40 protein-coding genes, 3 tRNA genes and 1 riboswitch are annotated in these 43,341 nt (G+C 31.2%); of the genes, 28 read left to right on the top strand and 15 right to left on the bottom strand.

Annotated features, from left to right (window positions below):
• Nucleotides 1-122 precede the first annotated feature (122 nt).
• The 7 genes from ACFSSE_RS12025 to ACFSSE_RS11995 all read left to right on the top strand — a co-directional run bounded on the left by ACFSSE_RS12025 (nucleotide 123) and on the right by ACFSSE_RS11995 (nucleotide 8,099).
• Nucleotides 123-569 carry an HYC_CC_PP family protein gene (locus tag ACFSSE_RS12025; protein WP_379045839.1) on the top strand — a complete coding sequence of 149 codons (447 nt, stop codon included), beginning with the start codon at nucleotides 123-125 and terminating at the stop codon, nucleotides 567-569.
• Nucleotides 570-658: 89 nt separating this feature from the next.
• On the top strand, nucleotides 659-1,951 hold the full coding sequence (locus tag ACFSSE_RS12020) for an efflux RND transporter permease subunit (protein WP_379045842.1): 1,293 nt from the start codon (nucleotides 659-661) through the stop codon (nucleotides 1,949-1,951).
• Nucleotide 1,952: 1 nt separating this feature from the next.
• Complete coding sequence (locus ACFSSE_RS12015; protein WP_379045845.1) at nucleotides 1,953-3,887, top strand: efflux RND transporter permease subunit; 1,935 nt, start codon at nucleotides 1,953-1,955, stop codon at nucleotides 3,885-3,887.
• Nucleotides 3,874-5,121 (top strand): TolC family protein, encoded by a 1,248-nt coding sequence (locus ACFSSE_RS12010; protein ID WP_379100928.1) that lies wholly within the window; start codon nucleotides 3,874-3,876, stop codon nucleotides 5,119-5,121. The genes ACFSSE_RS12015 and ACFSSE_RS12010 overlap by 14 nt, the downstream gene beginning before the upstream one ends.
• On the top strand, nucleotides 5,099-6,388 hold the full coding sequence (locus ACFSSE_RS12005; protein WP_379045851.1) for an HlyD family efflux transporter periplasmic adaptor subunit: 1,290 nt from the start codon (nucleotides 5,099-5,101) through the stop codon (nucleotides 6,386-6,388). The genes ACFSSE_RS12010 and ACFSSE_RS12005 overlap by 23 nt, the downstream gene beginning before the upstream one ends.
• Entirely contained in the window at nucleotides 6,381-7,547 is a 1,167-nt protein-coding gene (locus ACFSSE_RS12000) for an efflux RND transporter periplasmic adaptor subunit (protein WP_379045854.1), read from the top strand. Before ACFSSE_RS12005 ends, ACFSSE_RS12000 begins: the two co-directional genes overlap by 8 nt.
• Nucleotides 7,548-7,577: 30 nt before the next feature.
• The gene (locus tag ACFSSE_RS11995) at nucleotides 7,578-8,099 is read left to right on the top strand and encodes a DUF3347 domain-containing protein (RefSeq protein WP_379045857.1); all 522 of its coding nucleotides are present in this window, start codon (nucleotides 7,578-7,580) and stop codon (nucleotides 8,097-8,099) included.
• Between the two features lie 54 nt (nucleotides 8,100-8,153).
• Here ACFSSE_RS11995 and ACFSSE_RS11990 read toward each other — a convergent pair whose 3' ends face one another.
• From ACFSSE_RS11990 to ACFSSE_RS11970, 5 genes are all read right to left on the bottom strand, one after another.
• Nucleotides 8,154-8,888, bottom strand: a complete 735-nt coding sequence (locus tag ACFSSE_RS11990) for a Dph6-related ATP pyrophosphatase (protein ID WP_379045860.1) — start codon at nucleotides 8,886-8,888, stop codon at nucleotides 8,154-8,156.
• Nucleotides 8,875-9,573, bottom strand: a complete 699-nt coding sequence (locus tag ACFSSE_RS11985; RefSeq protein ID WP_379045863.1) for an SIR2 family NAD-dependent protein deacylase — start codon at nucleotides 9,571-9,573, stop codon at nucleotides 8,875-8,877. Before ACFSSE_RS11985 ends, ACFSSE_RS11990 begins: the two co-directional genes overlap by 14 nt.
• 63 nt (nucleotides 9,574-9,636) lie before the next feature.
• A complete protein-coding gene (locus ACFSSE_RS11980; protein WP_379045866.1) occupies nucleotides 9,637-10,212 on the bottom strand; it encodes a DUF6580 family putative transport protein in 576 nt (191 codons plus the stop codon).
• A 50-nt stretch (nucleotides 10,213-10,262) separates the two neighbouring features.
• Nucleotides 10,263-11,333, bottom strand: coding sequence for a YncE family protein (locus ACFSSE_RS11975; protein ID WP_379045869.1), 1,071 nt, complete (start codon nucleotides 11,331-11,333; stop codon nucleotides 10,263-10,265).
• A gap of 4 nt (nucleotides 11,334-11,337) precedes the next feature.
• Nucleotides 11,338-13,320 carry a TonB-dependent receptor gene (locus tag ACFSSE_RS11970; protein WP_379045872.1) on the bottom strand — a complete coding sequence of 661 codons (1,983 nt, stop codon included), beginning with the start codon at nucleotides 13,318-13,320 and terminating at the stop codon, nucleotides 11,338-11,340.
• A gap of 93 nt (nucleotides 13,321-13,413) precedes the next feature.
• Nucleotides 13,414-13,608, bottom strand: a riboswitch (cobalamin riboswitch).
• A 115-nt stretch (nucleotides 13,609-13,723) separates the two neighbouring features.
• Between ACFSSE_RS11970 and ACFSSE_RS11965 the strand changes: the two genes are divergently transcribed.
• The 4 genes from ACFSSE_RS11965 (at nucleotide 13,724) to ACFSSE_RS11950 (ending at nucleotide 17,355) form a co-directional block, all read left to right on the top strand.
• Entirely contained in the window at nucleotides 13,724-14,929 is a 1,206-nt protein-coding gene (locus tag ACFSSE_RS11965) for a serine hydrolase (protein WP_379045875.1), read from the top strand.
• Nucleotides 14,930-14,980: 51 nt separating this feature from the next.
• Entirely contained in the window at nucleotides 14,981-15,253 is a 273-nt protein-coding gene (locus tag ACFSSE_RS11960; RefSeq protein WP_379045879.1) for a hypothetical protein, read from the top strand.
• A 151-nt stretch (nucleotides 15,254-15,404) separates the two neighbouring features.
• Nucleotides 15,405-16,070, top strand: coding sequence for a response regulator transcription factor (locus ACFSSE_RS11955; RefSeq protein WP_379045882.1), 666 nt, complete (start codon nucleotides 15,405-15,407; stop codon nucleotides 16,068-16,070).
• Nucleotide 16,071: 1 nt separating this feature from the next.
• Nucleotides 16,072-17,355 carry a sensor histidine kinase gene (locus tag ACFSSE_RS11950; RefSeq protein WP_379045885.1) on the top strand — a complete coding sequence of 428 codons (1,284 nt, stop codon included), beginning with the start codon at nucleotides 16,072-16,074 and terminating at the stop codon, nucleotides 17,353-17,355.
• A 19-nt stretch (nucleotides 17,356-17,374) separates the two neighbouring features.
• Here ACFSSE_RS11950 and ACFSSE_RS11945 read toward each other — a convergent pair whose 3' ends face one another.
• Nucleotides 17,375-17,776, bottom strand: coding sequence for a hypothetical protein (locus tag ACFSSE_RS11945; RefSeq protein WP_379045888.1), 402 nt, complete (start codon nucleotides 17,774-17,776; stop codon nucleotides 17,375-17,377).
• 206 nt (nucleotides 17,777-17,982) lie between these two features.
• On the opposite strand from ACFSSE_RS11945, the gene ACFSSE_RS11940 reads away from it, so the two are divergent.
• The gene (locus tag ACFSSE_RS11940) at nucleotides 17,983-19,719 is read left to right on the top strand and encodes a phospho-sugar mutase (protein ID WP_379045891.1); all 1,737 of its coding nucleotides are present in this window, start codon (nucleotides 17,983-17,985) and stop codon (nucleotides 19,717-19,719) included.
• A 128-nt stretch (nucleotides 19,720-19,847) separates the two neighbouring features.
• Here ACFSSE_RS11940 and ACFSSE_RS11935 read toward each other — a convergent pair whose 3' ends face one another.
• The gene (locus ACFSSE_RS11935; protein ID WP_379045894.1) at nucleotides 19,848-21,068 is read right to left on the bottom strand and encodes an ABC transporter permease; all 1,221 of its coding nucleotides are present in this window, start codon (nucleotides 21,066-21,068) and stop codon (nucleotides 19,848-19,850) included.
• A 58-nt stretch (nucleotides 21,069-21,126) separates the two neighbouring features.
• Here ACFSSE_RS11935 and ACFSSE_RS11930 point away from each other — a divergent pair, with 58 nt between their 5' ends.
• Nucleotides 21,127-22,359, top strand: coding sequence for an exo-beta-N-acetylmuramidase NamZ family protein (locus ACFSSE_RS11930; RefSeq protein ID WP_379045897.1), 1,233 nt, complete (start codon nucleotides 21,127-21,129; stop codon nucleotides 22,357-22,359).
• Nucleotides 22,360-22,422: 63 nt separating this feature from the next.
• Here the strand turns inward: ACFSSE_RS11930 and ACFSSE_RS11925 are convergent, their stop codons facing one another.
• Nucleotides 22,423-22,704, bottom strand: a complete 282-nt coding sequence (locus tag ACFSSE_RS11925) for a hypothetical protein (protein ID WP_379045900.1) — start codon at nucleotides 22,702-22,704, stop codon at nucleotides 22,423-22,425.
• A gap of 255 nt (nucleotides 22,705-22,959) precedes the next feature.
• Between ACFSSE_RS11925 and fmt the strand changes: the two genes are divergently transcribed.
• A complete protein-coding gene (fmt, locus tag ACFSSE_RS11920; RefSeq protein ID WP_379045903.1) occupies nucleotides 22,960-23,874 on the top strand; it encodes a methionyl-tRNA formyltransferase in 915 nt (304 codons plus the stop codon).
• A gap of 91 nt (nucleotides 23,875-23,965) precedes the next feature.
• On the opposite strand, the gene ACFSSE_RS11915 is transcribed toward fmt, so the two are convergent.
• The 3 genes from ACFSSE_RS11915 to holA all read right to left on the bottom strand — a co-directional run bounded on the left by ACFSSE_RS11915 (nucleotide 23,966) and on the right by holA (nucleotide 25,945).
• Nucleotides 23,966-24,364 carry a hypothetical protein gene (locus ACFSSE_RS11915; RefSeq protein ID WP_379045906.1) on the bottom strand — a complete coding sequence of 133 codons (399 nt, stop codon included), beginning with the start codon at nucleotides 24,362-24,364 and terminating at the stop codon, nucleotides 23,966-23,968.
• Nucleotides 24,365-24,374: 10 nt separating this feature from the next.
• Nucleotides 24,375-24,779, bottom strand: a complete 405-nt coding sequence (locus tag ACFSSE_RS11910; RefSeq protein ID WP_379045909.1) for an EVE domain-containing protein — start codon at nucleotides 24,777-24,779, stop codon at nucleotides 24,375-24,377.
• A 161-nt stretch (nucleotides 24,780-24,940) separates the two neighbouring features.
• Nucleotides 24,941-25,945 (bottom strand): DNA polymerase III subunit delta, encoded by a 1,005-nt coding sequence (holA, locus tag ACFSSE_RS11905; protein WP_379045912.1) that lies wholly within the window; start codon nucleotides 25,943-25,945, stop codon nucleotides 24,941-24,943.
• Nucleotides 25,946-26,014: 69 nt separating this feature from the next.
• Here holA and ACFSSE_RS11900 point away from each other — a divergent pair, with 69 nt between their 5' ends.
• The 4 genes from ACFSSE_RS11900 (at nucleotide 26,015) to ACFSSE_RS11885 (ending at nucleotide 28,397) form a co-directional block, all read left to right on the top strand.
• A complete protein-coding gene (locus ACFSSE_RS11900; protein ID WP_379045954.1) occupies nucleotides 26,015-26,473 on the top strand; it encodes a type I restriction enzyme HsdR N-terminal domain-containing protein in 459 nt (152 codons plus the stop codon).
• 113 nt (nucleotides 26,474-26,586) lie between these two features.
• Complete coding sequence (locus ACFSSE_RS11895) at nucleotides 26,587-27,225, top strand: hypothetical protein (protein ID WP_379045915.1); 639 nt, start codon at nucleotides 26,587-26,589, stop codon at nucleotides 27,223-27,225.
• 293 nt (nucleotides 27,226-27,518) lie between these two features.
• Nucleotides 27,519-27,872 (top strand): hypothetical protein, encoded by a 354-nt coding sequence (locus tag ACFSSE_RS11890; RefSeq protein ID WP_379045918.1) that lies wholly within the window; start codon nucleotides 27,519-27,521, stop codon nucleotides 27,870-27,872.
• A gap of 63 nt (nucleotides 27,873-27,935) precedes the next feature.
• Nucleotides 27,936-28,397 carry a hypothetical protein gene (locus ACFSSE_RS11885; RefSeq protein ID WP_379045921.1) on the top strand — a complete coding sequence of 154 codons (462 nt, stop codon included), beginning with the start codon at nucleotides 27,936-27,938 and terminating at the stop codon, nucleotides 28,395-28,397.
• Between the two features lie 61 nt (nucleotides 28,398-28,458).
• On the opposite strand, the gene ACFSSE_RS11880 is transcribed toward ACFSSE_RS11885, so the two are convergent.
• Nucleotides 28,459-31,131 carry a valine--tRNA ligase gene (locus ACFSSE_RS11880; RefSeq protein ID WP_379045924.1) on the bottom strand — a complete coding sequence of 891 codons (2,673 nt, stop codon included), beginning with the start codon at nucleotides 31,129-31,131 and terminating at the stop codon, nucleotides 28,459-28,461.
• A gap of 248 nt (nucleotides 31,132-31,379) precedes the next feature.
• On the opposite strand from ACFSSE_RS11880, the gene ACFSSE_RS11875 reads away from it, so the two are divergent.
• From ACFSSE_RS11875 to ACFSSE_RS11865, 3 genes are all read left to right on the top strand, one after another.
• Nucleotides 31,380-32,555 (top strand): DUF1624 domain-containing protein, encoded by a 1,176-nt coding sequence (locus ACFSSE_RS11875; RefSeq protein ID WP_379045927.1) that lies wholly within the window; start codon nucleotides 31,380-31,382, stop codon nucleotides 32,553-32,555.
• A 29-nt stretch (nucleotides 32,556-32,584) separates the two neighbouring features.
• Nucleotides 32,585-33,034, top strand: a complete 450-nt coding sequence (locus ACFSSE_RS11870) for a nuclear transport factor 2 family protein (RefSeq protein WP_379045930.1) — start codon at nucleotides 32,585-32,587, stop codon at nucleotides 33,032-33,034.
• A 217-nt stretch (nucleotides 33,035-33,251) separates the two neighbouring features.
• The gene (locus tag ACFSSE_RS11865) at nucleotides 33,252-34,250 is read left to right on the top strand and encodes a 2-hydroxyacid dehydrogenase (protein ID WP_379045933.1); all 999 of its coding nucleotides are present in this window, start codon (nucleotides 33,252-33,254) and stop codon (nucleotides 34,248-34,250) included.
• A gap of 415 nt (nucleotides 34,251-34,665) precedes the next feature.
• Here the strand turns inward: ACFSSE_RS11865 and ACFSSE_RS11860 are convergent.
• The 3 genes from ACFSSE_RS11860 to ACFSSE_RS11850 form a co-directional block, all read right to left on the bottom strand.
• Nucleotides 34,666-34,739: transfer RNA gene (locus ACFSSE_RS11860), tRNA-Arg, on the bottom strand.
• Nucleotides 34,740-34,771: 32 nt separating this feature from the next.
• A tRNA-Ile gene (locus ACFSSE_RS11855) sits at nucleotides 34,772-34,845 on the bottom strand.
• 133 nt (nucleotides 34,846-34,978) lie between these two features.
• Nucleotides 34,979-37,402, bottom strand: a complete 2,424-nt coding sequence (locus tag ACFSSE_RS11850; protein WP_379045936.1) for an alpha-ketoacid dehydrogenase subunit alpha/beta — start codon at nucleotides 37,400-37,402, stop codon at nucleotides 34,979-34,981.
• Nucleotides 37,403-37,527: 125 nt separating this feature from the next.
• Here ACFSSE_RS11850 and ACFSSE_RS11845 point away from each other — a divergent pair, with 125 nt between their 5' ends.
• From ACFSSE_RS11845 to ACFSSE_RS11815, 7 genes are all read left to right on the top strand, one after another.
• Nucleotides 37,528-37,926 (top strand): DUF1573 domain-containing protein, encoded by a 399-nt coding sequence (locus ACFSSE_RS11845; RefSeq protein ID WP_379045939.1) that lies wholly within the window; start codon nucleotides 37,528-37,530, stop codon nucleotides 37,924-37,926.
• A gap of 116 nt (nucleotides 37,927-38,042) precedes the next feature.
• A complete protein-coding gene (locus ACFSSE_RS11840) occupies nucleotides 38,043-38,672 on the top strand; it encodes an HAD family hydrolase (RefSeq protein WP_379045942.1) in 630 nt (209 codons plus the stop codon).
• Between the two features lie 18 nt (nucleotides 38,673-38,690).
• On the top strand, nucleotides 38,691-39,623 hold the full coding sequence (gene queG / locus ACFSSE_RS11835) for a tRNA epoxyqueuosine(34) reductase QueG (protein ID WP_379045945.1): 933 nt from the start codon (nucleotides 38,691-38,693) through the stop codon (nucleotides 39,621-39,623).
• Between the two features lie 503 nt (nucleotides 39,624-40,126).
• Nucleotides 40,127-42,130, top strand: a complete 2,004-nt coding sequence (locus ACFSSE_RS11830; RefSeq protein ID WP_379045948.1) for an HD family phosphohydrolase — start codon at nucleotides 40,127-40,129, stop codon at nucleotides 42,128-42,130.
• A gap of 83 nt (nucleotides 42,131-42,213) precedes the next feature.
• A tRNA-Ser gene (locus ACFSSE_RS11825) sits at nucleotides 42,214-42,300 on the top strand.
• A 250-nt stretch (nucleotides 42,301-42,550) separates the two neighbouring features.
• Nucleotides 42,551-42,694, top strand: a complete 144-nt coding sequence (locus ACFSSE_RS11820) for an Arm DNA-binding domain-containing protein (RefSeq protein ID WP_379045951.1) — start codon at nucleotides 42,551-42,553, stop codon at nucleotides 42,692-42,694.
• 18 nt (nucleotides 42,695-42,712) lie between these two features.
• Nucleotides 42,713-43,225, top strand: coding sequence for a phage integrase SAM-like domain-containing protein (locus tag ACFSSE_RS11815; RefSeq protein WP_379100931.1), 513 nt, complete (start codon nucleotides 42,713-42,715; stop codon nucleotides 43,223-43,225).
• The last annotated feature ends 116 nt before the right edge of the window (nucleotides 43,226-43,341 follow it).

Raw genomic sequence — 43,341 nt, 5'->3', positions numbered from 1 at the left:
GTTTCGCAACTCAAAATTAGAATTATACAGGCCTTTTTTGTATATTATTTGTTCGGACAGTTATGTTACTTCATCTACAAATGTTTTTTATTCCAAAGAAAAAAACATTACTTTTGACTCTAATGAAAAAAGTTCGTCACAGTTTAGTTTTACTTTTATGCTTAATGGTATTTATTACCTCAAGTGGCATGGCTGTAAACTTGCATTATTGCGCTGGCGAATTACAAAATATCAGCTTAAATGCTAATAATAAAGATTGTGGAATGCAACAAAATCGTATATCAACAAAGGATTGCGATAATTACAGCCAACAATCATCTCTAAAGAAAATTGATACTTGTTGCCAAGATCATCAAGTTTCTGCAAAAACAGATAACAAAAACACATCTGTTAAATCTAAAAACGAAACAGTTTTTAGCAAATCTTTCACTTTCATCAGCAATTACTTTACCTCTTTATTCAGTTTTAGCTCAGATAAAGTTGAAGAAAAAGAAGAAGAAAAAGAGATTTCTGTTTTCCCCCTACTTAAACAAGGTTTATACATCTTGTTACAACAATTCCGTAATTAGAATTTAATTCCCTTTTACTTCGTTAAAGAAGTTTAAAAATTCTAACAGCATCTTTTGTGCTGATTTCTTTTATTTTATTTCATTTTCAAATGATTGAGAAACTGATTTCATTATCGCTTCGCAATAGATTTATAGTACTGCTAATTGCAGTTGTTATTTTCGGTTTTGGTGTGTTTGCTGTTCAAACAAACAAAATAGACGCTATACCAGATTTATCCGAAAATCAAGTTATTGTGTTTACAGAATGGCAAGGCCGTAGTCCGCAAATTATTGAGGACCAAATTACCTATCCTTTAGTAACCGGCTTACAAGGCATCCCAAAAGTAAAATACGTTAGGGCCAACTCCATGTTTGGGATGAGTTTTATTTATGTGATTTTTAAAGACAATGTCGACCCATATTGGGCTCGATCAAGGGTTTTAGAAAAACTGAGTACCGTAAATAATACTTTACCAAATGGTGTTGCACCAACTTTAGGTCCAGATGGAACAGGGGTTGGCCATGTTTTATGGTACACTTTGCAAACTAAGGGAATGAACCTTGGCGAGCAAAGAGCCTTACAAGATTGGTATGTTAAATTTGCTCTCCAAAATGTTGATGGAGTTAGTGAAATAGCGTCTTTTGGAGGTTTCCAAAAGCAATACCAAATCACTATTGACCCAAATAAACTAACTTACTTTAAAGTTGGTGTTAATGATATTATGGATGCCGTTAATAACAACAACAACGAAGGCGGTGGTCGTAAGTTTGAATTGAGCGATATGGGCTATATTATCAAAACTTCTGGATACCTAAAATCTATCGAAGAAATTGAAAACTTAGCGGTTAAAACCAGCCAAACCATCCCAATTAAAATAAAAGATATTGCAAATGTGCAAATGGCTAGCGAAAGTAGGTTAGGTATTTTTGATTTAAACGGTGAAGGTGAAGCTGTTGGTGGTATTGTAGTAATGCGTTACGGCGAAAATGCAGATGAAGTAATAACAAGAGTTAAAGCTAAAATGGATGAGGTAGCTAAAGGCTTGCCAGAAGGTGTAAGTTTTAATATTGTTTATGATAGAAGCGGTTTAATTAAAGAATCTATAAATAGCATCAGAAATATATTAATTGAAGAAATTATAGTGGTTTCTATTATTGTGTTTGTTTTTCTTTTACACTGGCGAAGCGCAATCAGTATTGTTATACAAATACCAATTACTATTGCTGCAAGCTTTATACTGCTCAATGCTTTTGATATCAGCTCAAATATTATGTCTTTAACAGGTATTGCATTAGCCATTGGTGTTATTGTAGATAACGGAATTATTATGTCAGAAAATGCTTATAAACAGCTATCTGTACGTCAGGAGGAATTAAATAACGAAAATCTAAAATCGGAATAACATGAGGAATATATTCAAAAGAACTTCCGTAAATAACACAGTTAAGCTTGATGATAAAGAGCGTTTAACAATAATAGAAAAAGCTTGTAAGCAGGTTTCTCGTGGTGTTTTTTATTCAACCATTATTATCATCACTTCTTTTTTACCTGTTTTTTTATTAACAGGGCAAGAAGGTAAACTTTTTCATCCATTGGCATTTACAAAAACCTTTATATTAATGGTTGATGCCTTATTAGTGGTTACCCTCGCTCCTGTTTTAATATCCTTTTTTATGAAAGGGAATTTTAAACCAGATAACCACAATCCAATTAATCGTTTTTTAGAGCGTATTTACGAGCCTACAATTAAAGCTTGTTTAAAATATCGTAAAACTACAATTGGTATAAATATTTTGGCTTTACTCATTAGTATTCCTTTGCTTTTTAGTTTAGGAAGAGAATTTATGCCTCCGTTAGATGAACAATCAATTCTTTTTATGCCCGTAACCCTCCCAGATGTTTCTAATTCCGAAATAAAACGGATTTTGCAAGTACAGGATAAAATCATCAAATCTACTCCGGAAGTTGCGCAGGTGCTAGGAAAAGCTGGTAGAGCAAATACAGCCACAGATAACTCACCATTGAGCATGATTGAGACCATTATTCAGTTAAAACCAAAAAGCGAATGGCGGGAAGGAATGACTAAGAAGAAAATTATTGATGAATTAGATGCAAAATTACAAATACCTGGTGTAGTAAACGGTTGGACCCAACCTATCATCAATCGCATAAACATGCTTTCTACAGGTATCAGAACAGATGTTGGTATTAAAGTTTATGGACAAGATTTAAAAGAAATTGCCAAAGTTGAAGAACAAATTAAAGGTAAACTAAAAGGAATAAACGGTATTAAAGATTTATATGTAGAACCCGTAACAGGCGGAAAATATTTAGAGCTAAACATTAATAGAGAATCTTTAACTCGTTATGGGTTAAGTATTAATGATGTAAATAAAACAATTGAAGTGGCTTTAGGAGGAGTTCCTTTTGCTAATACAATTGAAGGAAGAGAACGTTATGGAATTGCCATTAGATTAGGCGAAGATTACAGGAATAGTATTGAAAAATTAAAAAGAATTCCTATTAACTCTGTTGATGCTGGTGTAATACCACTTTCTAATGTGGTAGATTTTTCTTTTGCTGATGGCCCACCTATGATCACCTCAGAAAACGCATTGCTGCGTGGTGCTGTAATGTTTAACGTAAGAGACAGAGATTTAGGCACAACCGTTCAGGAAGCTATTAAAGCCCTAGACACAGATCTTAATTTACCTAAAGGTTACTTTATAGAATGGAGCGGACAATATGAAAACCTTATAAGGGGAGAAAAAACATTGCTCTTAATTATGCCCGTTGTGTTAGTGATTATTTTGTTAGCGCTATACTTAGCATTCAATTCTTTAAGAGAAGCTTTCTTAAGTTTGGTAACCATACCTTTTGCTTTAATTGGCGGGGCTTATATGGTTTATTTTTATGGAGTTAACTTATCTATAGCAGTTGCGGTTGGTTTTATTGCACTATTTGGAATTGCAGTAGAAACTGGAGTAGTGATGGTAATTTATTTAAACGATGCCATGCAACAATTGGTTAAAGAAAAAGGAAACTCTAAAGAAACTATAACTAATGATGACATAAAAGAATATGTAATTAAAGGTGCGGCTAAACGCCTCAGACCTAAAATTATGACAGTTTGTGTGGCTTTATTTAGCTTAGTTCCTGTTTTGTGGAGCAATGGCGTAGGTAGTGATGTAATGCTGCCTATTGTTTTACCAATGATTGGTGGAGTGTTAACTTCATCTACACATATTTTATTGGTAACACCACTTATCTTCTTAATGACAAAAGAATATGAACTTAAAAAATTCGGAAAAATGGAGGTGCTTGATGTTAAACATTAAAAACATATTTGTTTTGCTTTCGCTGATGTTCTTGGTGCAAATTAATTTGTTTGGACAAAAATCGATGACCATTGATTCTGTTTTAAAAGCTGTGGAAACAAACAACCCGTCATTAAAAATATACGACGAACAAGTTAAGCAACAAGATGCTTTAATAGAAAGTGCAAGTGCTTGGAAAGCGCCAATGTTAGGAATTGGTTCTTTTATGACGCCTTATAATAACTTTAGTAGAGCAAACAACTTAAGAGATGGTTCTTTTATGCTTACCGCCGAACAGGAAATACTTAACAAAAGCAAAAAGAATAGCGAAGCCGCTTATTTAGCTGCCCAATCTGTAATTACATTAGCAGCAAAAAACAATAATTTAAATGAGCTTAAGGCTTTAGCAAGGTCCTTTTTTTACGATGTTGTTGTAGAACAAAAGAAGGTTGAACTTATCAATAAAAATATTGAAATATTAAGCAACCTTAAAAAGTTGGCAAACATCAGATATACCTATAACAAAGCAGATTTAGATCAAATTTACAGTTTAGACGCTAAAATATATGATGGACAAAATAAACTAACTGCTGCATTAGCAAATATCCACATTGGTAAAATTAGACTAAATGTTTTAATGAATAAGCCATACAATGCACCTATCAGTATAGATACCAGCTTAAACATTGTGCATTTTGTTATTAAAGATATAAATTCCATGGTTGCAAACAGAAGCATCGTAAAACAAGCTGATGCACAAATCCAGAGCGTTAATTTAGCTAAAAAAATGATTGCTAATGAAGCTAAGCCCGATTTTAACATCTCTTTTAACCACATGCTTGCCTACAACAACCAAATGCCTAATCAATTTTCTTTAATGGCGGGCGTAAGTATTCCTATTGCACCTTGGGCTGCAAAAGGATACAAAAGTAAGTTAAAAGCAAATGAGTTTGAAAGTAATGCACTTAGGTTAGAAAGAGACAATTTAGTAAATCAATTAAATGGGATGATTAAAAGTAGCGAACAACATTTATTACATCTTAATTCGGAACTTGAAACTTACAAAAATAAAATATTACCATCTCTAAACAAGAGTTACGAGGTGATGATGTTAAATTATCAGGAAAACAAAAAAGAATTAAGCGAAGTATTAACAGGCTGGAAAGATTTAAATGATGCGCAAATTGACTATTTAAACCTTTATAATGAATATTTTAAAATGTATGTAGAATATGAGAAAAATGTGGAGAGATAGTTTAGAAGAGTCAAGAAGAACGTATCAAGAATCAAGAGCCTATATGATAGAGAGGTATAAGCATCAAGTATCAAGAGCACTTAAAATTAGCTGCTTACTACTCACAATTTTTCTATTTTCTTGTAATTCTACTGATAAAAACATTTCGGAAAGTGCAACATACACTTGCTCTATGCATCCAGAAATTGTAGAAGACAAACCTGGAACCTGCCCAATTTGCGGAATGGATTTAACAAAGATTCACACTAAAACAGCAATTAATCTAGAGGTTGACTCTTCTGTTATGAACGCTTTAAGTGCAAATAACGATTCTTTCACCAATAATTTGGAAACTATTGTTGTTAAAGAATCTACGTTAAAACCATCTGTAAATTTAAACGGAACAATCACTTATAATAGCAACCAAATAAAAACCATTTCTGCAAGAGTAAGTGGTAGAATTGAAAAAAGTTATGTAAAGTATAATTTTGAACCCATTAAAAAAGGACAACTCTTATTAAAAGTTTATAGTCCAGAATTATTGGCTATTCAGCAAGAGTTACTTTATTTAAAATCTAAAAATGAAAACGCTTTATTAAATCAAACTAAAACAAAGTTATTATTGTTAGGCGTCTCAAATCAGCAAATAAATAAAGTTTTAAAAAGTGGTAAAGCAGATGATACCATAAATATTTATAGTAATTACAGTGGTTATTTACTAAATGCAAGCACTGATAGTAATGATGATTTACAAACTGCAAACACCACTTTAATGTTAACCGATGGCTTATATATTAACACTGGAGATTTATTGTATAAAGTTTTTAATGATAATGAGTTATGGGCTATTTTCTACACAAATACTTCAGAAAGTGAATGGGTGAAAAGTGGCGATAAAATAGAACTCACAATTGATAAAAAAAACATAGCGGGTAAAGTAAGTTTAGTGCAGCCATTTTATAAAAACAACCAAAACTTAACCGAAATAAGAGTTGTTTTAAATAATAGAAATAACCAATTTAAAATTGGGCAATTAGCCAATGCAACTGTGAGCCAAAATAGCATTACTGGAATATGGATTCCGGAAGCAGCAGTTTACCAATTGGGCGAAAAGAGTATTGTTTTTATTAAAAAAGATCAAGTTCTAAAAGCCATTACAATAAATGTTACTGCTAAAGCAAATAAGCAAGTTTTGGTGAAAGACTTAAAGCCAGGTGATGAAATTGCAAATAATGCCAGTTATATGATTGATAGCGAAAGCTTCATAAAAATAAATACTAATGAATAAAATAAAAGGAATATTATTTTTGCTTTTGTTTGTGATTTTAGCTTGCAAACAAAAAACAGCAGATAATCATCAACATACGGAGGCATCTGTTATTTACACTTGCCCAATGCACCCACAAATTATCCAAGATAAGCCTGGTATTTGCCCTATATGTAATATGGATTTGGTTAAAACGCAATTTGTAAATTCTGATGAAATAATTTTGGATGAAAATCAAATTAAATTGGCAAATATTAAAACCCAAAAATTGGGCACATCAAATTATGAAAACAGCAAATTACTTAATGCTAGGGTAATTGCCAACCCAGAAAATGTTTATACCGTTGCCAGTAAATTTAATGGTAGAGTTGATAAATTGTACTATCAAGAAGTAGGTGTTTTTGTAAATAAAGGTGCATTGCTTTATAAAATTTACAGTGAAGATTTATTAAGTATGCAAAAAGAGTATTTATTAAATAAAAAACTAAGTAATGAATTTCCTGATGAAAATATTTATAAAAAACTTTTTATTGCCAGTAAAAATAAACTTGAATTATATGGTTTAAATCAGCAACAAATTGCAAGAATAAATGATAAAAATACACAGCCATATATTTCTGTTTATGCTCAAAATAGTGGTATAATAACAGAAATAAGCATTACTGAAGGCGAATACTTGAGTGAGGGAATGCCTGTATTAAGAATGGAAGACCTTAGTAATATTTGGGTTGAAGCACATTTGTATAGTAATGAAATTTCGAATGTAAAAGTTGGAAATGCAATCACCATACAGGTTGAAAATTTTGAACCACAAAAAGCAAAAGTGGATTTTTTAAGTCCTCAATTAAATGCTAACAGTCAAATTATTACGTTAAGAGCTAGTTTAAATAACACTAATAATAAATACCTTATTGGCATGAAAGCTACGGTGAAATTAATTAGAAACTCAAGTAAAGATGCCTTAAGTTTACCTACTAATGCTGTTATTAGAAATAATGAAGACACTTATGTTTGGGTGAAAGAAAATGATAGCTTTAAACGTAAAGAGGTTGAAATTTCATCAGAAAATGAAAACTCGGTTCTTATAAAATCTGGACTAAATAATGGCGAAGAAGTTGTAGTTAGCGGAACATATTTGTTAGACAGTGAGTTAAAACTCAGAAAAGGAAAAAACAATTAATAAATAGTAATCAATAAAATTAAAAATCAAATGAAAAATCAAATTTTAGGCTTAGCCTTTATCGGATTAATTTCTACAACTTATGCTTGTACCAATCCAACAAAAACAGTAAACGAAGAAACAGCTTCAACAGAAACAGAACAGGTTGCTGTAAATCCAAAATTTACTGATGCTAAAGTAAATGAAGTTTACCAGCACTACATTCACCTAAAAACTGCTTTGGTAAATAATGATAATAAAGAAGCTGAAATGGGCGCAAAAATGCTTCAAAAAGCGATGAGTGACGCTGAAATAGATACCAAATCTATTGATGCAGTTGTTGCCGTTAATAATGTTGAAACAAAAAGAGCAAAATTTAACGACTTATCTAATGAATTAGCTTCTGTTTTTAAAAAATCAAAGTTAGAAAGTGGTATCGTTTACAAACAATACTGCCCAATGGCAAATGATGGTAAAGGCGGTTACTGGTTAGCTAGCGAAAGCAAAATCAAAAACCCGTATTATGGCGAAAAAATGCTAGGATGTGGAAGTATAGAGGAAGAAATTAAGTAAAAAAAAGCCTGAATATTGTTTAATTAGCAACAAATTCAGGCTTTTTTTTATCGATTAGTTGTTTGAAGAAAGTAAATCTATATACCAAAAACCTAAGTTTACAGGCTGTTTAGCAAAATCTTGCAAACAACTATCATCTGTATTTTTTGGTGCTGCATAAGCTTTATAAATTTTTTCTCCTAATAAATATTTTATAGGATTTTTAAATATCGGCCCATCAAATGCAAAAGTGTGAAATTCTCCATTTTCGCCACAAACATCAATATCTTTTGGAAAGGTTGCAATTAAATTACGGTCAATCTCCTCTCCTACTAAAAAACCTAATCTTTCTTGTGTACAGGCAATTACGGTTTTAAAGCCTAATTCTAAAAACTCATTTATCAACAAGGTTGTTTCTCCTTTCCACAAGGGGAAAATTGCTTTTAAACCAACTTCGGCTAACTTATCTTCTCTATACTTCTTTAAATCCTCCAAAAAAATATCTCCGAAAATAGAATGTGTAACGCCCTCAGCTTTTAATTTTTCTAAATGGTTACGCATAATATTGTCATAGGTTGACATATCTGGCATTTCTGGTAATCTAATTTCGTATAACGGAATTCCAATTTCTTTTGCTTGTTGTAAAAGTAATTCATGCCTTACACCATGCATAGAAATTCTATTCACAGCATCATTTATAGAGGTTACCAAATACTTTATTTCCAATTCAGGATTTTGAAGACAATGGTATAATGCTAATGCCGAGTCTTTGCCACCACTCCAGTTAAAAATACATTTAATCTTTTCCATTTTTTATTAAATCTGCTACTAAAGCAGGTACTCCTACACTTGCTTTTTCTTCAATTCTTATTACTTTATTAGAAATATTAACTGGTGGAATTTTTGGATCAACCACGTAAACTGGGATATTGGGTTTAACCAAATCTAGTAAACCTGCCGCTGGGTAAACTGCTAAAGAGCTACCAACTAAAATCACAATATCTGCTTGTGGCATTTCATGCATTGCTTTACTAATCATGGGTACAGCTTCTCCAAACCAAACTACATTTGGCCTAAGTTGCGAACCTAACTCGCAATAACTCCCCATTTCAATACAATCGCTTTCTAATTTATAAAGTAAAGCTGGGTTTTTAGATGAACGAGCGTAAACTATTTCGCCATGTAAATGCATTATAGCTTTTGAACCTGCCCGCTCATGTAAATCGTCTATATTTTGGGTAATAATGAGTGTATCAAAATGCTTTTCTAATTCGGCTAAAGCCAAATGAGCAGCATTGGGTTTTGCCTCTAAAACTGATTTTCTGCGTTCGTTATAAAAATTTTGAACCAAAATAGGATCTCGTTGCCAAGCTTCTGGTGTTGCCACGTCTTCAATATTATAACCTTCCCACAAACCATCTGCATCTCTAAAAGTATTTAAACCACTTTCGGCAGATATTCCGGCACCTGTTAATATGATAATTTTCTTTTTCATAAATTTTTAATCAAAAAAAAAGCGATGATGACCATCGCTTTTTTAAATATGTTTTTTGAAAAATTAAGCAGTTACTTTGCTTTCTTTTAATACTGAAAATTTAGCTTTTGCCATTTCAAAACCTCCATAAAGTACAGCTCCAAAAACCAAATTACCTAATAATAGGTTTTTCTCAAAAGGAATTGCTGCTACTAAAGATTGGTAATAACCTGTAATGTCTTTATTATACATTGTGCTACCAAGCCATGGTTGAATATCTGTAATTAACCAGTGTACTAAAACGCCTGCTAAAGATGCTAAGAATACAGAACCAACATTTACCATTTTAATAAAACTACCTATATAAACCATAAATGCAAAACAAGCATAAACTACAGCAAAACCACCATAAAACAATGTCCATTCGCCAGTATAGCTGTAATTAATTAAAATATCACTAACAAACAAGGTAAATAAAGGCACAAAATAAGCTTTAAATCTATTTTTAAAATGTGTACCTGCAAATAAAGCAATTGCACCAACTGGTGTAAAATTAAACCATTCTACATTACCAGTTAAAGGTATAAAGCGTGTTATTGCTGCTGCTATGATTATAAAAACAAGAACCCAGTTTCTAACGTTTAAGTTTTTTAATGACATATTTTTATTTTGAAACGTAAAAATACTAAATCTTTTTAGGGATTTAAAATTTACTTATTTAAGAATATAATCTTTGAAGGTATTACACCAGCCGTAATTTTATATTTTAATTTACCATCTTCACCAAAACAATAAACCTGCCCATTACTAGCGTAATTTTTTGCATCGCAAACAAAGAAAAGTTTATTTACAGAATCATAAGTTAAACCATATGGTGTTGTAATTTTTGCTTCATCAGAGATATCAGTAATTATATTTTCACTAATAACCGCATCTGTACTTAAATCATATAATTTAATTCCTTTTCCAGATGTAAAATAAGCCTTAGTTCCATTAATAACCATATTACCGCCTGTAAACTCTTTACTTGAAGTTACAACATCTGTTTTACTATCAATAATGGTTAATGATGGTTTAATATTCCCATAATTTCCTGTAGATTTTACGTAAATTTTTCCGTCAGCTGTAGCTTTTACTCCACCTGGGTTTAATACAACTTCAATTTTTTTAATCTCTGTTAAAGTAGTAAGGTCAACTACAGATACAGTTTTATCGTAATTTGGGTAACTTAATCCACCCGAATTTGCAACATAAAGCTTATTGTTAGCAATTGCCATTTGCTCTGGGTTTCTACCAACAGTAATGTATTTTTCAATAGCTAAACTTGCGGTATCAATAACTGCAATGGTGCCATCGTAAGAAGAAACAAAAGCTTTGTTTTTGTTAAATACAATATAGCGTGGTTGTCTGCCAACTCCGTTATTTTTAAAATCTAACTGTTTTATACTTTTAACCGTTTTAGCATCAACAACTTCAACTGTATTTGATACGTTTACTACGATATACATTTTAGATCCATAAACTTGTATATCATTACCAGTATCTCCTAAACCTCTACCATTTTTTTGTGCAAAAAAGCCATTTACAACAGAACCATTTTCTAAGTTGTAATAACTTAAACTAGCATTGTTAGAGTTAAAACCACCTTCGTTTAAAATATAATAGCCAGACCTTACGGCAGGAAGTTCCTCAAAAACTTCATCTTTTGTACAGCTGCTAATTGTTAATACTGCGGTTAAAGCTACTAATAGCGTTTTTAAATTGTAATTAATTGTTTTCATGATTTTATATAATTGTTTTAATTGTTAAACGGATGGATGTTCCGGGCATAGGAAAGCTCCTAATGATGGAATAATTTAAATTGAAAATATTGTTGACTTCTGCGGTAAGCATCAAAGGTTTATTATATAATTTTGTTCTATAATTTGTAGAAATATCACTCACAGAAAAACCTTTTACAAAATATTCAGGCGTATTGTCTCCTAAATAATACCTGCCAGAAGAAAATATTTGGTTATAAAACACACCCCATCTATTTTTTTGTATGCCCGTATTAAATGAAATTGTATGTTGCGGTGTATAAGGGATTTGATTGTTATAAACGGATTCAGTTGGATTTGTTTTATCTAAAGCTTTTTGGAAAGTATAGTTTAAACTAGTTTCTAATAATAAATTTTTATTGAAATTATAATTTGCTTTCCCGCTAAAATCAATGCCATAAATTGCTACTTTCCCCAAATTATACATTGTCCAAATAAATAAATCTTTGTTTGGCAACGATATAATTTTGTCTTTTATATGGTTATAATAAAAATCGGAACTTAAAGAATACCAAGAAAACTTTTGGTTTGTAAATTTATCATAAACTAACCCAACATTATATTGAGACGCCCTTTCTGGATTTAATTTGCGATTTCCAAAATTGGTGAAATACAAATCATTAAATGTTGGATACCTAAAAACATCTTTATAAAAGCTTCTTACTGTTAAAGATGGGGTAGCTTGGTAGCCAATTGAAATAGTGGGAGAAAAAATAGTTCGCTCGGGAGATACATTACCTGTTTTTACTTTTTCTTTAATGTAAGTATTGAGCACATTTCCTTCTATCGTAATTTTTTTTAGTTGATATTTACCACCCAATACCTGTAAAATTGTATGACGTGTAGGGTATGCGTATCCAAATAAATTTGTGTAAAGTGTAGTTACAAAAACATCAGCGGCGTAGTTAAATGTTAAATTCTTTACGGGCTGGTAAGTTGTAGCAGCAGATTGGTAAAATTCATTTTGTATGTAAGTATTATCCAGTTCTCCAATCTGATTCAAATAATCTGGATCATTGTATCTTGTATAATTTCTAGAATATTTGGTACATAACAGTAAATTCCATTTTTCATTCAGTCTTTGGGTAAATCTTGCTTGTGTATAAAAGTCTTTGTTCCACAAACGTTGTCTGCCTGCTGGATTGTAGAATATAACCGCATTAGGTAATCCCCTTTCAGAATCGTAATAATTTGCCCTTATCTCTAGCAATCCATTTTCCCCTACACCCCCTCTTAAACCAGCGTCTAATTGCAATGCATTAATCTTTGCGTTTTCCCGAGTAGATAATGTGTCAGAACCATCGCCAATCACCTGAAATCTATAATTTCCTACCGCTTTTTGCAGAGAACTATTTACATTAAAAGTCCAATTAGCATTTATTTTTTGATCGTATTGGAGAACAGGATTTATCAGTCCGAAGGAACCACCGGTATATTTCAACATCAGCTTATTGGTTCTTCCGGCATCAAACGAAGGCGCTTTTGTTTTGATAACAATTAAACTTGCAGAAGCAAATGAGCGGGCGTTTGTCAACAAATCATCTGGTTGTGCTAAGTTTAAAGAAATGGATTCAATATTGTCCAACATCAATTTCCCTAAATCAATCTGCCCGGTTTGTGCATCGCCAATGTTAATTCCGTCATATTGCACACCCGTATGGTTAGCACCTAAACTACGCACAGAAACGGTTTTTAAACCTCCTATTCCACCGTAATCTTTAATAATCACTCCAGCAAAATTTCTGATCGCATCGGCAACGTTGTAAGAACTTGTTTTTAAGAAAGATGCAGAATCTGCTTTTTGTGTGGCTCTTAAACTCGTTAATGTTTTACTCGTTTTTATGCCAACCTCCTTAATTCTTTGCACAGAATCTACCTGTCCAAAACAGAGTTCTACCGCAAATAAACCAACAAAAGAGAATATAAAAAGAACCTTTTTTAAATACATTTTTACAAATAAGGCTACAGGGAAATAAATTGAAATGAAAACACCTATTTTAATGGGTATTCACATTCAAAAGCTCCAATCCCCGAAAGCTATGAATCAATATGTGTTAAGGCAGGTCTTCTGACTTACTCCCTGCTTTCCGATCTTCCCATCCTCTAATTGCGAACAGTGACCTTTAGAATGAAAAACAGTTTTAGAGCTTACAGCTGCGGGACAGTTTAGGATTTACACCTTATTCCCTTTTAATTTCGTTTACAATAAACGAAAACCATAACGCTGCGAAAGTAATATTTTTAAATTGATAATTATTTTTAATTTTAGAAATCTTGAAATATTAATCTCAAATATTTATATGTTTAAACACATTAAAACCATAATTACGTTTACAATAATTGTTTTTTCTATGATAAAGCCAGCATTTTGTCAAAAAAATAATCCTTTAGATGATGTTTTGGAGAAAAACCCAAATTTATTTGGTGCTATTTTAAATCATCCACAAAAAAACGAAGTACAAATATTATATACCCAAATAAATAGAGATAAAAACAATAAAGCACATTTTAAAACTTACAGTTTTAACCTCAATAATCAACACTATTTTTACCCTGCAAGTACCGTTAAATTGCCAGCTTCAGTTTTTGCTTTAGAAAAATTAAATGAGCTTAATATTGAAAATTTGGATATGAATACGGTTTTAAAAATAGATTCTGCTTATCATAACCAAACAAAAGTAGATAAAGACCTTACATCAAAAAACGGTGAAGCAAGCATTGCAAATTATATCAAAAAAATACTTTTAGTAAGTGACAATGATGCTTTTAACCGAATTTACGAATTTACTGATAGAGCTACCATTAATAAAAAATTAAAAAAATATGGTTTTAAAAACTCCAGAATTATTAACCGTTTATCTGTTGGAGATAATGCCGAAAGTTCAAAACACACAAATCCAATTAACTTCTACAATAACAATAAATTAATTTACACTAAACCAGCCGAATTTGACGCTCATGAATATCCAATTAAACTTAATAACCTGCTAAGAGGTAAAGGATATTTAGGAGCTCACGACAAAGTAATAAATGAGCCATTTGATTTTACAGGCAAAAATGTTTTTCAACTTACAGATCAGCATGAATTTATAAAACGACTTTTTTTTCCTTCATCATTTCCTAAAAACAAGCAGTTTAACTTAAAGCCTAAAGATTATGATTTTTTGTACACTTACATGAGCAAATACCCTACAGAAAATGATTTTCCAAAATATGCTAAACCTAATTATTACCCTGCATACTGTAAGTTTTTGTTTTACGGGGCTGATGAAAGTATGGAAATTAATCCCAACATCAGAATTTTTAACAAAGTTGGTGATGCTTATGGGTACTCACTAGATAATATCTATTTAATTGATTACGAAAACAAGGTTGAGTTTATATTATCTGCTGTTATTCAATCGAATAAGAACGAAATATACAACGATAACAAGTATGAATATGAATCTGTTTGTTTTCCTTTTATGAAAAATTTAGGGCAAAAAATTTACGATTTAGAGCTTAAAAGAGATAAAAAATATTTACCTAACTTTAATTTTATGTTAAATTACAAATAGTTATAAATTTTGGTATAGTTATGGTATTGGTTAAATAAATTAAACAAAAATATGAGAGTATTTAATAAAAAACTATACGCAGCAGAAGATTACGGGGGAGAATTTTCTGTACACAATGCCTATAACCTTTCTGATACAGAAAGAAAAGAGGCCTTAAAAACTAAAATTCACACTATATTTTTAATTGCTTTATCTGCAATTAGTCTTACTTTTTGGATTATATCTCTAAACATATTACCATTCGGACATATTTTTCAATATCTATTGGGTTCAGCAGTATTATCAATTAATATTTTGGTTTTTAAATGGGTGAAACTGTTTTAATAAGTTTCGCTCATTGTTATAAATTACAAAATCAAAACTGATTTATTTCTTAAATCAGTTTATATCTCTTGGTGCTTTCCTCCACCCATCAACATCTAAATTTTTTACATTTTATCTTAATTCAACTATTTTTTCACGTTATTTACTGTGGATGAAAATATTAATAGTTGAAGATGAAAGGGAATTGGCTAATAGTATGCTCAATTACCTACAAAACGAAGATTATTTTTGCGAAATAGCTGGAGATGTTGATGATGCCAGAGCACAAATTAATATTTTTGATTACGATTGTATCTTATTAGACATTATGCTGCCTTATGGTAGTGGTTTAGATTTATTAGCGGAATTAAAAAATGCTGGAAAACAAGATGGAGTGATTATAATATCTGCTAAAGATTCTGTTGATGATAAAATATACTCTTTAAAGCTTGGCGCCGATGATTATTTGGCAAAACCTTTTCACTTGGCAGAGTTAAGTGCTAGAATACAATCCATAATAAGACGAAGAAATTTTAGCGGTTCAAACATTGTAACCTACAAAAACTTGAGTATAGACATGTTATCTAAAGTAACAAAAGTTGATAGTACTGAAATTGAATTAACTAAGACGGAGCTTTCTATTCTTATATTTTTATTGCTAAATAAAAACAAAGTGGTCTCTAAAAATGCAATTGCCGAAAACTTAAGTGGACAATCTGCACTATATTTTGATAACTTTGACATTATATACACACATATTAAAAATTTAAAGAAAAAGTTGGGCAGTGCTGGCGATTATATTAAAACAGTTTATGGTACAGGTTATAAATTAAATTAGTTTGAAATTACTTACATACAGTTCTCAAAAATACTTGTGGTTATCATCATTACTAATCATTTCAAGTATCCCGCTATTTTATTTCGTGGTAAATTCGATTTTTTTAAATGCTACTGATAGATTTTTAGAAAATCAAGCTTATTTAACGCCAAATCATATTAATGAAATTAAAAGTGCTGATGATTTAGAAATTTGGAGAAAACTAGATAAAGATTTAGAAATTACGCTTTACAATCCCCAAAAATTTAATCCAAAACCATACACAGCTCAAGAAATAAATCCGAAAAGTAATAAATTAGAAGATTACAGGCACTTACAAAAGCAACTTCAAATTTTAGGTATTCAACATATAATTACGTATAAAACTTCTTTATTAGAAAAAGAGGATTTGATAAAAAGCATTTTAATGGTGCAAATAGGCCTTTTGCTGTTAATATTTGCAAGTTTTTTAATCATAAACAGAACAATTAGTAAAAAGATTTGGCTCCCATTTAATAAAATTTTAAGTTTTCTTAAAAATTACGAGCTTAATAAAGAAAACAATCCCATTACCGAAAAATTAGATATTGATGAGTTAAATGATTTAAACATAGATATTCAAAACCTACTAAATAGAACAGAAACTACCTATCGTTTACAAAAAGAATTTACCGAAAACGCAGCACATGAATTGCAAACTCCAGTTGCTATCATAAAATCGAAGTTAGACTTACTACTGCAAGAAAAAAACTTAAGTAATAGCCAAAGTATTTTAATAGATCAGATTTATTATGTGCTACAAAAACTAAGTGATTTGAATAAAAACTTATTGTTTTTATCGAAATTAGAAAACCAACAGTTTGATTTTAAAGATGATATAGACACTTTAAAAACTACAGCTAATGCCATAGAAAATTTAAACTTTTTTGCAGAAGCAAAATACCAACAATTGCTTTTTCCTAAACCAGAATCATCTGTTTTAAAAGGCAACCAGCCGTTATTTGATCAGTTATTACAAAACTTATTAATTAATGCAGTTCAATATTCTCCAAAAGGAAGTATCATTCATATTAATTTATCAAAAGATTCTTTAATTTTTATAAATGAAGGCGCTGCGCTTGATTTTGAGGAAGAAAAATTGTTTTCGAGATTTTCTAAGACGATAGAAAAAGAGCAAAAAGGAAACGGATTAGGGTTAGCTATTTCAAAGAAAATTGCTAATGTGCATGGCTTTGATTTAAGTTATGAATACACAAATTCAAAACATCATTTTATAATAAAATTTAATAAACCTAGCCAAACTTAGGTTTGGCTAGGTTTATTTATTATTCTTGTGAAGGAATAAAAACAACTTTTGCTCTCATTGTACCCGGAGGAGTTATTGTTCCGCTACCGTCAGAATTTTGAATTTCTAAAGTAATTCTTTGGTTATTTACAGTGTAACCGTAAGCAATTCCATCATAAGTTTGTGGCACTGGTTCGTAAACATTATCACCAAAACTTACATAAACTAATATTCCATCAAAATCATTCCTATAAATGTCTTCTAGAAAGAAACTAAGGTTTGCAGAATAAGTTCTACCAGCATTATTAGTTGTCCAACTGCTTGCATTCAAATCATAAAATACAGTTTGGTTTGGAGTAGTAAAATACTGCTCTGTTACTTTTCGGCAGCCAGATACACCAAGTATCATCATACCTAATATTAAAATCGATAATTTTTTCATGTGTTATTATTAAAGTAAAATGTGTTTGTTTTATTATTAAGACGTTTATAAATTAAAATGGTTGCATATCATTAAACAAATAATACACCATTAAACTACATTTATTTAAGATTTAACCAATTATGATAATATCTGAACATTTTAGGTAGATTATATTTTACATTAACTGCTTAAATATTAACTTTGGTAACATTAAAACCTTTTATATGCAAGAATTAGATAAAGCAACCAAAGACAGTGTAAACCAGTGGTTAAATGGAAATTATGATGCGCAAACTAAAGCCGAGATTCAAAACTTAGTTGATAATAACGCTATTACAGAACTAACTGACTCTTTTTATAAAAGTTTAGAATTTGGTACCGGTGGATTAAGAGGAATTATGGGTGCAGGTTCTAATCGTATTAATAAATATACAATTGGTGCCGCTACACAAGGTTTAGCAAATTATTTAATTAACAAATACCCAGGCGAAAAAATAAAAGTTGCCATTGCGCATGATAGCAGAAACAATTCTGATGTTTTGGGTAAAATTACTGCTGATGTTTTTTCGGCAAATGGAATTCATGTTTATTTTTTCAAAGCCTTACGCCCTACCCCAGAACTATCTTTTGCAGTACGTGAATTAGGTTGCAAAAGTGGTGTAATGCTAACCGCATCTCACAACCCAAAAGAATATAACGGATATAAAGCTTACGGAGCAGATGGAGGCCAATTTGTAGCACCAGATGATAAATTGGTGATGCAAGAAGTTGCAAAAATAGCCAGTGTTGATGATATTAAATTTACGGCTATACCTGAGAATATCTCTTACATAGGTGAAGAAATGGACGAAGATTACCTAAATAAAATCACCTCTTTATCAGTTTCTCCAGAAGCTATTAAAAGACAAAAAGATTTAAAAATAGTTTTCTCTCCAATTCATGGAACAGGAATAACCTTAGTACCAGCTGCTTTGGAGCGTTTTGGATTTGAGAATGTAATTTTAGTAGATGAACAAACTACTCCTGACGGAAATTTCCCTACAGTAGTTTACCCAAATCCGGAAGAAAAAGAAGCTTTAACCTTGGCACTTAAAAAAGCCAAAGAAACTGATGCCGATTTAGTTTTAGCAACTGACCCTGATGCTGACAGAGTTGGTATTGCGGTTAAAAATTTAAACGGCGAATTTGAATTATTAAATGGCAACCAAACTGGTTGCTTATTGGTAAACTATATGCTAGAAGCTTGGGAAAAAGCAGGTAAATTCACTGGTAAAGAATATGTTATAAAAACTATTGTAACTTCTTATTTAATAGATAAAATAGCCGCATCTAAAAATGTAACCTGCTACAATACCTTAACCGGTTTTAAATTTATTGGTCAAATTATGACTGAGCTAGAAGGTAAAGAAACTTTTATTGTAGGTGGTGAAGAAAGTTATGGCTATTTAGTTGGTGAGTTTGTTAGAGATAAAGATGCAGTAGTTTCTGCTGCTTTTATTGCAGAAATGACCGCTTTTTACAAAGACCAAGGAAGTAGTTTGTATGAAGCCATGATTGACATGTATGTGAAATATGGTTTTTACAAAGAAAAATTAATTTCTATCACTAAAAAAGGAAAAACTGGTGCCGAAGAAATTGTTGCTATGATGGAACGTTTCAGAAACAACCCTCCTTTGAGTTTAGGTGGCTCTAAAGTGGTAACATTAAAAGATTATGGTTTAAGAAAAGAAACCGACTTGACAAACAATAGCACTTCAGAAATTGATTTGCCAAAATCTGATGTTTTACAGTTTATTACTGATGATGGTTGTATTATTTCTGCTCGTCCATCTGGTACAGAACCTAAAATAAAATTTTATTGTAGTGTAAATAAACCTTTAGCAAACAAAGCAGATTTTGATAAAGTTAATGCAGAATTGGAAGAAAAGGTAGATATGATAATGAATGACTTAGCTGTTTAACAGCTAAAATTAAGTAATTTAAAGCTCATATTTACAGCAAATTATTGAGACCAAATTAGAATAAAAAACAGACTGTCACAAAAAAGGCAGTCTATTTTTTTGTTTATTTAAAACGTAAAATATTAGTATTATTTAAAAGCGATAGCCTTAATTGGCGATATACGAGTAACCAATAAAGAAGGAATTAATAAGATAAATAAACATATTAATAGAGTTCCACCATTTATCAATAAAACATCAATAATATCTAATTGTACCGGGATAAATTTCATGTAATAAGACGCTTCATCTAAAGTGAAAAAATGTGTTTGATGTTGTAAATATCCCAACCCAATTCCAAAAATATTGCCTAAAATCATACCTATACCCACTAAATATAATGCATTATAAAGAAATATTTTACGAATTCCCCAATTACTTTCGCCCAAAGCTTTAAGCAAACCAATCATATTGGTGCGTTCTAAAATCATAATCAACAAAGCAGATATCATATTAATAACAGCTACCACCAACATTAAAATCAAAATTACCTGGGCGTTCACATCTAATAAAGAGAGCCAATCAAAAATAATTGGGTAATTATCTTTAACATTTATAGTTTTAATTTGTGGCGGTAAAAAATCGCTTAAGGTATAGGTAAAATAATCTAATCGTTCAAAATCATTTATACGCACTTCATATCCACCAACTTCATTTTCATCCCAATTATTAAGTTTCCTGATTAAAGAAATATCGCCAATTACGTAAGTTTTATCTACCTCCTCAACCCCAGTATTATAAATTCCAACAATCTCAAACTTTCTTTTTCTTAAAGACTCTTGTACAAAATACATCAGAAAATCGTCTCCAACTTTAAGGTTTAGGCGTTTTGCTAAAACTTCAGAAATTATGATTTGCTTTGCAGCTTTTGCACTATCAGAAAAATTAATTGTTTTGCCAGAATTTAATATACCTTTAAAATAGGTCCAATCGTAATCTTTATCAATCCCTTTTAAAACAACACCTTCTACCTCTCCATTAGCTTTTATAATTCCGGGTTTGGTGGCAAAAGGCACAACATGAGCTACTCCGTTAAAATTCCTAGTACTGTCTAAATTACTTTTCTGTAAAAAAAATGGTGAATTCTCGTAAGACGAATTTAAATCGTACCTAACAAATTGTATATCTCCGTTAAAACCCCTAACTTTTTCTCTTATTTCTGATTTAAAGCCTTTTTCAATAGCAACAGAGAGTATCATAACCCCTAAGCCTAGCATAATACCGACTATTGCTATGCGTACAATTAGCTTGGAAAAGGTTCTTTCTGCCTTTAAAGATATTCTGTTGGCTATAAATAATGCTAAATTCAAAAGCTTTTTGTTTATTTTAGTTTCGCAAATATGCAACCATTAATATAAAAACAGAAAAATGTACACTATTAAAAAATTAAAACCATTTCTTTTTATTTTCCCCATTGCAACTCTTTTTGCTTGTAATGCATGTAAAGCATCTAAATTACCTGCAACAGAAGCTCTGGAGACTAATAAAGAGACTAAAAGTATTTTAACTGGTGCAGATCAAACAGAAAAATATATTCCTTTATTAAAAGGTAAAAGAGTAGGATTAGTTTTAAACCAAACCGCCGAAATTAATAATATACCCTTGGTGGATACTTTAAAAAGCCTAAACGTAAATATAAAAGCCATTTTTGGTCCCGAACATGGTTTTAGAGGAACTGCCGATGCTGGTGAAAAAGTAGGTAATTATATAGATAAAAAAACCGGTTTTCCGGTAATTTCTTTATATGGAGCTAAACATGCCCCTTCAAAAGAAGATTTGAAAAACATAGATATCATGATTTTTGATATCCAAGATGTTGGCGTACGTTTTTATACTTATACCATTACTATGGCTTGGGTAATGCAAGCTTGCGCTGATAGTAATGTTCCGCTAATAATTTTAGACCGACCTAACCCTAACGGTGGTTTAATTGATGGGCCTATATTGGATCCAAAGTTTAAATCTGGTGTGGGAATGCATAAAATACCTATTAGCCATGGCTTAACCAGTGGTGAGTTTGCCCAAATGATTAATGGTGAAGGTTGGTTAACTAATGGCGTTAAATGCGATTTAACAGTTATAAAAAACGCAAATTATCAACACAATATGGAGTATGTTTTACCTGTAAAACCTTCTCCAAACCTTCCAAATAATAGATCCATTTATTTGTATCCAAGCCTTTGTATGTTTGAGGGCACTCTAATTAGCCAAGGCAGAGGTACTTTATTTCCTTTTCAGGTTTTAGGGAATCCTCTACTAAAAGGTAAATATGATTTTAGCTTTACGCCTAAAAGTATTGACGGAATGAGTAAAAACCCACCTTTAGAAAACCAAGTTTGCTACGGTATTGATTTTAGGAATATTGATGAACAAAATCTAAGAAGCAATAAAGAATTAGATTTAAAAACTTTGTTGAATTTATATGAAGCTTACCCTAAAAAAGAAGAATTTTTCACTCCTTTCTTTAACAAACTTGCCGGTAATGATATTTTAATGCAACAAATAAAAGATGGTAAAACAGAAGCTCAGATTAGAGCCAGTTGGAAACAAGGTTTAGACGACTACAAAGCGACTAGAAAAAAGTATTTGATTTACAACTAGTCTTTAAATAGAAAAGGAGCTTGAAAATACAATCAAGCTCCTTTTTTATTGAGATAGAAAGAATTATTTATTTTTTGATTTTACAAAATACCAGTATTTATTCTCCTCATTCTTAATCAGTTTAGATTTTTCAAACAAATCGAGCTGGTTATTTTCTTCTAATTTCTTTAAGAAATCTCTTAGTGGTAAACCATCTTTATAATCTTTACTAAAAACTCCAGCTTTAACAAACTCGCCCATTAAATCTTTAGCTTGTATCTCTTTTAATTTCGGATTGAGCTTAAAGTAATCAACCACAATTTGATCCATTGTAATCGCTTTTTGAATATTATGTTCTGATAACATTTATTTTATAATTAATAATACTTTTTTTATTCTACTACCGTATTTTATAGCAGTAATTTAAACTGCGAATTTACTCCTTTTTATTTTACAGTTGATAAAAACTGTTTTAAAATTTTGAAAGCATTAAAACCATATCACTACTAAACAGATTTTTCTTGATTTGATCAAATATAATTTAAAGAATATTGCTTTTGAGAGGTTTTCATCTATTAAGCCTAATTATTATACCTTTGCAACTCCGATAAAAAAAATACAATGAGAATTATATTTATGGGTACGCCCGATTTTGCAGTTGCTTCTTTACAAGCTTTATTAGATGCTAAACAAGATGTTGTAGGGGTAATTACAGCTCCGGATAAGCCTGCAGGGCGTGGTCAAAAAATCAATGAATCTGCGGTGAAGAAATTTGCGGTGGCTAATGACCTAAATATTTTACAGCCCGAAAAACTGAAGAATCCTGAGTTTTTAAAAGAGCTTGAATCTTTAAATGCCGATTTACAAGTGGTTGTAGCTTTCAGAATGTTACCCGAACTGGTTTGGGCGATGCCTAAATATGGTACTGTAAATTTGCATGCTTCCTTATTACCTCAATACAGAGGGGCAGCGCCAATAAATTGGGCAATTATAAATGGCGAAAAAGAAAGTGGAGTTACAACCTTTTTCTTAAAACATGAAATTGACACTGGAGATGTTTTATTTGCTGAAAAAGTAACCATTACAGAACAAATGACAGCCGGAGATTTACACGATTTATTAATGGAAACTGGTGCCACCTTATTAAAAAAAACAGTTTTAGCAATTGAAGCGGGAGACTTTAAAGAAGTGCCCCAATCAAGTATTGAAGCTGGGGAGTTAAAACATGCTCCTAAATTATTTAAAGATGATTGCAAAATAGATTGGAATCAAAGTACCGAAAACGTTTTTAACTTAATTAAAGGATTAAGCCCCTATCCTACTGCTTTTACCACTTTGTTTGATAAGGGTTTAAAAATTTATGTTGTAGAAAAGGAATTAACTACTCCCAATATTGTAGCTGGTGAACACTTAAGTGATGGAAAAACATTTTTAAAAATTGCTACTAAAGATGGCTTTATCCTTTTAAAAGAAATTCAACAAGAAGGTAAAAAAAGAATGTTTATTGACGACTTTTTAAGAGGAATAAGGTTATAAAAGATTTGCATGATTTTTTTAAATACCTAACTGCAAACTATAAATCTAAGATATTCGCCTCAAAATGTGGATTACTTTAAGTGGATAATATTTATTCTTTAACCGCTGTAATCACTTTCACTTCAGCGTCCATTGTTTGAAACACCAATTCCTTCTTACTTAAAGAATTTATTAAAAAAGGAATTGATCTTTTTTGTCCGTTTGTGAGTGTTTCTGTATATCTAATAATTTTATTTTCTAAATGGTATTTACCTTCAGAAATTACTTTTCCGCTTGATACAATTTTACATGCTCCATTTTCATCAAATTGAATATACGGCTGTTGTACCGCAATATTAGCTAGAGGTTTATCTAATGATTTATTGGTGTATTCATAAGAAACGTAATTCCACCGCCCTATTAAATCTTCTTGTTTTACACCAAAAGAACAAGCTGTTAAAAAGGAACAAACTAAGCCTACTAAAAAGACTTTAAAGTTTAAAATTTTCACTCAAAACTAATTAAGACCCCAATTCAACAATTCTATCAAATTCTTCAGCTTTTAAAGTCATCACAGATAATCTGCCTTGGCGAACTAATGACACATCTTTTAAACGTTCATCTTTTTTAATGGTTTCTAAGGTTACTGGGTTTTTTAGGCTTTCTATCGGAGCTAAATCTACCACCACCCATTTCACATCATCAGTTGTTGGATCTTGGTAAAACTCCTTCATTACCTTAGCTATTCCTACAACACATTTTCCTTCATTACTATGATAAAAAAGCACTAAATCTCCCTCTTTCATCTCTTTCATATTGTTACGGGCCTGGTAATTTCTTACACCATCCCAAAACGTTCTACCATCTTTATTAAACTGTTCCCAACTGTATTTAAACGGTTCTGATTTTACTAAAAAATATTGCATGTGTGATATAATGATTGAATGAATGAATTTTGAATGATAGAATAACCTATAACTATGATTAAATACTCCATTATTAATGAACTCTTAAAACTAATGAACCAATTCCTAATGAACTCCTAATACTAATGAACCAATGCCTAATGAACTCATAAAACTAAATTCTAGTGAATTATCTTAAAAATCAACTCTTTTAATAAATCGCCAGGTTCTGTGTTTCCAGTACTATCTACACCTTTTGATTTCAAATCGTATTCTCTTAATAAAGAAACCACTTCAAAAGTTTTACCTAAGCTGTAATTCTTTGCTGCTAATTCGTAATCTTTTAAAAAATATGGATTTACGCCTAATTCTTTTGCTGCTTGAGATTTATCTCTTACATAATGATACTTTAATATTTTTGTAAACCAACCGCTTAAATTACCCAATATCAATACAAAAGGATTGGCTTTAGGGTTGGCTTCAAAATAATTAATAATTTGGTTGGCTTTAAAAACATTTTTACGAGCCAATGCATTTTGCAGTTCAAAAACATTGTATTCTTTACTAATCCCAATATTATCTTGAACTTCTTTAGTGCCAATTTCTTGACCCTTGGGTACATTTAACATCAACTTCTCCAGCTCGTTAGCAACTTTACTTAAATCGTTACCTAAATATTCGGCTAATAAGGCTGAAGCCGTAGGATTAATATGATATCCTTTGCTTTTTATAAAATCATCAATCCAAGCAGGCACTTTATTTTCATAAATACTTGCCGACTCGAATATTAACCCAGATTTTTCTAAAACTTTATAAACTTTTTTACGCTTATCAAATTTACCGTATTTATGGCAAAGCACTAGAATGGTGCTTTTTAGTGGGTTTTCGCAATATGCTTGAAACTGCTCGGCAGCTTTATCAATTTTAAGTTCTTGTGCTTCTTTCACCATCACCAATTGATAATCGCTCATCATTGGGTATCGTTTAGCAGCATTTAAAACCGTCATTATTTCGGCATCTTTACCGTAAAAAATAGTTTGATTAAAACCTTTCTCGGCTTCAGAAAGCACATTTTCTTCTATGCAATCACTAATTAAATCTATATAAAAGCTTTCATCGCCATGCAGTAAATAAATTGGCTTTAGTTTTCTAGCCTTAATGTCTTTGATGATATCCGTTGCAGTCATTATTGGCTAAAATAGAAATATTAATTTTCAAAAATTAGAATGTTGAAAATTCTACCTTATTTTAGCAGAATGTTTAAACCTGTTGCGCTAAATTTACCGCCCTATCCTTTTAAATTACATCAAAAAGAAGATACCTTTTTCATTTTCGATGAACTAAGAAAAAAGGAACTGGTTTTAACTCCAGAAGAATGGGTTAGGCAACATTTTGTTCAGTTTTTAATCCTTCAAAAAAAATACCCCAAAACGTTAATTAAGCTTGAAGGTGGTTTAAGATTGAATAAATTGCAGAAAAGAACTGATATACTAATTTTTAATAAAAACGGAAAAGCAGAGGTTTTGGTAGAATGTAAAGCAACATCTATTAAAATTACACAAGGTGTTTTTGACCAAGCCGCTAGGTACAATATGCTACATAAAGTAAAATATTTAGTAGTGAGTAATGGTTTACAGCACTTTTGCTGTGAGATAAATTATGAAACAAATAGCTATCTATTTTTAGAAGAATTACCAAATTACCAGTCTCTTTAAAAAATAAAAAAACTAAACCTTAATTTATCCTTTGAAATAAAGTATAAAAATTATCAGTAAATATGGGTATGTAAATAGTTTTTTAGTGTTTTAAATTTGTTTAAACAAATCAAATGAAATTTAAACTCACTTTGGTATTAGTAATAATTTTTGCTATTCCTACATTTGCCCAATTAAACAAAGCTACATTAGAAAGCAAATTCCCGCTTTTAACACTGCCTTACGAATTACCTGCCGAAAAGATACCTATGTATGAACCTACAGATGGAAAAATGAACCCGAAAAAACATATCTTTTTAAAAGATGATGTTACTGAACTAGTTTTTGGTGCCATGGTAGATGAAAAAACCATAAAAAAAAGTATAAAAACACCAAATTCAAAAATAAATGCGATTGGAAGGTTTACAGTTGGCAAACTAAATTTTATAGTTTATAATATAAACGACTATAGAAGCGATGCTTATATAAATGTTGTTTATGTGGCTTCATTAAGTACCGATTATAAGATTGTAGATATTTCTAACATTGTGTTTTTTGCTATTTTCAACAATGCAGATAATAGTAGCAGAACTACACAAATTATACGAAAAGCATCATTAAGTAATAATAAACTATTACTATCTGAAACAAGTAGAGCCATAAAAAATATAGATGTTAATGGTAAAGAAAGTATAAACACTCAAAAATCTAATAATGCTTATATTTTTAATGAAGCAGGTGTAATTGAAAATTTAATGATTATTAGTAAGTAAACATCTGTTTATGATGAAAAAAATTTTGTTCGTATTATTTACCTTCTTTTTAACTGCTGCAACACAAAGCCCAGGATATTAATACAATTATAGAAAAGGAATTCCCATTAATAAATTTACCTTATAAAACACCACTAAACTTACCTTATGCTTTTGAAAAACAATTACCAAATTTAAAAAGCTTTGGATACATTAAGAATGAAGTTACAGAGTTTCTAAAATCGTTAAAAATTAATTTAGAATAAGATTCTAAATGCTATGCAATAGGGCGTGTAAATTACAATAACCAAGCTTTGTTAATTTATTTAGAGATATTTGAAGACGCTTATGACCCATTTTTTAATTATAACATAAACATTAGTACTGTAAAAACAGTATCAGATAAATCATCAATGTATTTAGCTAATAGGCGTTACCACAATTTCACTAACGAAGATAATGGTAAGTTATATAAACAGAAAGACCACTTAGACAGTAAGGTTTACATCAAAAACGGAGATTTATTTATCGATAGTAGCATTAGATTAATTGATGATATGGTTTTAAACGAAACTGGCAAACTAAAACGGACCAAAAACAATTTATATAAACATAAGGACAAGTTAATTAATAACGAGTTTGTAGAAGTATCTAAATATAGAAATTAGAAAATTATTGAAACTTAATAAATTTTATACCGTATAAGGCAACAACACAAACTCCTTATCTGTATGAAATCTGAAAAAACTATTTACATTAAATGTGACAAAAGTTTATTTTCTAATAACTCCTTATATTCAGTTTTATTAGCTTGTACTGTTGTTTCTGGATTATCTTTTTCATTGAATTTTTATCAAATTATTTCAGAGTTAACTTCTTATCTCATTTTATCAATTTGTTCTTTACTTACTACTTTTAGTTTGTATAGGCTTTCTGTAGAAAAAGGACATCATTATATTTACATAAATGATGATGAAATTTGCTTTACAAAAAAAGACCAAAATGATACTGTGAGTTTAAAATTTGAAGGGTTAGATTATTTTGAAACTCGTTTTTCTAAAATTATTTTCTCTACAAAGTCAGAAGAGAAAATAGAAATGGAGCTAAACAGAATAGCTGACGAGAAAAAAAGATGGCAATTAAAAGAATTTTTAAAAGACCATTTGAAACAAAATAAAGACAGTAAAATTTAGGTTTATTATATTTTAGGTTTGGTTTAACCCTCTGATTTTTCAATCAGAGGGTTTTTTATTTTTAAAGTGCACTTAATGTTTCTTCCAAAATCTGAATTTTGGTCTCAGCATCTGCTCTTTTATTTTGTTCATTTGCAACTACTTCTGGTTTAGCATTGGCCACAAAACGTTCATTAGCTAATTTTGCATTAACAGATTTTAAAAATCCTTGTAAATATTCTATCTCTTTTTTGATGTTCTCCTTTTCGGCTTCTACATCAATATTACCAGCTAAAGGAATAAAAAACTCGTCTCTGCCAGCCATAAAAGCTACGGCTCCACTTAGTTTTTCTTCCACATTCTTTAACTCGCTGATGTTAGCCAATTTAGAAATTATGTTTTTGTAAGCTTGATAATCAATATCAGAATTTGTTTTAACAGATAAAGTCAGCGCTTCTTTAGGAGATATTTGCTTGCTATTTCTAACGTTTCTAATTTCCGAAACTATTTGTTTTACCGCGTCAATCTCTTTTAATAGCATTTCGTTTTTAGCTTCGATTGTTGGCAGTTGCGCAATAATACAGCAATCCATTTCTCCTCTTTTTCCAAAAACTTCATCATGCCATAATTCTTCTGTTAAGAAAGGCATAAAAGGATGCAGTACTTTAATTATCTTTTCGAAAAAAAGAATACTGGCATCATAGCTTGCTTTATCTATAGGTTGCTGGTAAGCTGGTTTAACCATTTCTAAGTACCAAGCGCAGTAATCGTCCCAAACTAATTTATAGGTTGCCATTAAAGCTTCAGATAAACGGTAAGTTTTAAAGTTTGCTTCAATTTCTGCCAAAGCTTCGTTAAATCTCGAATCAAACCAAGCAATCGTTGTTTCATTAGGATTTGCTAAACTTTCATCAACTTCCCAACCTTTAATTAACCTAAAGGCATTCCAAATTTTATTGGCAAAATTACGTCCTTGCTCGCAAGAAGATTCATCAAACATAATATCGTTACCAGCAGGCGAACAAAGTAACATCCCTACCCTAACGCCGTCAGCTCCATATTTCTCAATTAAATCAAGCGGGTCTGGTGAATTACCTAAAGATTTAGACATTTTACGTCCTAATTTATCCCTAACAATCCCGGTTAAATAAACGTTTTCGAAAGGCGCTTTGCCTCTAAACTCATGTCCAGCCATAATCATCCTAGCTACCCAAAAGAATAAAATTTCTGGAGCTGTCACCAAATCATTGGTTGGATAATAATAGTTAATGTCTTCATTGCCTTTAGCATCCGGATTACCGCAAACCGTTGGATCAAAAACGGAAATTGGCCAAAGCCATGAGGAGAACCAAGTATCTACAACGTCTTCGTCTTGTTTTAAATCATCAGTAGAGAGTAGAGAGTAGTGAGTAGTGAGCCTTAATTTCTCTAAAGCTTCTTCTGCCGTTTTTGCAACAACAACTTCCCCGTTAGGCGCATACCAAGCTGGTATTTGTTGTCCCCACCATAACTGACGAGAAATACACCAATCCTTAACATTCTCCATCCAATGTCGATAGGTATTGATAAATTTATCAGGAATTAATTTTACATCGCCGTTGTTTACATACTCTAAAGCAGGACCAGCCATTTCTCCCATCTTGCAAAACCATTGCATAGAAAGTTTTGGCTCAATAGCAGCATCCGTACGTTCAGAAAAACCAACTTGCGATTTGTAATCTTCCACTTTCTCTAAATGCCCAGCTTCATCTAATAATTTAGCAATTTTTTTACGGGCAATAAAACGATCCTCTCCTACTAAAACTTCGGCTTTTTCGTTTAAAGTTCCGTTATCATTTAAAATATCAATAACAGGTAAATGGTGTTTTTGTCCTAATTCATAATCATTTAAATCGTGAGCGGGAGTAACTTTTAAACAACCTGTACCAAAATCCATAGTTACATATTCATCAAGTATTACCGGGATTTCTCTATTAATTAAAGGAACAAAAACTGTTTTTCCATGCAAATTAAAATATCTTTCATCATTCGGATTCACACATATTGCCGCATCAGCCATAATGGTTTCTGGGCGAGTGGTAGCTATAGTGAGTGAATTGTGATTGGTGATTGGTGAATTCTCTATTACCTCTTCACTATTCACTATTCGGTACCTAATATAATACAACTTCTGGTTCACTTCTTTCCTGATTACTTCTTCATCAGAAACAGCGGTTAAACCTTTTGGGTCCCAGTTTACCATACGCACACCACGGTAAATCAATCCCTTTTGGTGTAAATGAATAAAAGTATCAATTACAGCTTCAGACAAAGCAGGATCCATAGTAAAAGCAGTCCTGCTCCAATCACAAGATGCGCCTAATTTCTTAAGCTGATCTAAAATAATTCCACCATATTTATCTTTCCATTCATAAGCGTAAGCTAAAAAATCTGCTCTGCTAAGGTCTTTTTTATCAATGCCTTTTTCTTTAAGCATAGCTACCACCTTTGCTTCTGTGGCGATAGAAGCATGATCTGTACCTGGCACCCAACAAGCATTTTTACCACTCATTCTGGCTCTACGTACCAAAACATCTTGAATGGTATTGTTTAACATGTGCCCCATGTGCAATACTCCGGTAACATTAGGTGGAGGAATTACAATAGTATATGGTTCACGCTCGTCAGGCGTCGATTTAAAAAAATCGTTCTCCATCCAATACTGATACCATTTATCTTCAAATTCTCTTGGGCTGTACGTTTTAGCAATACTCATAAACAAAATTTCATTTTCGAAATGCAAAAATAAGGTTTATTGACAAATAATCGCTTTTTAAGTACTTACAAAATATCATTAACAATATTAAACTACCCCCTTGATTATGATTAATTTATATGGATATTTGAAATTACACAATAATATTTTAATACAGAATTTGAATATTTAACTTAAAAAAAGGATTTTTCTGTTAATATGTTTCTCATGGGTTTAATCTAGAATTTATTTATCAAAAAAATAATTAAATGGATCATCAACACATTATAAAAAAAAGAATTGAATCAATAGATATGGTAAGAGGAGTTGTGATGGTTTTAATGGCTTTAGATCATGTTAGAGATTATTTTCATATTGCCGCAAAAATTGATGATCCATTAAACTTAAAAACTACTACCACCCTACTCTTTTTTACTAGATTTACAACCCATTTTTGTGCACCAACTTTCGTTTTACTTTCAGGTACGTCCATATACCTTCAAAGCTTAATAAAAAGTAAAAAAGAACTAAGTTTGTTTTTAATAACCAGAGGTTTATGGCTAATTTTTGCTGAATTTTTCATCATATCATTTGCTTGGACATTTGACCCATTTTACCACACTTTTATACTGCAAGTAATTTGGGCAATAGGCATAAGTATGGTAATCTTGGGTTTCTTAGTTTTCCTTCCATATCGCACTATTTTAAGCATTGGGCTTGTAATTGTATTAGGGCATAACTTATTAGATTTTTTAGAAGCAAGTAGCGGGTTTAAAGCAAGTGTGTTATTAGATTTTTTACATTCAGGAAATTTTAAAACTTACCGCTTATTTGAAAATCATAAGCTATTTATTGCGTATCCATTTTTACCTTGGACGGGCTTAATGATGATGGGCTATGCTTTAGGCAGATTATATCAACCTAACTTTAACCAAACTAAAAGGGTTAAGATATTGAAAATATTAGGCTTGTTTCTTTTGCTTTTCTTTATTGTTTTGCGGTTTGTTAATATTTATGGAGATCCAAAACCTTGGACTTTACAAAAAGATGATTGGGTTACATTTCTTTCATTTATAGATGTACATAAATATCCACCATCATTACTGTATATGAGTATTACAATTGGTTTTGCACTTTTATTTTTAGCTTTTACAGAAAACATAAAAAACAGATTTACCAATACATTGTTGGTTTTTGGACGCACTGCTTTTTTCTACTACATCTTACACCTTTATTTTATACATTTTTTTTCTGTAGTTATTTTCTCTCTAAACGAAATACAAACTTTAAAATCTTTACAGCTCAATTTTCCAACAGAAGGCTATAATTTACCGGGAGTTTATATTGTTTGGATAACATTAATATTAATACTTTATCCAATTTGCAGATGGTATAAAACGTACAAATCAAAAAATAAAGATAAATGGTGGTTAAGCTATTTATAAAATTTTTAATCATTTAAAATCCCTCAAAAATGAAAGCGCTAAAAAAAGTACTTCTATTAATATTTACAGTTGGCATATTTGCATGTAATCAAACTAAAAACAATTTAACACACATTTTAAATTTTGATGCTGATAAAGAAGAAATTGAAATAGGAAATATGTTAGACTCTTTAAACACTGCTGCTGCAAAAGCAGATTTTAAATCTTACTTCAATTTTTATGCTGATAGTGCAGTTTTTACAGGAACAGACGCTACCGAAAGATGGAATAAAACAGAGTTTATGAATTATGCAAAGCCTTTTTTTGATAGAGGAAAAGCATGGAGTTTTACTTCCATACAACGAAATATTTATTTTGATAAAACCGGAGAAACAGCATGGTTTGATAAATTATTGAACACTCAAATGAAAATTTGTAGAGGTTCTGGAGTGGCTGTGAAAGAAGGTAAAAGTTGGAAAATTAAACAATATATTTTATAAGCCACCATCCCAAACCCTATTATGGATGATGTGATAAATATGAAGGCTATTAATGAGGATAGTTTGATTTTAAGCTCGTCTAAAATTAAATGAATACGGGATTTTTAATTGACAATCGAGATTAATTATTGTTAACGATACTTTGTAATATAAATATTATTATGCCGTAAAAAAGACGTAATATGCCATATACATTACATTTAAAAATATACCCTGAATGAAAATAGAATTTTTCTCTGCAAAAAAATACGACAAGTTGTTTTTTGATGAAGCTAATAAGCTACACAGTTTTGATATTACTTATCACGAAACGCATTTGGGGCCACATATTGTAGATATTATTAAAGATGCAGAAGCTGTTTGTGTGTTTGTGAACGATAAATTGAGCAGAGCTGTAATTGAGGTTTTAGCAAAAAAAGGAGTGAAAATAATTGCTTTACGTTGCGCTGGTTTTAACAATATTGACCTTGATGCGGCAAAAGAATTCAATATTTCTGTTTGTAGAGTACCAAGTTATTCGCCAGAGGCAGTTGCAGAACATGCAGCAGCAATGTTAATGACTATAAATAGAAAAACGCATAAAGCATATAATCGTGTGCGTGAGCAAAATTTTTCTTTAGACGGGCTTTTAGGTTATAACTTGTTTGAAAAAACAGTAGGTGTTATTGGCACAGGCAAAATTGGTAAAGCTTTTATTAATATTATGTTAGGTTTTGGATGTAAAATTTTAGCTTTCGATCTTTACCCAGATTCAACATTAAAAGAAAAAGGTGTGGACTATGTTTCATTAGAAAAACTACTTCAAGAATCAAACATCATTTCTTTGCATTGCCCTTTAACAAAAGAAAACCATTATCTTATCAATAAAGAAACCATCAATTTAATGCAAACTGGCGTTACTATTATAAATACCAGCCGTGGTGGGTTAATTAATACCTTGGATATAATTGAAGCACTAAAAACCCAGAAAATAGCTGCGCTTTGCATTGATGTTTATGAACAAGAAGAAACTTTATTCTTTAAAGATCTTTCGTTAGAAATTATTGATGACGATAAAATTCAACGCTTATTAAGTTTCCCAAATGTGCTACTTACTGCGCATCAAGCTTTTTTTACCAAGGAAGCTTTAAAAGAAATTGCTGAGGTTACGTTAAATAGCATCACCAGGCTTGACAAAAACGACATGCCTAATGATGCAAATGTTAGGTTGGTGTAGGCTTGCTAATATTAATAATTTCTTATGTATTTATTTAGTATTGTTATAGTACTATGTTTTTGATTGTTGGCGTTGGGATTAAACGTTTTGTGGCATTTTAATACGCTTTTAACTATATCTTTTTGCAGAAAAAGCAAAAAGGGTGTCATTTCAATCGTTAATACGAAATTTTACACCAATAGTTTTAAAAAAACTGATTGTTTAGACTTAGTAAAGCAATATGAAAAGACAAATAATCAACGAAGTAATTACTCTTACTTTTTGCATTGTATTTTTATTTAGTTCCTATTTAATTTTAGGGTGTTTTTAATCCTCCAACTTTTACGCTTGATTCCAAAAACTGACAGTAATATTGATAGTAAAAATCAAAAACCCCTGTAAACACTCAATTTACAGGGGTTTTATCTTTGGCAAGTGATCTCATCAGGATTCGAACCTGAGACCTACTGCTTAGAAGGCAGTTGCTCTATCCAGCTGAGCTATGAGACCTCTTCATCTTTAGAAGATGAATATTTTTTTTGTGCACCCACCTGGGCTCGAACCAGGGACCAAAAGATTATGAGTCTTCTACTCTAACCAACTGAGCTATAGGTGCCGAAATCATCGCTGATTTGCGGATGCAATGTTAGCGTTTTTTTCTAATAAATACAAACAAAAAGCACTTGTTTTTTTCTAAAAAATAAATTCGATAAAAATTTAAAATTCAACAATAGCTAAGTGTTTCATTTTCAAAATATAGGCGCAAATTCTGTTGGCTTTTCAATTTTAATAATTTCGTATATTTTTTCTACAATGTCATCAATACTTGGTTTACTAAAATAATCTCCATCAGAACCGTAAGGTGTACGATGCGGTTTTGCAGTTAAAGTTTCTGGTTTAGCGTCTAAATAATAATAACCGTTTTGGCGTTCTAAAATATCTCTAAGTATAAATGCGCTTGCACCACCTGGCACATCTTCATCAATTATCAATAGCTTATTTGTTTTTTCTAAAGACTTTCTACAATCCATAGCTAAATCAAATGGCATCAAAGTTTGTGCATCTATAACTTCAGCATTAATACCATAGGCTGCCAATTCTTCTGCTGCCTCTAAAACAAGTTTTAGAGTAGAACCATAAGAAACTACAGTAATATCAGCGCCCTCTCTTAAAATTTCAACCTCACCTAAAGCAATTGTAAATTCTCCTGGATTTTCTGGTAACCTTTCTTTTAATCGGTAAGCATTTAAACATTCTATTACTAAAGCAGGTTCATCTCCTTTTAATAAGGTATTATACATTCCTGCTGCTTGAGTCATATTACGTGGCAAACATAAATGGATACCTTTTATAGAATTTAAAAGCATACCAATTGGAGAGCCAGCATGCCAAATACCTTCCAATCTATGTCCTCTTGTTCTAACAATCATTGGTGCAATTTGTCCAGCTTTGGTTCTATAACTCAAAGTAGCCAAATCATCACTTAAAATATTGAGTGCAAATGTCACATAATCTAGGTATTGAATTTCGGCAATTGGTCTAAATCCTCTTTGGGCCAAACCTAAACCTTGGCCAATAATTGTCATTTCTCTAATGCCAGTATCAACAACTCTTAACTCGCCATATTTAGTTTGCAAGCCTGCAAAACCTTGGTTAACATCACCTATATTTCCTAAATCTTCACCAAATGCTACAATTAACGGATTTTTAGAGAAATTATAATCAAAACAAGCATTTAAAACCTCTCTACCGTCAATCATTTTACTGTCTTCAGTGTAAATTGGTTTAATACTTTTAATATTTAAAGGAGAAAGTTGGGTACCAGAAAAAAGTTTTGTATTGTAACGTTCTTTATTTGCTTCTAACTCTTTATGATACCAATTTATGAGTTGGTTTCTGTTTTCTGATGGCTGATTACGACTTAATCTTATGGTTTTTCTAACTGCCGAAATTACTTCTTTACGCAAGGGATCTACTTCAGATTTTAAGATTAGAGAAACCTTTTTAACATCTTCAACCTCGTTAGCAATAGCATCAATTAATGCCAAAGCTTCTTGTTTTTCTTTTTTTATTTCGGTAGTAACATCTGCCCAAGCTTCTCTTAAAACAGCTTTAACAAACTTTTTACCTTCTTCTTCTATATTTTCAATTTCTTCCTCAGTTAAAATAGCTGAAGAAATTATCCATTCTTTCATTTTAACTAAACAGTCAAACTCTTTTTCCCAAGCCAATCTTTCTTGAGACTTATAACGTTCATGAGAACCAGAAGTTGAGTGCCCCAAAGGCTGTGTAACTTCGGTAACATGTATTAATACTGGAACATGCTCTTCTCTACAAACTTTTATTGCTTTTTCATAGGTTTCGCAAAGTGCAACATAATCCCAACCTTTAACTTTAAATATTTCGAAACCGGGCTTGCCTTCTTCTCTCTGAAAACCTTTTAAAATTTCTGAAATATCTTCTTTAGTAGTTTGATATTTGGCTGGGACAGAAATGCCGTAATTATCATCCCAAACAGAAATTGCCATAGGAATTTGTAAAACACCAGCAGCATTTATGGCTTCAAAAAATAAACCCTCAGAAGTAGATGCGTTTCCGATAGTTCCAAACGCAACTTCATTCCCGCTTACAGAAAAATGTTTAAAATCTTGTAATTCTGTGTTTTGCCTGTATAGTTTTGAAGCATAAGCTAAACCTACCAACCTTGCCATTTGCCCAGATGTTGGAGAAATATCTGATGAAGAGTTTTTTATTTCTGTTAAGTTTTTCCAAGATCCATCGGAATTTAAACATCTGGTTGCAAAATGACCGTTCATTTGCCTACCAGCTGAAGCAGGTTCTTGTTCTATATTTGGGTTTGCGTACAATTGTGCAAATAATTCTTTAATGGTTAACATACCAGATGCAAACATAAATGTCTGATCTCTGTAATATCCTGCTCTCCAATCTCCAACTTTAAAAGCTTTAGACATAGCCAATTGAGCTACTTCTTTACCATCGCCAAAAATACCGAATTTGGCCTTCCCGGTAAGTACCTCTCTCCTACCCAAAATACTTGCCTGACGGCTCTTAAACGCTATATCATAATCATTAATCACCATTTTTTTGAAATCATCAAATGTTAATTCAGATGTTTCAAAAGCGTTATCAGAGTTTTTGTTAGCGTCTATCATTTTAAATTTTGGGGGTAAAACGTAAAAATAGTAAAATATTTTTTGCCCCGAAACATTGTAGCAATGTTTAAAAAATTTTGGTTCAATAATTGAATTGCTTATATTTGATTAAACAAACAATAAACATGAAAAAGATTTTGTTATTATGTTCAGTAATTATCGGGTTCGTTGCTTTTACAGCGATGCAAGACAACAAGGCTGAATTTAAATTTAACGAGGAAACTCACGATTTTGGAAAGATTCCTCAAGGTAAACCTGTTTCTTTTGTATTTAAATACACCAACACTGGTGCAGAGCCCTTAATTATTACCGCAGTAGAATCTACTTGTGGCTGTACAGTGCCAAGTATAGAACCAAAACAAGGCACACCTGTTTTAAAAGGTCAGTCTGGCTCTATTACATTAACTTATAATGCTGCTGTGGCAGCGCCTTTTAACAAATTTGTTAAAATTACATCAAACTCTAAAACACCTTTAAAAATGCTTTATATAAAAGGCGAGGTTGTTGCAGAAGTTGGAGAATAAGTTTTATTTAAAATTTATAAGCCGTTTCTAAAAAGAGAAACGGCTTTTTTTATGTCTTTACATAAAGGCTCAAGGCTAAAACTTAATATACATAGCATAAGCATCACATATTTAGAATGACGAAAAATATTAAAAACATCATATTTGATTACGGAAACGTTATTTTTACAATAGATTTTAAACGTACACAACAAGCCTTTATAGATTTAGGGATTAAAAATGTTGAAGATTTTTTTGCTCATAAAGGCCATCACACCATTTTTGATGAGTTTGAAAAAGGAAATATTAGTGCAGCAGAGTTTAGGAAAGGCATTAGAGAGGCAAGTAACTGCCCAGAATTAACGGATGGGGAGATTGATACTGCTTGGAATTCGCTACTAATTGGCGTTATTGATGGTAACCATGATTTATTATTAGCACTAAAATCTAAATATAGAACCTTTTTATTGAGTAACATTAATGAAATTCACTTAGAATTTATTACAAAATACTTACAAAAAACTTTCAATTTAAACGGGAATGATTGTTTTTTTGAAAAGATTTATTATTCTCATTTGGTAAGAAAGAGAAAACCAAATACAGATATTTTTGAACAAGTGCTTACAGAAAATAATTTAAACCCGGCAGAAACTTTATTTATTGATGATAGTCCACAACATATTGAAGGCGCAAAATCTTTAGGTATAAATACCTATTTAATGACTTATCCAGATAGTATTCAGAAATTATTTAGCACTTATTTATAATAAAATCTATTTAGTTAAATGCCTCATTTTAAAGAACGTAATGCAAATTTAATTAAAGCCGAGGCTAAACGCCTTGGCTTTATATTTTGCGGCATAGCTAAAGTAACTTTTTTAGAAAACGAAGCACCAAAAATTGAAAATTGGTTAGCTAAAAACTACAATGGCAAAATGGATTATATGAATAACCATTTTGATAAAAGATTAGACCCTAGACTTTTAGTTGATGATGCTAAAAGTGTTATTTCAATTGGTCTAAACTATTTTACAGACAAACAACAGCAAGACCCAACAGCACCAAAAATATCAAAATATGCTTACGGGACTGATTATCACTTTGTTTTAAAAGATAAAATGAAAAGCTTATTGCAATTTATTCAGCAAGAAATTGGAGCGGTAAATGGCAGAGCCTTTGTAGATTCGGCCCCGGTATTAGATAAGGTTTGGGCACAAAAAGCTGGCTTAGGTTGGCAGGGTAAACACAGCAATTTAATTAGTAAAGAAAATGGTTCTTTTTTCTTTTTAGGAGAATTAATTGTTGATTTAGATTTACAAGAAGACCAACCGTTTGTAGCCGACCATTGTGGCACTTGTACCCGCTGTATAGATGCTTGCCCAACAGATGCTATTGTTGCACCATATATTGTTGACGGCAGTAAATGTATTTCTTATTTAACTATTGAATTAAAAGAGCAACTGCCACAAGAATTTAAAGGTAAAATGGATAATTGGATGTTTGGTTGTGATGTATGCCAAGATGTTTGCCCATGGAACAGATTTTCTGTACCTCACCAAGAACCCTCATTTGAAGCAGACCCTAACCTTTTAAAACTCTCAAAAACAGATTGGGAAGAAATTACTCATGATGTTTTTAAAACGATATTTAAAAAATCGGCGGTTAAGCGTACGAAGTTTGAAGGCTTACAACGTAATATTAGATTTTTAGAGCATTAAGAAATGACTTCCTTTTTCTTTAATTTTGAATAATGGGATTGCTCATTTGTGTTGGTTTTATGTTGTTTAATCAGTTTTTAATTTAAGATAACCTTTTTTTGCGTTAAGGATAGCAGTGAAAATCCTTTTTGTCCGCCAGCTGGCGGACAAAAAGATTGAAACGAATAGCCTGTTAAAACGCCCAAAATAATATTAATCATAAATCCTTTTTTGGATATTATCAATTAAAACATCTTTATTAGAAACCAAATTATCTAAAAATTTTAGAGTACTATTACCCAATACTGTTAATTTATAGTAATAAACGCTATATTTAAAATAGACATAAAGGCTAAAAAAATTGTGGAAAAGACCTGATTTAATTAGAGAATAATGCCCTAAGCTTGGCTATTAATTATTTATCTTAAATTTGAAAAAAATAAAATCCTAACGTGGCTGATATTAACAGGAATTCTCATAAAATTATATACAGGAAATATACTTCGGTAATTAAGTATATTTTAATGGCTTTGAGTATTATTATTATCACAGCTGTGTTACCAAAACATGCTAAATTCAAATACGAGTTTGAAAAAGGAAATGTTTGGCTGCATGATGATTTAATTTCTCCTTTTAACTTTCCGATTAAAAAAAATATTGAGGAAGTAAAAAAAGATAAGGAATCAATTTTAAAATCTGTTTTACCAGTTTACGAAATAGATGAAAAAGTTTTTCAGGATCAAATATTACAATATCAATCAGATTTTGAAGCAAAATGGAGAAACGCTGGGTTAAAAGATGATGCTATAAAAGTAAAGAACTTTGATTTAGGTTATGAGATTTTAGAGGGTATTTATAAAGAAGGCGTAATTGGGTTGAATAAAAAATACCAAAGGGATGATAATCATTATATTATTTCTTTGCTTAGAAACAATGTAGAGAACCAAGTAAGTACAGCCACACTTTTAACTCAAGCATCTGCGGTTACAGAAGCGGGCAATAAATTGGTTAAACAAAAAAATATTGAGTCGGATTTATTATTGGGAATTATAAAAGATAGAATTTCGCCAAACATTATCTATAACGAACGTTTTACTGAAAAGATTGAGAAGCAAGCAGTTGAAAATGTATCGTCAACAAGAGGGATGGTACAAAAAGGGGAAGTTATTGTTACTAAAGAAAGTACAGTTACAGAAGATATTTATCAAAAATTAGAATCGTTAAGGTTAACTTATGAAGATAGTATAACCACCCCCAATGATAGAAAATTGACTTTAGCGGGGCAATTTTTATTGGTTGGATTAATTATTACTTTGTTGATGGTTTTTTTGCATCTTTTTAGAAAAGATATTTTTAATGACAACCGCCAAATATCATTGATACTCATAATAGTCACCAGTATGTTGGTGTTTTTATCGTGGGCTATAAAATTAAAACTACCTAGCCTTTACTATATTCCTTTTTGTATTGTCCCAATCATTATCAGAATACTTTTTGATACTCGTTTGGCCATGAATATCCATTTATTGGTGGTGCTTATTGCCAGTTTCTTTTTGCCAAATAGCTTTGAATTTGCTTTTTTACAAATTACAGCTGGTATGGTTGCTATCTATAGTATTAAAAACTTGGTACGCAGAGAGCAGTTTTTAATTTCAGCTTTATTGATTTTATTGAATTATTTTATTGCCTATTTAGGTATTTCATTTATTCGTGAGGGAACTTTAGAGGCTATTGAGTGGAGCAAATTTTTACCGTTTATTTTTAGTGTATTGCTTTCGTTATTGGCTTATCCTTTGATTTATTTATTCGAAAAACTATTTGGTATTACCTCTGATATTACTCTAATTGAGCTTACCAATACAAATTCTACTTTGTTGAGAGAGTTGGCTTTTAAAGCCCCTGGAACTTTTCAGCATTCTTTGCAGGTAGCTAACCTAGCAGAGTCGGCAATTTTTAAAATTGGTGGTAATTCTTTGTTGGTTAGAGCTGGTGCTTTATATCACGATATTGGTAAAATGGATAATCCGCAATTCTTTATAGAAAACCAAAATAAAGGCTTAAATCCGCATGATAAATTACCTTACGAGGAAAGTGCCCAGATTATTATTAGACATGTTGTAAACGGCATTGAAATGGCTCGTAGACATAATTTGCCTGAGGTAATTATTGATTTTTTAAGAACACACCATGGAAACACAAGGGTTGATTATTTTTACCAATCGTTTTTAAAGAATTTCCCAGAAAAAATTGTTGATGAAAACACTTTTAGATACCCAGGACCAATTCCGTTTACTAAAGAAACAGCAGTTTTAATGCTTGCAGATTCTGTTGAAGCAGCGTCAAGAAGTTTAAAAGAACCTGATGCGGAAAGCATAAATAATTTAGTGGAACGTATTATTGACTATAAATTGGAACAAAACCAATTAAACGATAGTAATATTACTTTAAAGGAAATTGAGACTATTAAGCTGATTTTTAAGACAATGCTTATGGGCATTTACCATGTGCGTGTAGAATATTTAAAATAGATTAAAATTTAATTTTGTAGATATAGATGGATTACTATATTTGCAGACCCTTAGCGAAATTGTTAACAATAAAACTAAGATTTGGAGAGATGCCTGAGTGGCCGAAAGGAACAGTTTGCTAAACTGTCGTACTGGCAACGGTACCGAGGGTTCGAATCCCTCTCTCTCCGCAGATACTCGTATCAAATTTTATTAAAAGCCTGCAAATCATATGATTGTAGGCTTTTTTGTTTCAGAGTGAAGGGCAAAATATTCAAATTTGCTCATATTAAATGAGCGTAAATCGAGAGTCATTAGTATCGTATTAGATTACTCTCGATTGAACTTATAAAAATTTGATTATCAACCTGTTCAATCAGTAAACATCTTGATTTTATTTAGTTGCAAAAGTATTTTTGTTTAACTTTTAATCTCAAAATTATGAGTAATTTAATTCAATTACATTTTTACCTAAAAACACCCAAAGCTTACCAATCAGGAACTATACCTATTTATTTTAGAATAACCATTCATGGGAAACGCGTTGAGTTCTCTTTAAACAGAAAGTGCGAACCTTCCAAATAGTGTAAAAAATCCGAACGGATTTTAGGAAATCGGGAAGAAACCAAAATCTTAAATAAGTATATCGACCAGTTTCAAGCTAAAGTTTATGAAGCACAAGATATTTTAATTAGGGAATCTTTAGAAGTTACGGCTGACGCTATCCGGAATCAGGTTTTAGGCAAGAAGGAAGCTGTTAAAACTATTATTGAAATTTTTACAGAGCATAACAATAAAGTGGAAGCTTTAGTGGGTAAAGAATTTGCAGCAGGCACATTAGAACGTTATAAAACTTCGCTTAAACATACGCAGGATTTTATAGAGTGGAAATACAAAGTCAAAGATTTAGACATCAAAAAGATTGACAATCATTTTATAAGCGAATATGAATTCTATTTAAGAACTGTTCGCAACTGCGCAAATAATTCAGCGGTTAAATACATCAAAAACTTTGGTAAAATTGTTAGGATATGTTTAGCCAACAGCTGGATTACTGCTAACTGGAATTGCAATAGTTTACTAGAGGTTTTTTATTGTCAGATTATTGTTTTTTGAGGAGCATTAATTAGATTTATAAAATCCAATATTTATGCTGCTGTTTTGGATTGAATTAATAGCTCTCCAAACTCCTGAGGTGTCAAATATCCAAGTGTTGAATGCCTTCTCTTTCT

The sequence above is a fragment of the Pedobacter alpinus genome (genome assembly GCF_042684645.1).
GTDB classification, from domain to species: domain Bacteria; phylum Bacteroidota; class Bacteroidia; order Sphingobacteriales; family Sphingobacteriaceae; genus Pseudopedobacter; species Pseudopedobacter alpinus.
The sequence above is the reverse complement of the archived record's forward strand: the minus strand, read 5'-3'. Positions and strand labels throughout refer to the sequence as shown.

What these genes read in the sequence shown, in the direction of transcription:
- ACFSSE_RS12005 (WP_379045851.1), top strand. Translation starts at nt 5,099, where the DNA reads ATGAGAAAAATGTGGAGAGATAGTTTAGAAGAGTCAAGAAGAACGTAT.
- ACFSSE_RS11885 (WP_379045921.1), top strand. Translation starts at nt 27,936, where the DNA reads ATGAAATCTGAAAAAACTATTTACATTAAATGTGACAAAAGTTTATTT.
- ACFSSE_RS11900 (WP_379045954.1), top strand. Translation starts at nt 26,015, where the DNA reads ATGTTTAAACCTGTTGCGCTAAATTTACCGCCCTATCCTTTTAAATTA.
- ACFSSE_RS11865 (WP_379045933.1), top strand. Translation starts at nt 33,252, where the DNA reads ATGAAAATAGAATTTTTCTCTGCAAAAAAATACGACAAGTTGTTTTTT.
- ACFSSE_RS12020 (WP_379045842.1), top strand. Translation starts at nt 659, where the DNA reads ATGATTGAGAAACTGATTTCATTATCGCTTCGCAATAGATTTATAGTA.
- ACFSSE_RS12025 (WP_379045839.1), top strand. Translation starts at nt 123, where the DNA reads ATGAAAAAAGTTCGTCACAGTTTAGTTTTACTTTTATGCTTAATGGTA.
- ACFSSE_RS11895 (WP_379045915.1), top strand. Translation starts at nt 26,587, where the DNA reads ATGAAATTTAAACTCACTTTGGTATTAGTAATAATTTTTGCTATTCCT.
- ACFSSE_RS11850 (WP_379045936.1), bottom strand. Translation starts at nt 37,402, where the DNA reads ATGATAGACGCTAACAAAAACTCTGATAACGCTTTTGAAACATCTGAA.
- holA (WP_379045912.1), bottom strand. Translation starts at nt 25,945, where the DNA reads ATGACTGCAACGGATATCATCAAAGACATTAAGGCTAGAAAACTAAAG.
- ACFSSE_RS11880 (WP_379045924.1), bottom strand. Translation starts at nt 31,131, where the DNA reads ATGAGTATTGCTAAAACGTACAGCCCAAGAGAATTTGAAGATAAATGG.
- ACFSSE_RS11945 (WP_379045888.1), bottom strand. Translation starts at nt 17,776, where the DNA reads ATGAAAAAATTATCGATTTTAATATTAGGTATGATGATACTTGGTGTA.
- ACFSSE_RS11960 (WP_379045879.1), top strand. Translation starts at nt 14,981, where the DNA reads ATGAGAGTATTTAATAAAAAACTATACGCAGCAGAAGATTACGGGGGA.
- ACFSSE_RS11990 (WP_379045860.1), bottom strand. Translation starts at nt 8,888, where the DNA reads ATGGAAAAGATTAAATGTATTTTTAACTGGAGTGGTGGCAAAGACTCG.
- ACFSSE_RS11985 (WP_379045863.1), bottom strand. Translation starts at nt 9,573, where the DNA reads ATGAAAAAGAAAATTATCATATTAACAGGTGCCGGAATATCTGCCGAA.
- ACFSSE_RS11870 (WP_379045930.1), top strand. Translation starts at nt 32,585, where the DNA reads ATGAAAGCGCTAAAAAAAGTACTTCTATTAATATTTACAGTTGGCATA.
- ACFSSE_RS11955 (WP_379045882.1), top strand. Translation starts at nt 15,405, where the DNA reads ATGAAAATATTAATAGTTGAAGATGAAAGGGAATTGGCTAATAGTATG.
- ACFSSE_RS12010 (WP_379100928.1), top strand. Translation starts at nt 3,874, where the DNA reads ATGTTAAACATTAAAAACATATTTGTTTTGCTTTCGCTGATGTTCTTG.
- ACFSSE_RS11975 (WP_379045869.1), bottom strand. Translation starts at nt 11,333, where the DNA reads ATGAAAACAATTAATTACAATTTAAAAACGCTATTAGTAGCTTTAACC.
- fmt (WP_379045903.1), top strand. Translation starts at nt 22,960, where the DNA reads ATGAGAATTATATTTATGGGTACGCCCGATTTTGCAGTTGCTTCTTTA.
- ACFSSE_RS11930 (WP_379045897.1), top strand. Translation starts at nt 21,127, where the DNA reads ATGTACACTATTAAAAAATTAAAACCATTTCTTTTTATTTTCCCCATT.
- ACFSSE_RS11845 (WP_379045939.1), top strand. Translation starts at nt 37,528, where the DNA reads ATGAAAAAGATTTTGTTATTATGTTCAGTAATTATCGGGTTCGTTGCT.
- ACFSSE_RS11910 (WP_379045909.1), bottom strand. Translation starts at nt 24,779, where the DNA reads ATGCAATATTTTTTAGTAAAATCAGAACCGTTTAAATACAGTTGGGAA.
- ACFSSE_RS11830 (WP_379045948.1), top strand. Translation starts at nt 40,127, where the DNA reads ATGGCTTTGAGTATTATTATTATCACAGCTGTGTTACCAAAACATGCT.
- ACFSSE_RS11995 (WP_379045857.1), top strand. Translation starts at nt 7,578, where the DNA reads ATGAAAAATCAAATTTTAGGCTTAGCCTTTATCGGATTAATTTCTACA.
- ACFSSE_RS12000 (WP_379045854.1), top strand. Translation starts at nt 6,381, where the DNA reads ATGAATAAAATAAAAGGAATATTATTTTTGCTTTTGTTTGTGATTTTA.
- ACFSSE_RS11840 (WP_379045942.1), top strand. Translation starts at nt 38,043, where the DNA reads ATGACGAAAAATATTAAAAACATCATATTTGATTACGGAAACGTTATT.
- ACFSSE_RS11875 (WP_379045927.1), top strand. Translation starts at nt 31,380, where the DNA reads ATGGATCATCAACACATTATAAAAAAAAGAATTGAATCAATAGATATG.
- ACFSSE_RS11980 (WP_379045866.1), bottom strand. Translation starts at nt 10,212, where the DNA reads ATGTCATTAAAAAACTTAAACGTTAGAAACTGGGTTCTTGTTTTTATA.
- queG (WP_379045945.1), top strand. Translation starts at nt 38,691, where the DNA reads ATGCCTCATTTTAAAGAACGTAATGCAAATTTAATTAAAGCCGAGGCT.
- ACFSSE_RS11820 (WP_379045951.1), top strand. Translation starts at nt 42,551, where the DNA reads ATGAGTAATTTAATTCAATTACATTTTTACCTAAAAACACCCAAAGCT.
- ACFSSE_RS11925 (WP_379045900.1), bottom strand. Translation starts at nt 22,704, where the DNA reads ATGTTATCAGAACATAATATTCAAAAAGCGATTACAATGGATCAAATT.
- ACFSSE_RS11970 (WP_379045872.1), bottom strand. Translation starts at nt 13,320, where the DNA reads ATGTATTTAAAAAAGGTTCTTTTTATATTCTCTTTTGTTGGTTTATTT.
- ACFSSE_RS11940 (WP_379045891.1), top strand. Translation starts at nt 17,983, where the DNA reads ATGCAAGAATTAGATAAAGCAACCAAAGACAGTGTAAACCAGTGGTTA.
- ACFSSE_RS11965 (WP_379045875.1), top strand. Translation starts at nt 13,724, where the DNA reads ATGATAAAGCCAGCATTTTGTCAAAAAAATAATCCTTTAGATGATGTT.
- ACFSSE_RS12015 (WP_379045845.1), top strand. Translation starts at nt 1,953, where the DNA reads ATGAGGAATATATTCAAAAGAACTTCCGTAAATAACACAGTTAAGCTT.